This window comes from Stenotrophomonas sp. AS012628 (assembly GCF_010608305.1).
GTDB classification, from domain to species: Bacteria; Pseudomonadota; Gammaproteobacteria; order Xanthomonadales; family Xanthomonadaceae; genus Stenotrophomonas; species Stenotrophomonas geniculata.
In genome coordinates this window covers 1-41174 of the sequence record NZ_VMBJ01000001.1, presented here as the reverse complement: position 1 = coordinate 41174, position 41174 = coordinate 1, and the positions used below count along the sequence as shown (strand labels likewise).

The following is a 41174-nucleotide window of genomic DNA, read 5'->3' as shown; positions in this document are numbered from 1 at the left end:
TAGGCCTTTGAGGTCGTCACTGCCGCGGCGCTGCTGGCATCGGTATAGGCCTTTGAGGTCGTCACTGCCGCGGCGCTGCTCGCGTCGGTGTAGGCGTTGACGGAGTTGATGGTCGCCGTGGCCCGCGCATCGGCATAGCTGTTGGCCGAAGTCAGCGTATTGGCGTTGGCGGTATTCATCTGATTGAGGTTCACCGCATCGGTGCCCTGCGTGGCGGCGGCCACGTTGGTCAACTGGCGTTCGTTGCCGGCGCTGCCTACCGATACCGAGTTGGCACGGTCGGCGACGGAGCCATTGCCCAGTGCAACGCTGTCGTTTGCAGAAGCGATGGCACCATTGCCCACGGCACTGCTGTTGTTGCCACTGGCTTCGGACAAGCTGCCGAGTGCGGTGCTGTTTTCGCCCGTGGCGTTGCTGCCAGCGCCTGACGCGGTGGAGAACGAGCCCGTTGCGGAGCTGCCCGAGCCACTGGCACTGCTGAAGTCACCACTGGCGGTGGCGCTGTCGCCGATCGCCGCACTGTTGGCGCCGGAGGCGGAAGCACCCACGCCCACGGCGGCGCTCTGGTCGCCGGAGGCGCTGCTGGCTGCGCCGATCGCCGTACTGCCGGTGCCGCTGGCACTGGCGCCGGTTCCGACGGCCGCCGATAGATCACCGCTGGCATCGGCACCACTGCCGCACGCCAGCGAGGCGGCACCACCGGCGCTGGCGCCACCGCTGGACACGCCGCCGAAGCCATCGTCCAGCTGGCAGGTATCACCGGCCCACGCCGGTGCGGTTGCCATGGCCAGTGCCACGGCAAGGATGTGCTTGTGCATCGTCTTCACGGTACCCCCGAGGTCCATCAGGAAGGGTTCCCGGCAAGCGCCGGAAACGGTGGGAAACCGGCCGCCCCTGCACAGGGGCGGCCGGGATGCTGCAGGCGCCTTACGGCGTTACGGTCAAGGCGACACGGACAGCAGTCTTCGGCGTGCTCGGGTCATTGCTGCCGACACAGACGAAGCCCGAATAGCTGCCCGGCGCGAGGCCGCTGGCATTGATCTGCACCTGCGTGCTCTGGCTGCCGCCTGCGGAGATGCGGCCCAGGGCACGGGTCGGTGTGCCGATCCAGCCGGCGCCGCACGCATTGCTTCCGCCCAGCCCATAGGCCAACCCAGGCGCGCCGGCGGTGGCGGACCAGGCACCGCTGCCATCGGGATTGATGATCGCGCTGCGGTACACGCTGTCGCCGCTGGTGGCGTTGAACCAGAACCAGCTGGTAGCCAGCGGCGCGCGCACCGAGACCACCAGCCAGTAGCGGCCTGCCGGCAGGTTCACGTTCTGGCCTGCAGCGGCCAGGTCAAGGTTGATGGTGGCCAGCGTGGCCGACGTTCTTACGCCCGGACCGCTGACGGTGGAGGTGTAGCTCCACAGCGCCAGCTGCGGGCTCGATTCCGGATTGCCCTCCGGATTGCCGCCAACATCCCGGTAGATTGACCAGTTGATGTTGGTCGAAGTTGCCAGCGAGCCACCGTTGACGAAGCCGTCAGCGACGATGCGGGTAATGCCGGTGGCCTCGCCCAGAGTGAAATCATCGGCACCAAGCTGTGCACGTGCACCCACTGTCGCCGCATCGGTGAAGCGCGTCGAGCGACGGCCATTGGCGTTGTTTGGCGCCTGCGCTACCAGCGTGCGGGTGCCCACTCCGGAATTGTCGATCTGCCATTCCAGCGGTGAGCCGCCGGTATTGGCGATCTGCAGGTTCACCGTTCCACTGCCACCGGCCGGCAGGGTCAGCGAGTTCGTCGGCGGCGTGGCGGCGATCTGCGGCGGCGGCACCGACACGGCGATCGGCAGGCGCAGCAGCGGCTGGCTGGTATCACCGCCCTGCGGTGAGAGGGTGAGCCTGGCAAAGCGCCAGCTGCCATCGTTCGGTACCGAACCGGTGGTGACGATGACCCGCACCGACTTGCTTTCACCCGGCGCCAGGGTAAACACCGATGGCGAGACAACCGCGGTCAGGCCCTGCACCTTCGCCGTCCACGTCTGCCGGGTCGGCAGCACATTGCGGAACACGCGGGTGAAGCTGCAGCTGTCCGCGCAGCTGCGCTTGCCGAGGCTGGCGATGTTGAGCGACGACACTTCACCCCCATTGGCTGGATTGGCGGCCAGGAAGTTGGTCTTGGTCTCGTTGAGCACCAGCCCTGCGCGCAGTGCCTGGTCCACCTGGATGCGTCCAGCGCCCATCGCGAATGCGTCGGCCGGTGTGACGCCATCTTCCTTCAGCACCTCCTGCCGCGCGGTCATCATCAACGCCGAGCGTGTCTCCTGCACGGTCCAGTCAGGACGCGCCTGGCGCAGGAGCGCGGCGGCACCGGCGTGATGTGGTGATGCCATCGAGGTGCCGTCCATCAGGCCGACGGCGTTCTCCGAGCCGGTCACCTCATTGCCTGCGATCACGGCCAGCACACGCACACCCGGGGCGGTCACGTCCGGCTTGACCAGATCAAAGATCCCGGCCGGGCCGCGCGAACTGAAGTCGCCCAGCACATCCGGCGTATTGCTGATCTTGCTGGCCGGATAGGCAATGCCGGCGGTTGCGTTGTTGCCAACGCTCGACGCAAAGGTCCGCAGTGCATTGGCGTCCGACTGGTCGATGGCGAAGGCGGGAATGGTCGCCCCGGCCACGTTGGGCAGGATGGGGGCCGGCTGGTTGTTGCCGATCAGCACGGCGATCGCACCCGCTGCAGCGGCGTTGTTGACCTTGTCGCTGAAGTTGCACGAGCCACGGCGGATCACCGCAACGGCGCCCTGGAAGGTATTGGCCGGGAACGGCGCGCACCCATCGTTGGCACTGTCGATGCCTGCACTGACACGCAGCGGCGTGGTTGCAGGAATCGGCGTTGCGAACGGCACGCCGCCCGAGCCTTCGGTCAGCAGGATGGCAGTGAGCGCCGGCGGCACGCTGCCGGGGCCGCTGACCGCAGCGAACAGCACGATGTCGCCGCGGCCATGCGTGGCCGCCGCAGTGCTGCCGGTCCAGGGTTCCAGATGGCCCATCGTGTTCGGACCTGGGCCGGAGTTGCCGGCCGAAGTGGCCACGTAGATGCCGGCATCGGATGCGTTGAGGAACGCCAGCGAGACCGCCTCTCCCCACGGCGCGGTGCCACCGGCAATGGAGTAATTGATGACGTCGACCACGCCATCGGCGAGGGCCTGGTTGACCGCTGCCAGCGTCGAGGTGTTCGGGCAGAAGCCGCGCCCGGTAGAGACCTCGGTGTAGCAGGCGTCGTAGGCGATGATGTTGGCGCGCGGCGCAATACCGGAAATGTGGATCTGGTTGCCACGGTAGGACGCAGTGTGCGGGTTGCCGGCGGCGGTGGAAGCGGTATGGCTGCCATGACCGTTGGTGTCACCAAATCCAGGCTCCTCGCGTACGTCCGCAACGCCACACTGGTTGCCCGGCGCACCGCAGACGAAGTCGTAGCCGCCGATCAGCTTGCTGTTGCAGCGACCTTCGTCGCTGCCGCCCGGCGCGCAGGTACCGAGGTAGTTGCCTGCGCCCAGCGGATTGACGTGCTCGTAACCATCTTCGGCGCGGGCGGTGAAGGCCGGGCTGCCGAAGTTGATGCCCGAGTCGATGACGCCGACCACCACACCTTCGCCACGGAACGGCGCAGGTGTGCCGTTCCACAGCGCAGGTGCGCCGATCAACCCCGGTCCGACGTCGGTGTCCTGCTCATACTCCCTGTACTCTTCAACCAGCTGCACATCGGGAAGTGCGCGCACGCGCTCCGCTTCCTGCGGATTCATCTGCAGCACCGATGCGTTGATCGCATGCTGCATGCGCCGTTCGACCTTTACGCTGCGACCCAATGCTGCATTGATGCGGGCCTCGTGCTGTACCTGGCGGTCAGCGAGGAAGCGCACATAGTCCTGCGAGCGTGCCCCCTTTACAGCGATGCGCGGTGTCGGCGCATTGCCGGTGGCTGCCGCTGCACGCGCGGCGCTGGCGGATGGGCGCATGCGTTCCGGTGCCGCGAGGCCCTGGATGTCGCCCTTGTAGGTGGCCAGCGGCTCCTCGCGGTAGACCACGATATAGCGGTTGGAGAGCTCGGCGAAGCCGCTACCCGGACCGCGTGCCGCAGGCCCGGACGGATTGCCGGCGCGCGCGTCCACCGAGGGATTGCCGGTCTTTGACTGGGCACCGGTACTGCGTATGCCCACGGCAGCGGCGGCCAGTGCGGCACCCGCCACCAGGGTCAGTGCAACCCATTTGCTTCGTTTGATCCATGCATTGCGCATCGAATACCCCCTTTTCATTGAAAGCCCGAGATGCACGCCGGCGTCAACGCCGGCGCTGTGATGTCTGGTGCTTCAATTGCGGGTGCGGCGCGTAGTCCCCGACGCCTTGCACCCCGCTGCGCCCCGGCAGCAGAATCGACACTACCTCAAAATTTGACGCGGCGCACAGTTTTTCGTGACAGCGGCAAGACAGAGATCAGTACGCGAAAGTATGGATGCGCGCCTGCATGGCGTAGCCATGGCCCCGGCCGCCGAAGCGGCAACGCGTTCGTTGCCCGTCGTTGAAGGGCAACGGTGTCCAGTGCTATGACTGCCTGCGCCCATCAACGCACGGATGCCATGGATATTTTCCGCACTGCACTGATTGCCGGTGTTGCCTGTGCAGCAGGACCGGCATGGTCCGCTGAATCACCGATCGCAGACGCCGACGCGCGCGGAATCTTCATCGAAGCACAGCACCTGTGCCAGGTCGATTGCGGCCAGCTGTGGGGGCAATCCCTGTGCGGGCCGATGATGCTGGTCGATCCGAAGAGCCGCCAGGTCACCGCCTCGCATGCGGATGTACACGGCGCGTTGAAGGGGCGTGGCGAGGTGTTCGTGGGCCAGCTTCCGCCCGATGCGATCGTTGCCAACACCGCCGTGGAATGGTCCGGCATACGCTGGACGCAACTGCTCTGGCCATTGCCGCAGGACGTGTCCAGGCGCAGTACGCTGCTGGCTCACGAAATGTTCCATCGGTTGCAACCGGCGTTGCCCATCACCGCGCCGACCGAAGGCGGCAACGAGCACCTCGACACACTTGAAGGACGCTACTGGCTGCAGCTGGAATGGCGCGCGCTTGCGGATGCGCTCACGGCCACCGATGCAATGGCGCAGCACACTGCGGTGAACGACGCACTCGCCTTCCGCGCCGAGCGCCACCGCCAGTTCCCTGCGGCAGCGCAGGAAGAAGCGGCGCTGGAATTGAACGAGGGCCTGGCCGAGTACACCGGCGTGTTCGTCGGCAACCCAACGCGCTCCACACGTATCCAGGCGGCGCTGCATGACCTTCGCGCGCACGTTGCCGATCGCAGTTTCGTCCGCTCTTTCGCCTATGCCACCGGTCCGGCCTATGGCCTGCTGTTGGACCAGGCGGCCCCCGGCTGGCGCAACCATCTCGCCCACCCCGCCCGGGACCTCGGCACGCATCTGGCCGAAGTGACCCGGACCCCGATGCAGCGGGGTGCGACCGAGCTGCGGGCCGCTGCTGCGCGCTACGGCGGACGGGCACTGCGCGAAGCCGAAATGCTGCGCGAACGGCAGCGCATTGCGCAGCTGGAACACAACCGTGCGCGCTTCGTGACAGGCCCGGTCGTGCGGCTGGATCTGCGCAGCATGCGCATCCAGTTCAATCCCAACACGATGCAGTCGTTGCCGGGCCGTGGCACGGTATATCCAACGATGCGGCTGACCGACACCTGGGGCAGCCTGGACGTCACCGACGGAGCGTTGATGCAGAGCGACTGGAAGGCCGTGTTCGTGCAGGCACCCGCAACTGCCGACCCGCCGCTACAGGGTCCAGGGTGGTCGCTGAGTCTGAAACCAGGATGGTTACTGGTGCCGGGAACACGCAACGGCGATTACGTGTTGAAGGCGACCCCCTGACAACACCCGCAGGCATCGCGATGCTCTAGCACGCGAGCGTTTCAGCCACGTCCTGCTCCATTTGACACATCTCCAGTGCTTGCGCGCTGTCACAGCTTCGTCTTTTCATCGTTGACCGAAAGACGACAGCTTGTGACGCTTACGACACCGCACGGCCTCCACGGCCCTGTCATCGCGGTCACGTCTCACCGCAATCCGTAGCACCCGTCTCCGCAACGTCCCCCATGACCTCGCCTCGGCCCGGTCGTGGCGGACGGCTGCGCCCTGAACTTCTGCTGGAGAACCGCAATGCGCCTTGCAAGCCTCTTCTTCGCGTTCGTCCTCAGTGCCTTCGCTGGCGCTGCCCAGGCCCAGGTCGTCACCCTCAACAAGGGCGGCTTCGTGCTCACCTACGACTGCAGCATCCACAGCGCCACCCGCTACGAGTACACGCTCACCGCCGACACCGGCTCGGCCGCGCGCCCGTCCAGCTTCTACAAGGATCCGGACCTGCCGGCAGGCTGCCTCGGCCAGACCAGCACCGCCTCCTACGCCAGCATCAAGTCCGGCTACGACCGTGGCCATCTCGTCACGTCCAATCACATGGACTACAACGCGACCTACATCCGCCGCGCCAACTACATGACCAACATCGTTCCGCAGGTGTCCAGCTTCAACCAGGGCATCTGGGTGAAGGCAGAGAACGTGGCCGAGTGCTACCGCGACATCGCGCCGGTGGATGTCTACGGTGGCGTGGTCTACGGCGACGCCTCCAACGACTACTTCCTTTCCAGCCACGGCATCCCGACACCGGAGTTCTTCTGGAAGACCATCATCACCCGTGACCCGAACACCGGCACGGCCAAGGCGATCAGCTGGATCACTCCCAACGAAGCCAATCTCGGCAGCCTTGACAGCTACCTGGTGACCATCGCCGATCTGGAGGAGCTGCTGGGTGCGAGCTATGTCGCGATCAACGCACCGGCCTCGCTGAAGAACATGCTGCCGGCCAGCACCTGGCCGCAGCCGGCGGGGTGTGACCTGGGCTGACCGGCCTGCCGGGAATGGGTGGCACCCTGCCCGGGTGCCACCCAAGGATGGCTGTGGGAAAATGACGGGCAATTGCACCACCGCATTGCCCCCTGGAGCTGTAGATGTCCCGTTTTCCCTTTGATGCCGTGCTGTTCGACTGCGACGGCGTACTCGTCGATTCCGAGCCACTGGTCGCCCGCGTGCTCTCGGAAATGCTGACCGCACGCGGCTGGCCGCTGACCCCGGCGCAGGCGGGTGAAGTCTTCCTCGGCCAGTCCGTGGCCCATCTGGCCGGGCTGATCGAGGAGCGCACCGGCAAGCCGTTCACCGAGGCGTGGCTTGAAGAGTTCCGCCAGCAGCGCAACCGGGCACTGGAACGTGACCTGGAAGCGATCCAGGGGGCACCCGAGGCCGTGCGTGCGATCGCTGCGGCCACCGGTGGGCGGATCGCCTGCGCCTCCGGCGCCGATCTGCTAAAGGTGAAACTGCAGCTGGGCAAGGTCGGCATCCTCGATGCCTTCGGCGACCACGTCTACAGCGGCCAGGACATGCCGAACACCAAGCCGCACCCGGACGTCTACCTGGCGGCCGCTGCCGCGCTGGGTGTGGATCCGAAGCGCTGCGCGGTCATTGAAGACACCGTGACCGGTGCGACCGCCGGTGTGGCCGCAGGTGCCACCGTGTTCGGCTTCAGCGAGGGCGGCCCGCACCACAGCACGCCCGAGGCTCTGCGCGCGGCCGGTGCCCAGGTGATCTTCCAGCGCATGGAAGATCTTCCCGCACTGCTGGCGGCCTACACCGCCGACGCTGCCGCCTGACCCGGCGTCAACCCGCAGCGCCCTGCCCGGCGCTGCGGCACCTGCCGCTGTAGTGCAGCGCAAACAGGTACAACCCGGTGAACAGCTGCAGGAACAACGGCGGCAGCGGCGAATAGGTGATCCACGCCGCAGGCTCGCCCTGCCCCAGCCCGCGCACCACGAAGTTGGCGATCACCGCCAGGGTGAACACGATCGAGGTCCAACGATGCACGGGCCGTGCCCAGCCACCGCGGCTCATTGCCGGCGCCTCGCTTCGGAACGGGCTTCGATCATCTTCCAGCCATTGCCCGATGGATCGCGGAATCCGGCGTCGACGGCGCCAAAGCGCTCGATCGGCTCCTGGGTGAATTCCACGCCCTGTGCCAACCACTGCGTGTAACGCGCCTGGCAGTCATCCACAGCCAGCACCAGGGGCGGCATTGCGCCTTTGGCCACCAGCTGCTGCAGCGAAAGCGCGGTGGCCGCATCGTGGGTGGGCGGACCCGGCACGAACAGGCCCAGCTGGAAACCGTCCTGGCCTGTGCTGCGTACCGTCAGCCAGCGGTAGCTGCCATTGCGCACGTCGGTATGCACTTCGAAACCGAGCTTGCCGACGTAGAACGCCAGCGCCTCATCCTGGTCGCGCACATACAGGCCGACCGTGTTCACCATATCTGACATGCAGCACCTCCTCTCAAGTGCGCCTACGTTACGCCCCGACGAGGCGGTTCTGCTTCTCCAAAACTGCGCCAATGGCTGGGACGGCGAACGTGAAGGAATCAAAAGTACATGGCCCTCCCCAAAAGCGGATGAATACGCAGTTCCGCGACGGCGGATAATCCGCCCCGGCATTAAGTCAACTTAATGTGATGCCAATCACGCACGCGCCTGGGGGCGCATGCGATAACCGCGCGGACCGGGATTAATCGGCACCATCGCGCCGACAGGGAGCGCATCATGCAGGACGTAACGCAACGCCAATGCAAAGTTGTGTCCGACAGCCGCTGGTCGCTCAGTGCCTTCATGGAATTCTATGAGCGGATATTGAGCCCTCGCATTTTCCAGCCTTACGGGATGCTGCTGGCCGGGGAAATCGCCAGCGACATCGATGCAGGGTTCGCGGTCAAGGACGTGCTGGAAGTGGCATGCGGCACCGGGGTGATCACCGCCAGCCTGTATGAGGATCTTGCGCGGCCACGGGGCTTGCGGCTGGTGGCCAGCGATCTCTCGCAGATTGCGGTGGACATGGCCCGACGTGTCCTGAACCCCGAGATCCAGCAGAACGTTCCGTTGTTGGCCGACGTGGACATGGCAGAGCTTCCATTCGATGACAACAGCTTCGATGTGATTGTCTGCGGCTTCGGCCTGATGTTCCCGCCCGACAAGGCGCGCGTGGCCAGGGAGTTCCGGCGCGTGCTGCGGCCGGGGGGGCGTGTCTACGCGACGATGTTCCACTACAACCAGCTCTTCGAACTCACCCGCCAGCAATCGCAGCTGCATTTCGGCATGCCTTCCCGGTTGATGGACGCGGCGCTGAGCCTGACCGACCCGTCGCCGATCACCCGCGCCTTCGCGATCGAAGGGCTGTCCCGGGCCAACGACGTGCCTGCTGGGCTGCATCCCCTGTCGTTCTCGCTCGACGCAGCCGGTGCGCGCGAGTTCCTGTTCAATGCCTGCATCCTGCTCGAAGAGTTCAACCAGTGCGACACCCGCACCCGTGAGCACTACCTGGACCTGATGCTGGCGCAGTTCGGCAAGGACGTGCCTGACCAATGCTACCGGGTGGAGGCATGGTTGCTGCGCGGCCAGGCCGATCCCGCCAATGCGAGCACGACGGTGGACATCGCGTCGCCCGACTTCTCGCCGCTGGTGCGCTGCCAGCAGCTGACCCATCGCGCGTCCAGCGCGGGCGTCGAGTGCGCAATCGCCGTGCAGGAGGCACAGGGGCTCGCTGCATTCACCGCTGCCAAGGCGGAGTTCCTGGCTGAGTATCCCGGCTTCCCCGACGCATCGGTAGAGAAGATGCGCAACGAGGAGTACGCACGGCTGGACGAGCAGCACGTCACGTATCTGGATCATGTAGGCGGAACCCTGCCACCCGAAAGCCTGCTCGAACAGGACCTGCAGGCGTTGAAGCACGCAATCCTGGGAAATCCGCATAGCGGATCGAAGGCCTCGCAGGCGGCATACCAGGAGGCGCGGGATGCCATCTACGCCTTCTTTGACTGCTCTCCGGACGAGTACGAAGTGATATTCACTGCGAACGCCAGCAGCGCGATCCGGCTTGTGGCGGAATCGTTTCCGTTCCAACCGTGCACGCAGCTGCTGTTGACCAAGGACAATCACACGTCGGTGCATGGACTGCGCGAATACGCCAGGGCCAAGGGCGCCTCGGTGAAGTACATCCCTCTGGACGACGATCTGCTGCTGCACGACGACCTGATGCGGCGTGCGCTGCAGCGGCTGGGCGACGGCGCCCCACACCTGCTGGCCTTTCCCGCCCAGTCCAACGCGACCGGCGCGCGGCATGACCTCGCCTGGATCGCCCGCGCGCAGGCGCACGGTGCGATGGTGCTGTGCGATGCAGCCGCACTGGTCCCGCAGGCGCGGCTGGATTGCGGCACCCTTCAACCGGATTTTGTGGTGGCCTCGTTCTACAAGATCTTCGGCTACCCCACCGGCGCAGGCTGCCTGCTTGCCCGCCGCTCGTCGCTGCAACTGCTCAGGCCACCGTCCTTTGCCGGTGGCGGAGTCTGCTACTACTCAGGCCCCTGGTCGCCCACCGAGCGGCTGCTGTATCGCGATGCCGGGCAACGTTTTGAGGTGGGAACACCCAACTACGCCGCGTTCCCGGCGATCGCCCGGGGCTTTGCCTTCGTGGCACGGATGGGCGGCGCCGAAGCCCTCGCGCTGCACTCCACTGCACTGGCCCGGTGGATCGAGGTGCGTCTTGCCGCGCTTCGCCATACCGTGCGCGGCGACACACCACTGTGCCGCGTGTACGGCCCGCCGGCACAGCGAAAAGGAGCGACGGTGATGCTCAACTTTTTCGACTGCTATGGCTCGATCGTGCCGCATGCCCGCGTCAAGCACCTCGCCGACCGCTTCGGCATCACCCTGCGCAACGGATGCTTCTGCAACCTCGGAGCTGTCCAGCAGGCAACCTATGCAACTGCGGGTGCCGAGCACTGCGAACTGGACAAGACCGGGAAGATCCTCGACTGCACCGCCTTCGATGAGAAGATCCTGGACAAGGGAGATTGTGGCGCGGTCAGGATTTCATTTGGGCTCGGTTCGAATTTTGCCGACGCCTACCGCTTCCTGATGTTTGCGACCTGCCTCCTGGACACCGACGTTTCTGGTCTTGAAGGTGTGCTCGCCGCGAGTGACCCTGAAGCCGATGCCGGCAGTCCTCGTACCGCTCCTGCCGTGCCGGCCTGACGCTCCACGGCGAGTGCCACCGACGGCGCGCGACGGCGACGTTGTTCCAGCACGGATGTGTCCAGGCGGGGGCGCTGCGCGGCGCGTGCGTGGCATTCCGGCACACTGGCCGACGCCGCCTGGCCAGCACGCTCACGCTCGCGCACATTGCCCGGGCTGTCACCGGTGATGTCACGGAAGATGCGGCCAAAGGTGCCCAGGCTGCGCCACCCGGTCTGCGCGGCGATTTCGGTCACCGCCAGATCGGTATCACGCAGCAGCGCCACCGCTCGTTCGATGCGGCGGCTGAGCAGATAACGGTGCGGCGGCAGCCCGAAGGCCTGCTTGAACGAGCGGGCGAAGTGCGCCGGCGACACCGCACTGACCTCAGCCAGGCGCGCGACGGGCCATTCCTCATGGCTGGCCCGATCCATCCGGTCCTTGGCGCGCAGCAGGCGCCGGAGCAGTTCGGGGCTCTGGCTCATGGCATTACCGCCCGGGCCAGGTAATGGCGGGCTGCATGCCGCGCCTCGGCGGCCTGCTCGACCAGCCAGTCACGGAATGCAATGACCTTGGCACTGCCACCTCGCGCCGTGGGTGCCACGAACCAGAAGCTGCGACCGTCGCAGGCCACCCCCGGATGCGCCTGCACCAAACGCCCGCTGTCCAGCTCGGCCTGGAACAGGATCGGCGAACCAATGGCGATGCCCTGCCCTGCGATCGCGGCGCCGACATCCAGATGCTCGACGGCAAAGGGCGCGACGAAACTCTCCGGTGCCGGCGGTGGAAGGTCCCCGTGCGCGGCAAACCACAGGGCCCACCAGTCCGGCCGCCCGAGCAGGGGAATTTCCAGCGCGCTGCTGCCCAGCCCACGGGCCGCTGGCAGCAGCGCCGGCGCACACAACGGTGTGAACACGCTGGGAAACAAAGGAGTTGCCTGAAGACCTGGCCATCCACCCTGGCCATTGCGGATGGCCGCATCGAAGTGACCGGCGGCCAGATCCTGCGGCGCTGCCGACAGGTCCAGCTCCAGCACGAACTGCCGGTGGCGGGCGCGGAACGTGCCCAGCCGCGGCGTCAGCCAACTGGTGCCCAGCGTGGGCAGTACAGACAGGCGCAGTCGCGCCGCATCCATGTCTGCGGCGCGCATGAAGCTGGCGCGCAGTGCATCGAATGCCCGGGTGGCCTCCTGGGCGACGCTGGCCCCCGTCGCCGTCAGTTCTACGTGCTGTGCATGGCGCAGGAACAGGCAGGTACCGGTCTGGGCCTCCAGCCGCCGCACGTGGTAGCTCACCGATGCCGCGCTGGTGTCGAGCTCTTCGGCGGCACGCGCGAAGCTGCCCAGCCGCGCCGCCGCCTCGAAGGCACGGATGGCGGCAAGCGACGGCAGCTGGCGTTGGGTCACCATAAGTGTGGCTTAGCCTGAGCCCCGATATCTGCGTGGTCAATCCCCCTCCTGTCCGCAACGATGGAGGCACTTTCGACAGGGGATCACGCACATGGATCGACGGCAGTTCCTGGCCACCCTGGCCGCCTCGGCGGCGTCCACTGCCCTGCCCTCCGGGTGGGCCCTGCCCAGCCACAGCAAAGATTGGAAATGGTTGCAGGGCAACTGGCAGGTCCGGCACCGACGCCTGAAGGAGCGCCTGGTCGGCGATACCCGTTGGGAGTCCTTCACCGGTTCCAGTGCGGTCTGGCTCACCCTGGGCGGACTCGGCACCATCGATGACAACGTCATGGCGCTGCCTTCGGGCCCTTACAGGGGCCTGGGCGTGCGTGCATTTGATCCGGTGTCTTCCATGTGGTCGATCTGGTGGATCGATGGCCGCAACCCTGCCCGTATCGAAGCCCCCGTGCGTGGCGTTTTCGAGGGCGATGCAGGCAGCTTCCGCGGCACCGACCGGATCGACGGACGCCCCATCGACGTGTGGTTCCGCTGGCATGACATCCACGGCGAGGAGCCGTGGTGGGAGCAGGCGTTCTCCGACGATGCCGGTGCGCACTGGGAAGTGAACTGGCGCAACTGGTTCCGCCGCACTGCTGCGATCCCTTCTCCGCTTCCGAAGCTGCCGGATGCACCGGGCGATTTTGATTTCCTGGTGGGCCATTGGAACGTGCGCCATCGTCGCCTGCGCGCTCGGCTGGCAGGCAGCGATGCGTGGGACGCGTTCAACGGCACCCTGCACAACTGGCCGGTCCTGGGAGGATTCGGCAACGTGGGTGACAACGTGATGGACGTGCCTGCAGCACCGCTGCGCGGCATGGGCATCCGCGCCTGGAATGCGGCGGAGCAGCACTGGCTGAGCTGGTGGCTGGATGGCCGGGAGCCGACCCGGATCGGCGCGCCACTGCGCGGTGGTTTCCAGGCCGGTGTCGGCCGCTTCTTCGGCGAAGACCAGCACGACGGTCGATCCATCCAGACGCGGGTGATCTGGTCACGCATCACGCCGCGTTCGGCGCGCTGGGAACAGGCGGCCTCGGCCGATGGTGGGCGCAGCTGGGAAACCAACTGGGTCAGCGACTTCGAGCGACAGGCATGAAGGCGCTGCTGGCCGTGATGCTGCTGGTTGCTGCGTCGCCTCCCGCGTCGCCATCAAGGGTGCTGCGGATCGTCGGCCCCGCCGAGCGCTTTGCCCCGGGCGTTGCATCCACGCAATACGACGAGATTCGACTGACCTTGAGCCCGGACGGAAAAACCGCACTGTGGTTCAGCCGCAACCGGCCCGGCGGTCCGGGCGGGTATGACATCTGGGTCTCCCGCAACGATGGGCAGCGCTGGCGGCCGGCGACGCCGGTGCCGTTCAACACGCAGGGGCGCGACTTCGATCCCGCCTTTTCCGCCGATGGCCGCGTGGTGTATTTCTGTTCGGATCGCGCAGGCGGCCAGGGCGGCGACGATCTGTATCGGGTCAGCATGGGGAGCGACGGTCGATTCGGGGAGCCAGTCAATCTTGGCCCCGCAGTGAACAGCGCGGCCGATGAGTTCGCGCCGATGCTCTCGCCGGACGGTCGTACGCTGTTGTTCTCCAGCGATCGTGCGGGCGGTGCCGGCGGCCATGACCTCCACAGCGCCACGATGATCGGCGGCGTGGCGCAGCGGGCACGGCCGCTGGCGGGAGACCTCAATACCGCAGCGCAGGAGTTCGATGCCACCTTCCTGGGCGACGGCCGAACGGTGGTGTTTGCCCGCGCCCAGGACTTCGGCAGTGCACCGGTGCGCCAGTTCATTGCCTACGCGCGTGGAGGCCGTTATGACGCAGGCCATGCATTGCCCTCGCCCTTGAACGAGGCCTCCGGCGACAGCTACGGCGCGATGCTGGATGGCTCGCAACCCGGCACCTTGACCTATTCGGCGCGGCGCGCAGACGGTGCAGGGTTGGACCTGTACCGCATCCGCTACCAGATGTCGCGACCTTGAGGGCAGGTGGTGTCGATTTCCAGCGCGCTGGTTCGTCGAGAGGATGAATGCCCCAGGAGAAAATGCAGATGCCCTCCCATCAGTCGCTTGCATGCGCGTGCGGCCAGGTACGCCTGACCGCCACGGGCCAACCCATTGCCACCGTCGAATGCTGCTGCGACAGCTGCCGCAAGGCCGGCGCCATGCTGCAGTCGCTGCCCCGCGCACCGGCCGTGCTGGGCCCGCACGGCCAGACGCTCTTCGTAATGCACCGCAAGGATCGCGTCAGCATCGATGCCGGGCATGCCATGCTGCGTGCCTTGCGATTGCCCAGCAGGGGCGGCAGCCGCCGCGTGCTGGCGGGCTGCTGCAATACGCCGCTCTTCCTGGAGTTCAGCGGCGGCCATTGGCTGAGCCTGTATGGCCTGTTGTGGCCGGCATCGACAAGACCTGCCGTGGAGATGCGGACCATGGTCAGTGATCTTCCTGATGCGTCTGTGCTTCCTGACGATGTGCCGAACCTGAAGACCCGGTCGCTGCGCTTCTATGCCCGGTTGATGAAGGCGTGGATTGCCATGGGCTTCCGCAGCCCACGCATCGAGGTCACGGGAGATACCCATGCCTGAGCCCGAACGGATCGAGATCGAAAGCATCACCACGCCCGGGCACATCCAGCGCGTGGATCGCGCCAAGTACCTCGCCATGCGCCATGCCTTGCTGCGGGCGCTGCCCGCGCAACCGCCCGGCCTGACCGTCGCGCAGGCGAAACAGGCACTGCTGCCACACCTGCCCGCCGCGCTGTTCCCGGCAGGTGCCACCGCCGGCTGGTGGTTGAAGGCCGTGCAGCTGGACCTGGAAGCCAAGGGCGTGATCGAGCGCCTCGCGGGCAAACCGTTGCGCCTGTTCAAGCACCTGGCGGCCGGCTGATCAGCGCTGTGCAGGCAGTTCCAACCGGTGCTTGCGGCACAGGCGATACACCGTGACCCGCGATATCTGCATCTGCCGCGCGCACTCGGAGACGTTGTAGCCGGTCTGGCGCAGGGTCTGCAGCAGTACATCGCGCTCGGCCTGGCCGCGCGCGTCGTGCAGCATCGCCGCGGGCAGGACCGCTGCCAATGCGCCCAGCTCCAGGTCACGCTCACTGATCAGCTCGCCCTCGGCCATGATCGCTGCACGCTGCACACGGTTCAGTAGTTCGCGTACGTTGCCGGGCCAGTCGAAGCGCCGCATCGCCTGCAGTGCGGCCGGTGCGAAGCCGCGTGCACGCACGCTGTGGCGCAACCGGAAGCAGCGCAGGAAGTGCTCGGCCAGCAGCTGCACGTCGGCACCGCGCTCGCGCAGCGGTGGCATCAGCAGGCGCAGCACGTTCAGGCGGTAGTAGAGATCGCTGCGGAACCGCCCCTGCGCCACCGCGTGTTCCAGTTCGACGTGGGTCGCGGCAAGTACCCGCACGTCCGCGCGCAGCGGCTGGCTGCTGCCCACGCGCTCGAAGGTTCCCTCCTGCAGCACGCGCAGCAGGCTGGTCTGCGCTTCTGCCGGCAGATCGCCTACCTCATCAAGAAACACCGTACCGCCATGGGCGGATTCGAACACGCCGATCTGCCGCTTGTCGGCCCCGGTGAACGAGCCACGTTCGTGGCCGAACAGCTCCGACTGCACCAGGTTGGCCGGAATCGCACCACAGTTCACCGCAATGAAAGGCCTGCCGGCGCGCCCCGACAGCGCATGCAGCGCATGTGCAGCCAGTTCCTTGCCTGTACCGGTTTCGCCGGTGACCAGCACCGGCAGTTCCACCGGCGCGAACTTGTGCAGCACCGTGCGCACCGCATGCAGCGCAGCGCTTTCGCCAATCAATGCGTGCGGTCCGTACCCACTGCAGGTTGCATCGACTGGCGGATCATCCGCATCGAACTGCTGGCGCATTGCGCAGACCAGGTCCTGCAGGCCGAACGGCAGCGTGAAGCGCGCACCGCATCGCTGCAGCAACGGCAGCCAGGCCGGCGATGTGGGTCCGGCGCCCGGTGGCAGTACCGCCAGCCAAGGCAGATGCTGGTGCTGCTCGATCCACGGTGCCAGCAGCTGCAGCGACGCCGCATCGAGATGGCGCAGATCGAGTACGGCGAGCAATCGATCGCGCCCACGCAGGCCTATCGCCATGGCGGGATCGGGATGGATGCTGCGCACATACCAGCCTGCTGCCGCCAGCGCACTGCGCTCGTTCGCCAACGGCTCGCCAAACCAGAGCACGCAACGTGATGTAGAAGCCTCCGGGACCGCTGCCATGCTTCCCCCAGCATCCGGACACCGTCGGCGGACTGTCAGGCAATCGCCGGCGTGCCGCCCCCCGCCGGGACCTCTACGGCCACCGGGGCGGCCTTTGTTGGGCGGATCCTAGCGCTTCCCTAAACGGCGGCGCAATGAGCAATGCGTCAAGAAATTCGTGGCTGAACCGGCACCGTTGCAGACGGCGGCGCCACCTGTAACACCCATGCGACAGTTGCCCGCCGCCCTTGCCCTGCGGTGCCTGGGGCTTCGAAATCCCAACGATTCCGCGACGTGCCTGTAACACCGTGGCAGCAGCACGGTCAGGTGCTGCACGGTCCCGACCTTGGCGGGTGGGCACTTCCAGGTTGGCACGGTTGATGCGTGGTTCCGCCGCACCCATCGCGGGAGATCGGCATGGACGGCACCACCCTGATTCGCTGCCTGGCCGCAGCACTGGCAACCGCCCTGCTGTTGGTTGGCGCGGGCGCATCCGCGTCCGGCGCCCGCCAGGGCGTGAAGGCACAGCCGGGCGAAATCGTCCTGTTGCGGGACGTATCCGCGCGGCCGGCCTATCGCATGGCACCTCCGGGCATGGCGCTGATTGCCGACCCGAAGCCACAGCGCGAGATCGCCACCGCATTGGGCGCCGGTGGCACGACGAACGGCATGGACGAGTTGAGCGATGAGGACTATGCCGGCATGGGTGCCGGCCAGGCAGCGTCCGTCGCGACACCGGGCGGCACTACCGTTGAACGGGTCACCCAGCAGGCCCTGGGCGGCACGCTTGGCCGCGGTGGTGATGGCATGGTCGGCAGCAACCTCGGGGGCGCCATGAGCGGTCCGCTTGGTGCGGTCGGCAGCAGCACCCGCGGTATCGCCGATACCGTGCGCGGCGCACTGGCCCAGTTCCCCCTGCAGGGCACGGCCCCGGCAGGTGGAAAATGAAGGCCCTGCAAGGCTTGCTTCTGCTGCTCGCTGCCGCGCCCTGGGCGACCCGGGCCGATGACTACGGCGGCATGCTCGCCTATCTCGACGTGGCCCGCATCGACGGCCACGCACTGGCCGGGGCGACGGGTGCCATCGCCGTCAACCAGGCCGCCGGCGACCTCAACGTGCAGGCCAACCTGCGGGGTATCGCCAAGGGCGATCGCGCCGACGTGGCGATCAATGCCCGGCAACTGCAGCAGGGCAACCGCGTGCTGTCCGGGCCGCTGCAGGCCACCGCGTTCATTGGCGGTGACGCACTGGCCGGTGCCAGTGGCATCGCATCCATCAACCAGGCCAGCGGCATCGCCAACACGACGCTCAACGTCGTCAGCGCGACGCTGGCCCGACAGGGCATACGCGAAACCGACGATACGGCCTTGGCCGCCGAGGGTTCCGCGTTGGCAGGGGGGCGGGACGACACCGGTCGCGGCGTCGCGACGGGCACCCGCAGCGCCGGTGTAGCCAGCACCGCACTGCGGGGATTCGACGGGGTCCTGCAACTCAATCAGATCGCGGGCAACGGCAACGACACGGCCAACGTACTGGGCCTGGTCGTGCAGGACCGCCCGTGACAACCACCCAACCGATGCACCACCTGATGAGAGAGAGGGCACCATGAAAGCGACCGTCAAACAGACCATGCTCGCCATGGCGATTGCCACTGCCTCGACCGCCGCTGCGGCCAATGGCTGGGACAACCAGAACGCCAACGCGAACATCAACCACAACCACACCGTCAGCGAGACCCGCAACGACACGCACAACCACACCGACAACGACGTGCGCAACCGCACCGTCAACGTCAACGTGCAGAAGCACAGCAACATCCAGGCCGACGAACGCAAGGAAAAGAACAACCACGGCGTCGATGTGAACCTGGAGAAGGACCTGCGCCTGAGCACCGACATCAATTTCTCCGGCGACCCGAACATCACCGGCGACATCGACCTCGACTCGGCGGCCATTGCCGTGATCGACAACCGGCAGTCGATCAGCAACAACGCCACCAGCAACAGCCTGGTCACCAACAGCGCGTCGATCGGTGACAGCGTCGGCGCCGGTGCCTCGGGCAATCTGGGCTTCAATGTCGTCTCCGGCGACAACAATGCGCAGGACAACGCGGCCTCACTGTCTGCGGCCGATGCGTCCTTCAGCTTCGGCATGGCCGACGCCGAGGTGTTCGTCAACCAGGCCGGCTTCGGCAACGCCACCATGAACTCCGGTGTCACCAACGCCGCAGGTCTCAGCGGCAACGCCTTTGGCGGCGCGTCCGGCAACATCGGCGTGAACATCGCCTCGGGCAACAACAATGAGCAGAAGAACGCGCTCGCGGCGTCGGTAGCGACCACGGCGGTGGCCCAGTCGAGCATCAGCTCCAACCAGGTCTCCACCGGCAACACGGTCAGCAACGCCGGCTTCGTGCAGTCCTACACCGATACCGTGCAGGTCGGCATGCGTGGCGGCGTCAGCGGCCTGACACTGGCCTATGGCGCGGGCACCTACCGCGGCACCGGCAACGCCTACCAGATGGCCAACTACTACCTGGATACGTGGAGTGGCGAGCTGCCGCACCCGGGTGGCAACAGCACCGGCCATATCGATCTGGACAGCCAGATCCAGAACGCCACGATGAACCCCAACCGGCCGGGGGTGGGCGGCCTGGGCTTCGATACGCGTGAGAGTGGCACCAGCCAGTTCGTCGAACTGGGCGTGGCCGACCTGTATGCCAGCCTCAGCGGCACGGTCAGCACCACGCGCTGGGTGAACGTCAATGCGACCAACACCTCGGCCTTGTCCGGCAGTGCCTTCTCGGGCGCCTCCGGCAACATCGGCGTGAACGTTGCTGCGGGCACCGGCAACCTGCAGGCCAACAGCCTGGCCCTGGCAGTGGCCCAGCCCAGCACCGGCGGCGGTGGTGGCAGCGGCGAGTAAGCGCAACACCCGGCCGTCCGCCAATGGCCGGGTCCCCGGGAGCCCCTGTTCCTCCTCCCCCTTGGGACAGGGGCTCCCCCCTGCTGCCGGAGAACGTAGATGATCCGTTGCCCTCCATCGATGCGCCTGCTTGCCTTCCTGTTGCTGATGGGCACCGCATCGGCATGGGCGGGCGAGGTCCACTTCGCCGGCGTGCTGCCCAATGGCGCGCTGCTGCAGCAGAAGGTGGAAAGCATGCAGGAGCGGCGCTACCGCAACGTGGTGCGCCAGCACACCGATTACAGCTGCGGGGCGGCCGCATTGGCGACCATCCTGCGCCATGCCTATCACCTGCAGACCGACGAAGCGACGGTGATCGAAGGAATGATGGGGGTTTCCGATCCAGCGCTGGTGGCCGAACGCGGCTTCTCCCTGCTCGACATCAAGCGCTACGTGGAATCGCTCGGCATGCGTGGCCGGGGCTACCGCATCGATGAAACACGACTGCGCACCCTTCGCGTGCCAGGACTGGTGCTGATGGATGTGCGCGGCTTCCGCCATTTCGTGGTGCTCAAGCAGGTCCGCAACGGCATCGTGGAAGTGGCCGACCCGATCCTCGGCAACCGCAGCCTGGCGCTGCCGGAGTTCCTGGCTGCCTGGCCATCTCGCGCGGTCTTCGTGGTGATCGGCAGCGACTTCGATCGCAACACCGTTCTTCTGCAACCCAGCGAACGGCCAAGTGCCCGCGCGCTCTATGCGCGGCAAGGGCCGATCACCGATGCCGAACTGGTCGACTTCGGCTTCAGCCACGCCGACCTGTTCTGAGGAGGTACGACCATGTTCCGTCAACACGTATGGATGGCGCTGCTGCTGATGGCCCCTGCCCTGCCCCTGCAGGCCGCCGACGGCAGGACCGGGCGTGGACTCACGGAAATCCCCGACCCGGAGCTGAGCCTGATGCGGGGGCGCTACACCGTGGGTGGCAACAACGTTGCCTGGTTCGGGGTCACCATGGTGTCGCAGTGGCAGGCCAGCAACGGCACGACCCTGCAGGGCAGCCTGACCCTGGGCATGGACTTCCGCGGTGGTGGCGCGCCGAAGCTCAGCTTCCAGCCCAGCGTGCATGTCACGGCAGCCGATGCGCCGCTGCCCGATACCCACGGACGCAGCATCGACAGCAGCGGCCTGGCCAATGCCAGCGGCCTGGTGCAGAGCGTGCAGGTGGCCGGCGATGGCAATGTCGCGCGCAACGTCACCACGCTGACCGTCCGCGAGGGTGGCGTGCCGGCTGTTCTCTCTGATGGCGCAGGCAACGTCACCGCGCAGCAGGCCGGCGCCAGCGCGACGGCCGTGCTGGAAGGCAACCAGGCACGCCTGCTGCTGCAGGTGGATGGCCAGGGGCTGGTGCAGCAGTGGATCCGCAATGGCAGCGTCGGCCAGGGCATCGCCCTTACCGGTGACGGCCAGATCGCCAGCAACCAGCTGCGGCTGGAGCTGGTGCGCAACGCCGTGGGCGGCAACCTGCCGTTGAGCCAGAACGTGGCCCAGGCGATTGCGTTGAACCGCGGCATGGGGCCGGGCCAGTAGCAGGGCCTGGCATTGGGGGAAACGCTCCACAACGCAGGACACGAACATGCACACCCTGATGAGGATCACCCCGTTGGCGCTGGCGGCGCTGGCGGGCACCGCCCTTGCCGTGCCGCCGACGCCTGACGATGGCGCAGACGTGCAGGCCCTGGCCAACCAGCTGGAACAGCTGAAAGCCAACTACGCACAGGAGGTGCGGCGGCTGCGCGAACTGGACATGCAGGTGCAGGCCATGCAGGCACGCTTGGGCGGGCGGGTTGGCCCAGCCTCGACCTCACCGGCCGCACCACTGGCGCAGGCAGCGGCCGCCGCGGTTCCACCGAGCAGCGAGGGCTACGCCAGTACCGCTGCCGAGGCCCAACAGGCCAAGCAGGAGTCGCGGCGCAGCGTGGACGACGTGAAGCAGCAGCAATCGGCCCTGTTCTCCCGTCGCTTCACCATCGAGAACAGCCTCACCTACGCCCGCTATGACCGCAAGCAGCTCACCCTCAACGGCTTCCTCGCGTTGGACGCCATCTTCCTAGGCAATATCGCCATCGAGAACGTGGAGTCCGACTCGCTGACCTATAACGTGGCGGCCCGCTGGGGCGTCAGCCCGAACCTGACCCTCAACCTGGATGTGCCCTACCTGGCGCGGCGCACCCTATACCAGAAAGGCGGCGCCGGCGGTGCAGCGGCCGCCATCGCGCAGGAGCAGACCAACGGCAACGGCCTGGGCGACATTGCACTGAGCGCGAACTACCGGCTGTTCGGCGAACGCGGCTGGCGCCCGGAGACCGTGCTCACGGCCGGTGTCACCGCCCCCACCGGGCGCGCGCCCTACGGCCTGGACTGGAAGGTGATCGAGCGCGATGACGACGACTACATCCGCTTCGCCGTGCCGCGCGAGCAGCCCACCGGCAACGGCGTATGGCAGGCCAACCTCGGCCTGTCGATGGTGAAGACCGCTGACCCGGCCATCCTGTTCGCCAACATCGGGTACGTGCACTCCATCCCTCGCGGCTTCAGCGACATCGACAGCAATCCGGATACGGTCAACCCAGGCGACGTGAAGCTGGGCGGCTCGGTGTACTTCGGTGCAGGTGTTGCCTTCGCATTCAACGAGCGGACCAGCCTGAGTCTGTCCTTCAGCGACCGCATCAGCGCCCGCGCCTCCACCCGCTTCCAGGGCGGCAAGTGGATGAAGGTGATCGGCAGCGATGCCAACGCGGCGTCACTGAACCTGGGCGTGACCTATGCGTTGAACCAGCACACCACGCTGGTGACGCTGCTGGGCATCGGGCTGACCCCGGATGCACCGGACTTCACGCTGGCGTTCAAGATTCCGTACATGTTGTAGCTACTTGACCAGCTCGTCCCAGCCAGTCATCGGCATGGCTGGGCCGGCTGCCCTGCCCTCATTATCGGTATCGGCTGAATACACACTCCAGAAGTGTGTCCATCGGCTTTGAATAGTTTCCCTGCAGACTATAGAGGAGCTTCATCCGGCGAAAGCGCCGCTTGATCTCTTCATCAGAGAATTCAGGCGATCCCGATCGATTCGCGAGGAAGAATCCATCGATCACCGGACTCAGCACTGCCTCGACGAGCTTCACCGGATAACCACGTCCCAGAATGGGCCTGATCTCTTCCCGGAATCGGGCGTAGTCAGGGACGTCTTCGAGTGAGCACTCATCAAGCAGTGCATGGATGTCGTCTGCGAATGCATTGGCCTCGGCGGAGAACCGCACTTCGATGTCTGGCAGCAGATCAGCAGCCCTGGAGAACGCACTATCGATCAGATCTGCAACCAAGACGATCTGTTCGAACGCCGCGTCATCCTCACAGCAATCGCGCAGAGCCCTTCGCATCGCCGCAAGCCGATCGGGGAGAGCAGGATGAGTGCCGGCATCAGCCGCACGATCGCCCAGGCGTTCCAGCAAGGACCACGACTGCAGCGCGAACTCCGCAGCGGCATAGCTGAGCATGTGGAAATTCGGATCATCATTACGCGCCAAACTGGCGTGCATCGAGAGCTGCACCGCGATGTAGTCGCAGACAAGCTCCTCCTCCACGGCGCCGACGGCTTCTGGCCGCTCCTCTCGCAGCTTATCCTCGACGTCACACATCACATGCGCGAGTTCATGTGCAACCAGAAAACGCTGAGCACGCATGGCGAGCTCGCTGGCATAGATGCGCTGATGCTTTGAGATTTCGTAGTCAGGACCGAAACTGCCCTCGCACTGCCACCAGACAATTTCGCTGAGAATGCGTGCCAGCTCGTCAAGCTCAAGCCCCATGGAAGGATTGCTTTCAAGACGAATGAGCGCACTGGAAAGAGGTCTTGCGACCCGATAGAGGTACTCGGGGAGCGCTGAGGTCACCACGATGCCGTAACTCCCGTCCTGGAACGTCTGGACGTATACGGCAGGGTTGTGCTCGCAGATCTCCGCAGCTGAGATCCGGCCATCGTCAAGGCGGCTGATGATGGACTCCGGAAGAAGCGGCCGCAGATCTTGAAGAACCATCTGAACCCGGCAGATGGCATCTGGCAAGCCAGTTGCCACAGGTAGTTCCAGCTCCTCGGCAATCTCAGCGATCAGTTCGGGACGCACTTTTCCGAGCGGGTGATCCTGTTCCTGCTTCCGACGTTCGATGAAACTGCTGGCTTGAGTGCTCATCCCATCAGCCCTTCCGTTTGAGCTTGAGCTTGAGCCCCGCCTGGGTTCCGGCCGAGAACTTCCCGAGCAGTTCAACGCCGCCGCTTGCAGTTACGGCCAACGAAAGTTCGATTTCGTCCACAACGACTGAAGTCGACGCCAGAAAGCCATCCTCCAGCATCTTCGAGAAATGATCGGCCATCTTTCGGACACTATCGTCCATTTCCATGGCACCTACTTCAACCACACGTGCCATGCCGGAGCGCATCGATGCCAGGCCGTTTCTTACATTGCCCTCGGAAGGCTCTTCAACCAGAACGCGAATAACATCCATGAATCCCCCTGTTCTTCCGTTGATACTCTGAAGTTCATATTGCCTTATTTGAGGCAGGCTGATTATGTCCCGGTGGTGCGCCTGAATGCCAGATCAATCTACTGCCCGGACGCGCTGAGCCGATCTCGGCGCAAGCGATCGAAGGCACCGACGGCATTCACCCACCGGCACCACAGCTGCCCCCGGCCACTGCTATATTCAGTCCAGCTCGGCAGGCATGGTGCCTGCCTTCGAATCACAGGGAGTTGGTCATGGGTCTGGTACAGGCGGTGAAGGGTGCGGTTGGCGGTGTGCTGGCCGACCAGTGGAAGGACTTCTACACCGTGCCGGCGGGCCTGCCGTCCACGGCCGCCCTGTTCGCGGCGGTGCCGCAGGGCACCAACGCCGGCCGCGGCTCCAACACCAGCGGCTCGTCCAACATCATCAGCAACGGCTCGAAGATCATCGTGCCGGAGGGCTACGGCCTGCTGCTGTTCCAGGACGGCGCGATCACCGCGTTCGTCGCCGAACCGGGTGGCTACGAGTGGCGCTCGGACGATCTGAACTCGCAGTCGATCTTCGCCGGCGACGGCCTGGTCAGCACCTTCATCAAGCAGAGCTGGGAACGCTTCAAGTTCGGCGGCCAGCCGGGTTCGCAGCAGGCGGCCTATTTCGTCTCGCTGAAGGAACTGCCGGACAACCGCTTCGGCACCCAGTCGGAAATCTACTGGGACGACGGTTTCCTCAACACCCAGGTAGGCGCGGTCACCCGTGGCTCGTACACGCTGAAGATCGTCGACCCGATCCTGTTTGTGAAGAACTTCGTGCCGGCCAGCTACCTGCAGCCGGGCCAGGTGTTCGACTTCACCGATCTGGACAACGCCGCCGCCAGCCAGTTGTTCAATGAAGTGGTCGGTTCGCTGGCGCCGGCCTTCAGCCTGTATACCAACGATCCGGGCAAGGGCAACCGCATCACCAAGCTGCAGCAGGACTCGCTGGGCTTCGCGCAGAGCCTGTCGGCCGCCGTTGAACAGGGCTACCAGTGGAAGTCCGACCGCGGCCTGGCCATCGTCAAGACCGCCATCGTCTCGATCGAGTACGACGCCAACACCCGCGAGCTGCTGAAGACCGTGCAGCGCGCCGATGCGCTGTCCGGTTCGCGCGGTAATTCCAACCTGCAGGCCAGCGTCGCCCAGGGCATCCAGTCGGCCGGCGAAAACGGCGGCGCGGCAGGCCTGGTCGGTGTCGGCATGGCGTCTGGCATGTTCGGTGTCGGCGGCATGCAGCAGCCGGTCACACCGGCCGCAGACGATCCGGTGGCCAAGCTGAAGAAAGCCAAGGAAATGCTGGACCTGGGCCTGATCACGCAGGGCGACTATGACGCCCTGAAAGCCAAGGCACTGGGCCTGTAACGGCAGGACGCACACCCAACATGTCCGATCCCCGAAACGGCCCACCGCCGCTGCCCGGATCCGCGCCCGCGACGCCGCCGCCCTTGCCGGCGGCGTCGTTGGATGGGCCCGGTTCGCCGCAGGACGTCCCTCCCCTGCCCGGCAGCTTCCCGCTGGACACCTCGAAGCTGCCGCAGGCCATCCGCGATGAAGTGGAAGCGCCCGACCCTGTGGCCATCGATACCTCGGCCAGCGAGCTGAAGGACGGCCTCAACCGCTGCCCGAAGTGCGGCGCAACCGACATCCGGCCGAAGGCCGGGACCGATATCCTGGTCTGCCTGTACTGCCGTCACGAATGGCATGGCGCGCGGGTCGAGGAAGAATTCGGCCTTGGCGAAGCCATCGACCAGCTGCGCGGTACGGTCATCGCCTCTGGCGCACGTGACATCGATGCCGACACCTCGGCACTGATGACGTTCAAATGCACCGGTTGCGGCGCAGAAGTCACGGTCAATACCGAGAGTACGATGACGGCGCGCTGCCACTGGTGCCGCCATGTATTCGGCGTCAACGAGCAGATCGCCAATGGCGCGGTGCCTGATGCGGTGCTGCCCTTCCATATCAAGAAAGACGATGCGGTCGCGCGCATCCGCCAGTTCGTCGACAAGCGCCGCATGTTCGCGCTGAAGGCGTTCAAGGACCAGTTCACCCCGGAAAACGTGGTGGGCGTGTTCCTGCCCTACATGATCGTCGACAGCAATGTCAGCGCGGCCGTGGCCGGCAAGGGCGAGATCCAGACCCGGCAGTACACCGTGGGCAGCGAGAAGAACAAGCGCACCCTGTATGACGCCGACGTCTACCAGGTCGAACGCCAGGTCGATTTCACCGTGGATGACCTTCCGCTGGAATCCTCGGCCGAGCGCGGGAATCTTGATATCCGCGCCAACACCAACAACATCATCAACACCATCTTGCCATTCGATACCAAGAACGCGGTGAAGTGGAATGCCTCGTACCTTGCTGGCTTCACTTCGGAGAAGCGCGACCTGGACGTGGAGAAGCTGCGGCCGCGACTGGAAGACCAGCTGCTGTCGATTGCCCGCGCACAGGTGGAAGGTTCGGTGAAGCGCTACAACCGTGGCGTGCGCTGGGAGCAGGAGCAGCTGGAGGTGCATGGCACCCGCTGGGTGTCGATGTACCTGCCGGTGTGGTTGTACTCGTACCACCAGCCCGGCAAGAACGGCGGCATGCTGCACTACATCGCAGTGAACGGCCGTACAGGCGAAACCATGGGCAGCGTGCCCGTGCAGCAATGGAAGATGCTGCTGGCGGCACTGGCCACCGGCACCGTCATTGAAACCCTCGCAATTGCCTTCCTGGCGGCATCGACATGAGCGACGACAGTGGCCTCTGGCTGTTGGCGGCAGGTCCAGCCGGCGCAACCGCGCTGTACTGGGCGCTGTACCGCTATTACCGCAACACCGATAAATCGCATTCCTTCGAGCACGAGACCGAAATCGAGGCACAGCCCGTGACCGGTTCGGACCAGCAGGTGGGCCGGGTCACCGGCACCGAGGAGAAGCGCATCCGCGGTGACAACGTGTATGAGTACCGGAAACGGGTGGTGAGGGTGAAGCCCGATCAGTAGAGCCAGGCCGCCTGGCTGCGGGTAATGCCGGCCGCTGGCCGGCACTCCTTCGGTCTCTGAGCGTCAAAGGGGAGCCGGCCAGCGGCCGGCACTACCTATCAGCCGGCCTGCCCCAGCCGCACCTTCAACTGCTGGATCTCCTGTTCGCTGACACCGATCGCCTTCAGGTAACCCTCCGCACCACCATACTGGCTGTGCAGCGCCGCCAGGAACTGCTCCATGTTGTCCGGCGCAGTACCTGCCATGCCCGCCATCTTGCGACCGATCTCCGGGTTCTGCTTGACCAGCGCCATGAGCTGCGCGTTCATCGCGCTGTCCTTCGGCTGTCCTTCCAGGTAATGCGCGGAGATCGCGTAGTTGTGCACGATCTCGGCCTTCGACACGCCGGCCAGGTCCAGCAACAGGCCGGCGATGATGCCGGTGCGGTCCTTGCCGGCCGTGCAATGGAACAGCACCGCACCATCCTGCTGCGCGGCGATGCGCCGGAACACCTGCTTGAACTGCGGCTGGCTGTGGTCCAGCCACTGCACATAGGCTTCGCCCAACGAATCCGGGAAGCTGGCCATCATCTTCTGCAGGTCCATCTTCTCGGTGCCCATCAGCGAGATGCGCTGATAATCGAAACGATCATCGCGGGCCAGCAGGTCCGGCGACTGTGCTTCCTCATCGGCGGTACGCAGGTCGATGTCCAGCTTCACGCCCGCGGCGACCAGGGCATCACGGTCGGCATCGGTGAGGCGGCCGAGGTCGGCGGTACGCACGAACGCATTGGCTGGAATCGGGCCGTGGCGACCCTGCAGGCCGGCGAACGTACGCACGTTCCACGCGCCCTGCAACGGGATCACGCGCTGCGCATCTGCCGCAACAGGCTTCACATTGGCGGCGGCGGGCACCTTCGTGGAAACGGCCTGCGGCGCATCAGCGGCAACAGCCGTCGCGGCCAGCTGTAGGCTCAGCATCAGGGCCAGGGCGAGTTCGGTATGGCGGGTCTTCATGGGGCTCTCCGTTGGAATCAGAAATTGACGGCCACTTCCAGGCCGAAAGTACGCGGGTCGTTGAAGATGCCGCTCTGGCCCAGCGCCGCGCTGTTGATCTTGTAGAACAGGTGCTGCTCATCGAGCAGGTTGCGTGCCCACAACGAGAACGACATCGTGGCGCCGGTGCTGTTGACCGGCACATCCACCAGTGCCACCCGTGCATTCACCACGAAGGAGCTGTCGGTGAGCATCTGGTCGTACTCGCTGGTGTAGTAGCCATCGGACCAGTTGCCATCCACATGGAACTTCAGCGCCGAGAAGTTGGCGAACGGCACCAGGTAGTCCACCGACAGGCTTCCTGCATTTTTCGGGGCCAGCAGCGGCTGCACGGTCACCTGCACGCCTGCGCCGAACGGGTCCGTCGCGGTCTGCGCATCGATCTTCGTGTAGGCGTAATTGAGGCCGAGGGTGAGGTTGTCCATCGGCATCACGTTGAATTCCAGCTCCGCACCCCGGGACTTGCCATCGCTCAGTGCGTTGGTGGTGACCATGGTGGTGCGCGTTTCACCGCTGCTCGGGTCGAACGGCAGCGAGAAGTCCATCTGCTTGTGCGCGATGGTCGAATCGAACACGGCCAGGTTCAGGCGCGCACGGTTGTCCCAGAACTGAGACTTGAAGCCCAGCTCATAGGCCGTCACTTCCTCCGGACCGAAAGCGGTGTAATTGGTCGAGCGCGAGTTGGCACCGCCGGCCTTGAAGCCGGTGCTGTACTTGGCATAGACCATTGCGTGCTCGCCAAGGTCGTAGGCGATGTTCACCATCGGGTCGAAGCGGCTCCAGCGGTCCTTGAACGCAAGGTTCGTTGCCGCGCCATTGACGATGTACAGGCTGCCCTTCTTGTCATCACGGGTGTAGCGACCGCCGGCAGTCAGGTGCAGGCGCTGCAGCGCTTCAGGCGTCCAGGTGGCCTGGCCGAATACACCCAGGCTGTCGGTCCACGCCTTGCTGGCGCGGTCGATCCGTACGCGGGAAAGATCCAGCGGGTTGGTCGCCGGGTTCACCGTGTAGCTGTTGCCGCCCGGCCCCCACACCAGCATGTTCGGGGTCTGCGCATTGTCGCCGGCGGTCTCGTGGTAGTAGAACGCACCGCCGAGGAACTGCACCTGCGAAGTGTTGCCGATCAGCTGGAATTCCTGGCTGTACTGGTGCTGGTAGACCTGCGCCAGGCTGTAACGGCCGAAGGGCGTGCCGGCGCCGCCGTAGGCCGAAATCGCATCGACCAGGCCCATGTCGAACTGGCCCTGGGTCAGTTCGCGGTAGGAACTGATCGATTTCAGCTCAAGGTTGTCATTCAATACCCACGACAGGTTCAACAGATGGCCACTGGTGCGGCCGATGTTGTCTTCCTGCGGTCCACCCAGGATGGCGCTGCCGCGACGGTCCTGGCTGGCACCGGCCTTCTGCAGCGGGCTGAGGTAGGCGCCCGGTGCCAGCACCTGGGTGTGGTACGGCGTGGTGGCATCGTAGGAGCGGTCGAAGGCGTACAGCAGCGAGAAGTCATCGCTTGGCTGCCACAGCGCGCTCAGGCGGGCGCCGCGCTTGTCATAGCTGTTGAAGTCACGCTCGCCGCGCATCGGGTTGTCGGTGGTGCCGCCGCGCTTGGCCTGCACGGCGTCGATCTTGAAGCTGACATCGCCCACCTTGGGCAGGTCCAGGTGCAGCGCGCTGTTGAAGCCGCTGAAGTTGGACACCCCCGCGCTGACGCTGCCGCCAAACTCGCCGGTCGGCGCCTTGGTTACGATGCTCACCGCACCGCCTTCGGTATTTCGGCCGAACAGCGTGCCCTGCGGGCCCTTCAGCACTTCGATGCGCTCCACGTCGTAGAGCATGCTGCCCAGGCCCTGCGCACGGCCCATGAACGCACCGTCGACGTAGATGCCGACGCCGGCATCGCGTGCGGGTTGGTTGGCGTCGCCGGAGGCGCCGATGCCACGGATGCCGATGTTCAGTGCAGAACTGCGGGTGGCGAACGGTGTGACCCGCAGCGACGGGATGGAACCATCGGACAGGCTGCCCAGCGAGATCGCGCTGCGATCCTTCAGCGCCTCGGCATCGACCACCGACACCGAGATCGGCGTCTCCTGCAGGTTGGTAGCGCGCTTCTGCGCGGTCACCATCACCTGGTCGAGGGCGACCACGGTGCGCGCTGCATCAGCGGATGCGCTGGCATCTGCGGTTGGACTTTCTTCGGCATGGGCCAGCGCCGGCAGAGCGGCAGCGATGGCGAGGGTGAGCAACGGGCGGTGCAACGTGGCGTGGCGCATCGGACTCATTCGCGGAAGGAGAAGGCCGGCGCAGTCTGGGAGGCGGGAATTACAAATGAATGACCGTTCATTCACACCTTTTGTGACGTACTATCCCGCCTCTGGACGCCCTGACCTCACGCAATGACGCCGAAATCCGCCGTAGCCCTGACCTCCGAAGATCCCGCTGCGGCCCATGCCGAGGCCCAGCGCCGCCGCATCCTCGACGCCGCGCAGAAGTGCTTCATCACCCGCGGCTTCCATGCCGGATCCATCGGCGACATCGCTGCCGAGGCCGAGATCAGCCAGGGGCTGATGTACCGCTATTTCGCCAACAAGCGCGCCCTGATCCTGGCCCTGATCGAGCGCCAGCTGCGCCACGACCAGGCCTCGATCAGCGAGATGCCCGCAGCCTCCGACCTGGTCGACGGGCTGCTGGAGTGCTACCAGCAATGGGCGCGTGGTGAGGTACTGCCGATTCACGGCAACGCGATTGCCAGCGTTGCGCTGTATGCGGAGATCAATGCCGAGGCCCATCGCGATCCGGAGCTGGCCGCTGTGCTGCGTACCCACGACAAGCAGACCAGCGCCGCCATCCAGGCCTGGCTGCGCCAGCGTGATGCGAGCCTTGGCCGGGCGCTGGACGAAGAACGGATTGCCGGGCGCACCCTGTTGCTGCGGTTGCTGGTGGAGGGACTGGCGATGCGTGCGGTGCGCGATCCGGACCTGCCGCCGGCGCGGGTACGCACCCTGCTGGCCGATGCCATTGGGCGCGTGATGGCCGATTGAACGGTAGTGCCGGCCGCTGGCCGGCACCCCGGGCCCAAACGGTGGTATCAGATGAAGAAGCGGACCGGCAGAGCCTTCTGCGCGACATTCGCGCGCGCGCCGAAGTACCAGGTCGCCAGCGCGAGGAACCCGATGACGATCAGCAGCCCGTATCCAGGGCGTCCCCAGCTTGCCATCGGGGCTGCACCTGCCACTGCAACAAACGTGCGACCCGCAATGTACAGCAGGGTGCTGGAGATCGATGCGACGGTAGCGCAGAGCGCCAGGCTGATAAGGGCGTACCAGGGAGATTTGTGATTCATCGATTTCTCTTCAGGTTAGGGAAAATAGCCAACGTCGTTTCGAACAGGATCGGCAACGAGGACTGACCCCCAGCGTAGGGCTTGGCGTCCGCAGTCACATCGTCTAACCGGCTTGATCGCAGTGGCAGTTAGGCGCCAGCCCGGCCCCGGCACATCGGACACCTGCACATCCCGGGAACATCCCCGTCCGGAAGATCAGGCATCCACCTGCCCTCCCCCTTGCCTTGATGTCTGTCCCCACCGGTTCCCGCCTGGTCATCTACGCCGCCCTCGCGGGCAACCTGGCCATTGCCATCGCCAAGTTCATCGCCGCCGGCATCTCCGGCAGCTCGGCCATGCTCAGCGAGGGCGTGCATTCGCTGGTCGACACTCTCAACGAGGTGCTGCTGCTGTACGGGCTGCGCCGCGCCGGCAAGGCGCCGGACCCGGTACATCCGTTCGGCTATGGCCGCGAACTGTACTTCTGGAGCTTCATCGTCGCCCTGCTGGTGTTCGCTGCCGGCGCCGGCGTTTCGGCCTACGAAGGTATCCAGCACATCCGCCAGCCGGAGCCCGCCACCAACCACGCGTTGAGCTACAGCGTGCTGGGCATCTCCATCCTGTTCGAAGGGGCCTCATGGTGGGTCGCGCTACGGGAGTTCCGGCGTACCAAGGGCAAACTGGGCTACTTCGAAGCCTTCCGTCGCAGCAAGGATCCCTCCACCTTTACCGTGCTGCTGGAGGATAGCGCGGCCCTGCTGGGCCTGGGTTTCGCACTGATCGGGCTCGTGGCCGCCCAGGTCCTGGACATGCCGGTGCTTGATGGTGTGGCGTCGCTGTGCATCGCCGGCGTGCTTGCCGCCACCGCCTTTCTTCTCGCACGCGAAACCAAGGGACTGCTGGTGGGTGAGCCGGCCCATCCTGCGGTGGCTGAGCGGATCATGGCTGTGGCCGAAACCGATCCGGACCTGCGCCGCGCCAATGGCGTGACCACCATGCAGATGGGCCCGGAACAGGTCGTGGCCATGCTCAGCGCGGAATTCGAGGATGACCGGAAGACACCCCAGATCGAGGCGTGCATCACCCGCATCGAATCAGCCGTGAAGCGCGAATATCCGGAACTGGTGGCGCTGTTCATCAAGCCGCAGACGCCCGAGATCTATGCCTCCCGCCGCGCGGCACTGGCCGCTCCGCCTGCGCAGGAATGACACTGCGTCTGCGCCCGTTTCACCTGTTTGGTGCCACAGTGCCATCACCGTTTGCCCGAGCCTGCCTCTACCGTGCCGGATTGGTTGCCCGCCGCTCTTCAGATCCTCCCCCGCAGCTTCTACCGGCGCCCGCCCGTCGAGGTTGCGCCCGAGCTGCTCAACAAACTTCTGGTCCGTGACGATGGCCGAACGGGTCGCATCGTTGAAGTCGAAGCGTACGCGGGCAGCGCCGATCCGGCGGCGCACTCCTATCGCGGGCAGACGCCGCGCACGGCCAGCATGTTCGGTTAGGCCGGGCACCTGTATGTCTACTTCACCTACGGCATGCACTGGGGCAGCAACGTTGTCTGCGGCAAAGTGGGCGAAGGCGTGGCGGTGCTGCTGCGGGCCATCGAGCCGCTGGTGGGCCTGGAGCGCATGCGCGAACTGCGCCCCGCCGCGCGCCGCGACCACGATCTGGCCAGCGGGCCGGGCAAGCTCTCGCAGGCCTTCGGGCTGGACCGCAGTTTCGACGGCGCCGACCTGGTGACTGGCAGCCACGGCATTGTCATCGCCAGCGATGGCGTGCGCCCCCCGGAGGATCCAGTGGTCGGGCCCCGCATCGGCATCAGCCGCGCTGTTGATTTCCCCTGGCGATGGCACATCCGTGATCACCGTCACGTATCGATCCAGCCACGTCGCGCTTCCGCCCCTGCGAGGAAACGATGATGACCCCGCTCGACAAACCACTGCGCCGCGAAGTGCACATTGATGGCCTCCCCTATACCCTCACCGTGGACCCCGAAGGCCTCAAGCTGGTTGAGAAGGGGCGACGCAAGGGCATCATCCTACGCTGGCAGGACTTGGTATCCGGAGACGCGGCGCTGGCCGCCGCCTTGCAGGCATCGCTCCAACAACACTGAGCCAGCGCGCCCACCTCACATCGGCATCACCCCGCCGTGGCGATACATAACGGCGCGCGCACTAGCGTAGCGTCAGACAGCCGCCGCAACCGCCCTCGCCACCCAGCCCTGAAAAGCGCCATGGACGAAGCCGAACGACTGCTCGAAATCGAACGACTGCACCTGTTGGATACGCCCCCGGAGCCGGTGTTCGATGCCATCGTCGCCGCGGCCCGCGCCGCGACCGGCCTGACCATGGGCCTGATCAGCGTGGTGGCCGAAGACCGCCAGTGGTTCAAGGCCAACATCGGCCTTGAAAGCGTCAGCGAAACGGCCCGCGAAATTTCCTTCTGCACCCATGCCATACGCCAGGACGAGCTGTTCGAGATACCCGATGCGCGCCAGGACCCACGCTTTTCCACCAATCCGCTGGTGACGGGTGGGCCGCGCATCCGCCACTACGCTGGCATCCCTCTGGGCTCGGCGCACGGCGCACGTATCGGCACGCTGTGCCTGCTCGACCCGATGCCCGGTGTGCTGTCCCCCTCCCAGCGCGAACTGATGGTGCATCTGGCGCGGGTCACCACCCAGGTGCTGGAACAGCGCAGCACCCTGATGGCACAGGTCGGCCAGGCCAAGGCACTGCACCGCGAACTGAAACGCAGCGAGGACTTCCTGGAACGCACCAACCGCGCGGCACGGGTGGGCGGCTGGGAGATGGACCTGCTCTCCCACGAAGTGCGCTGGACCCGCGAAACCAAGCAGATCCACGGCGTGCGCGGCAACTATCAACCCACGTTCGACACCGCACTGTCCTTCTATCGGGAGGACAGTCGCAACATCATCCGCAGCGCGGTCCAGCGCTGCATCGAGGAAGGCACCTCATGGGAAGTGCAGCTGCCAATGACCACCGCCGATGGGCGCTCCATCTGGACCCGGGTGGTCGGTGGCCGTCAGCAGGTGGATGGGCACCCTCGCCTGGTCGGCGCCATCCAGGACATCACCGAGGAGCGTGCCGCGCTGGATGCCCTGGAGGCGAGCGAAACGCGCTACCGGCGCCTGTTCCACTACAGCCTCGGCCTGATCTGCACGCACACGCTGGAGGGCGTGCTGACATCGGTGAACCCGGCGGCCGTGCAGTCGCTGGGCTTCGATGAGACTCATATGATCGGGCGCAGCCTGTGCGATCTGATGCCTCCCGAGAAGCGTGCTGCATTCAAGGCCTATCTCGCGCGGATCAGGGTCAACCACACCGATGCCGGCGTCATCGAACTGATCGCTGCCGATGGCACCCGCCATTTCTGGGCGTATCACAACGTGCTCGACAGTGAGGCGAACCCACCCTATGTGCTGGGCCATGCACAGGATGTGACTGCACTGCGGATGCAGGAGCAGCAGCTGCGCGAGATGTCCTTCAAGGATCCGCTGACCCAGAGCTACAACCGCCGCTTCCTGCCGCGCCTGGACGAGCTGGTTGATCAACCCTGGGCCTGCCTGATGTTCGATCTGGATCATTTCAAGCAGATCAACGATACGCAGGGCCATGCGCGAGGTGACACGGTGCTGGTCGAGTTCGCCGCCTTCCTGCGCGCTCCATTGGGGGCAATGGAAAGCGTAGTGCGTATGGGCGGCGACGAGTTCATGGTGGTGCTGACCTGCCCGGAGCCGGGGCGGTTGGCCGCGCTGGAGCAGTGGTATACGCAGCAGGCCGGTCGGTCACCCACGCCTTTCTCACTGGGTGCGACCCACCACGCGCCGGGTGAGTCGGTGGCCGACACCCTGCAGCGTGCCGACAGTCGCCTGTACCGCGAGCGCGCACGCGTCCGCACGCACCCGCGACCTGCAACCTGAGACTCTCCCCGCAGCGGGTGCAACCCTACTCCGCCGCCAACGCCTGGATCGGGTCGAGCTGTGCAGCACTGCGCGCCGGGAAGTAGCCGAAACCGAGCCCGATGGCAGACGAACATGCCAGCGCGGCGAGCACCGGCCCAGGCGTGAACAGGAACGGCACCCCCAGCGACAGCAGGCTGGACAAGGCGCCCACACCCAATGCGAACAACACCCCCAGCGCGCCACCGAACAGGCAGATCAACACGGCCTCGATCAGGAACTGGCGCAGGATGTCGCCCTGCCGGGCACCCACCGCCAGCCTCACACCGATCTCGCGCACGCGCTCCTTCACCGACACCAGCATGATGTTCATCACCCCCACGCCACCGACCACCAGCGCCACCGCTGCAATGGCCGAAACCAGTGCCGCCATGGTCTGGCTGGACTTCATCACCGCCTTGCGGATCTGGTCGGCGTTGTAGATGAAGAAATCGCGCCGGCCGTGCAGGCGTTGCAGCTCCGCACCCAGCGAGGCTTCAGCGGCGGTGGTTGGCACGTCATCCCGCACGCGTACGGTGATGCTCTCCAGCCGCTGGCTGCCAAGCAGGCGCGAGGACGCGGAGGTGTACGGCACATAGACCGTCGGCGTCGCTCCGCCGGCGAATGCGTTGGGGCCGACCACGCCGATCACTTCCACCGGCATGCCGCCCAGCAGCACCGTGCCGCCGATCGGATTGCCGTTGAACAATGCCTTGGCCGCCTTCTGGTCGACCACGCCCACCGCGCGATGCGCCTCCACCTCGGCATCGGTGAAGAACCGGCCCGCCTTCAGCCGCAGCCCGCGCACACGCGGTAGATCAGCGCCCACGCCAAGCACCTGTGTGTTGGCGCGCCGGTTGCCCTGCAGTGCGGCCACCGAACCGCTCAGGTTGGGGCTTACGCTGTCCACGTAACTCAACGCGGCCAGGTGGTCGGCATCGTCCACGACCAGCGTTTCAATCTCGCCCGAGCGCGGGTCACCGAAGTCCGCGCCCGGGAAGATGTCCAGCGTGCTGGCACCCAGTTCGTTGATCTGTGACTCGACCTGTGCCTGTGCGCCCTTGCCCAACGCAACCACGGTCACCACCGCAGCCACGCCGATGATGATGCCCAGCATGGTCAGCAAGGTGCGTAACCGGTGGGCCAGCATCGAACGCACCGCCATCCGTGCAGCTTCCCTGATTGCATCCAGGCGCGCGCGGCGCTCGGCGGCCGGTTCTGGACTGCGCTCGGGCACAGCGGCACTGCGTGCAACCGCAGGATCACCCATGCCACGGTCGGATACGACCTGGCCGTCTGCGATCTCGATCACGCGTGAAGCGTGCGCGGCAATCGCCGCATCATGGGTCACCAGGATCACAGTATGGCCCTGTGCATGCAGGCGCTTGAGTTCCGCCATCACCTGCCGGCCGCTGGCATGATCCAGCGCGCCGGTCGGCTCGTCGGCCAGCACGATGGCGCCGCCGTTCATCAGCGAACGCGCAATGGAAACGCGCTGCTGCTGGCCGCCGGACAGCTGGCTGGGCCGGTTCGTGGTGCGCTCACCCAGCCCCAGCGTTTCCAGCAGCATGCGCGCACGGGCGGTGCGCGCATCGGCATCCACGCCGGCATAGACCGCCGGCAGTGCCACATTTTCCGTGGCGCTCAGGTTCTCCATCAGGTTGTAGCGCTGGAAGATGAAGCCGAAATGCTCGCGACGCAGGTGCGCCAGTTCATCCTGTGACATCTGCTCGGTTGCTGCGCCCTGCACCCGGTAGCTGCCTTCGCTTGGCCGGTCCAGGCAGCCCAGAATGTTCATCAGCGTGGATTTGCCCGAACCGGACGGGCCGATGATGGCGATGAACTCGCCCGCCTCGATGCGCAGCGACACGTCCTTCAACACCACCACCTCGCCGGCGGCCGAGCGATAGGCGCGCGATACGCCATGCAGTTCCAGCAGCGCGTCGACCATGTTCACATCCCCAGCAGGCTGGTGGGCTCGGCTTCCGCGCCGCTGGGCGCCTGCCCGATCACCACGTTCTCGCCTGCCTTGAGGCCGGACAGGATCTGCACCGCAGTCGCGGTGCGCAGGCCGGTCGTCACCGCCCGCTCGTGCGCGCGCCCCTTGGCATCGATCACCTGGACGGTCGCGCGGTTGCCCGCCTTGTCGTCGCGCTCGGACACTGCCGTCAACGGCACCTGCAGCGCATTGGCGGCGCGCGCCAGCTGGATCGTCACCTTCACCGTCATCGACGGCTTCAGTTTCAGGCCTGGATTGGGTACGTCAAACAGCCCGGCGTAGTACACCGCCTTCGGCGTCTGCGCCGATCCGCCGGTGTTGCCGGTGGCCACGTCGGCAATCGACGACGGCGCAGGTTCAAGCTGCTGCAGATGCGATTCGTAGCGGCGTCCACCCGGCCCCAGCGTGGAGAACCACAGAGGTTGGCCAGGCGCGATCAGTTCCACATCGGCCTCCGCGATCTCGGTGCGAACCGTCATCGTGTCCATCTGTGCCAGCATCACGATGGTCGGCGTGGTCTGCATCGAGTTCAGCGTCTGCCCGGCCTTGGTGACGATGGCCACGATGTAGCCGTCGGAAGGTGAGACGATGCGGGTGTAGCCCAGGTTGATCCGCGCGGTTTCCACCTGGGTCACCGCCTGGTCGATCTGGGCCTGCAGCGCTGCCACCTCCGAGCGCGCCGCTTCGCGCGCCACCCGCGCGGACTCGAAACCTTCCTGCGAAACCATCCGCGACGCCACCAGCTGCGCCTGGCGCTCATGCACGCGGATGGCCTGGGCGTAGCGCGCCTGGCTGGCCGCGTGCTGGGCACGCAGCGTGTTGGCAGCCGCTTCGGCGCTGCGCAGGGCGATGCGCTGCGGCTGCGAATCCACTTCGGCAATCAGGTCGCCAGCGTGCACACGCTGGCCCAGCACCACGTGCAGGCGCGTGACCTGGCCCGACACCTGCGCGCCCACCGCCACCAGTTCCTTGGGGTTGACCCGGCCAACGGCCTGCACGGTCTTTTCCAGGTCCGCGACCCTTGCCGGGGCCGTGATCAGCGCGGCATCATCACCTTCGGCGAACAGCCACCCACCGGTGCCGCCTGCAAGAAGTACAACGATTGCGGCAATGATCCAGGTCCTGCGGTTGTTCATCGGAAGGCTCGCATGCACGCAGCCACCGGATGTGACCGCAGAAGCCGCAGTCTGGAAGGTGGTGGTGGATGTTTCTTGGAGCCACTGTGGAGATTGCATGGAGGCCGCACATCCGTTCAGGCACGGGGCCCGCTCCTGAACGGCACGGATCGCGTCCACGAAATCTCGACACAATCTCGACCAAGTCTCCATCAACGGCCCCTAGCCTTGTCGGCCTCGCCGACTGCGCCCCCGCCGTGTCCCTTCCGTTTCCAGACCTGCCTCCCATCGATGTCCGCCGCGCCTACCTTGCCTGGTGCGCGCCTTCGCCGTGGCTGCTTGCACTGGTTCTGGCGTCGACCAGTGCCTGGATGCTTGCCAGCGCGAACCCGGCGCCGCCCCTGCTGGCGGGCGCCGGTGCCGCCGCGTTGGTGTGGTTCCGCAGCGAAGGCCCCGGTCATTCGGCGCGCGCGGGCACCCTGGCGTCGGCGTCGCTGATCGGCCTCGCGGCCTGGTCCGCCTCCGCCGCTGACGTGAGCCTCATGCCAGCAGGGATGGCGGCTGTCCTGGTGGCTGCGTTGCTTGCCCTGCGCCTGCGGGCCGTGGTCCGCATGGCCCGTCGCCTGCAGGACCGGGTGGACGCAACGGGCATGCAATCGCGGTGGAGCAAGCTGCCTGCGGCAGTATCGACCCTGCTCGCACAGCACCTGCGCGCCACCACAACACTGGCGCCCGCCCTGCAGCACACGCTGGTGCTGGCCACCCTGGCCTGGGCCGCCCACGAAGAAGCGCAGACCCTGGAACGGCCACGATGACACCGTCGCCGGCGTTTCCCATTCCTTACTTGAAACCGCAGCATGCAATGAAATCCGATGCCCGCACGCACCTGGCGCCCCTGGTGCTCATTGCCGAAGATGAAGGCGAAATCGCGGACATTCTCGGCGCCTACCTGGCCCGCTTCGGGCTGCGCAGCGCCCGCGCCGCCGACGGCGAAGCCGCCCTCACCAGCCACCGCCAGCTGCGCCCCGACCTGGTGCTGCTGGACGTGCAGATGCCGAAGATGGACGGCTGGCAGGTGCTGAGCGAGTTGCGCCGGCGCGGCAACACCCCGGTAATCATGCTCACCGCACTGGACCAGGACGTGGACAAGCTCACTGGCCTGCGCGTCGGTGCCGACGACTACGTGGCCAAGCCATTCAATCCCGCCGAGATCGTCGCCCGCATCCGGGCGGTGCTGCGCCGTAGCGCGAAGCCCATTGCAGAAGAACCCAACGGGCTGATCCGGCAGGGGCCGTTCGAGATCGACCTGCGCAGCCATGAAGTCACCGTGCGCACCGATGACCACGTGCATGCTCTGAGTTTCACGCTCACCGAGTTCCGTCTGCTGGTACACATGGCGCGCGCACCGCGCATGGTGCACAGCCGGCTGGATCTGCTCCAGACCTGCCTGCCGGAAGGCGATGCGCAGGAGCGCACCGTGGACAGCCACGTCAGCAAGCTGCGCCGCAAGCTGGAGGAAGCAGGCGTCATCGGCATTCCCGCCACCATCCGCGGTGTCGGCTACCGCTTCCTGGACTGAGCCGATGAACCCCAAAGGCAAGAGCATCGGGCGCCAGATCACGCTGTCCATCACGGTCGCGTCGCTATGTTCGACCGTACTGTCGATCAGTGGTTTCTACCTGTTCTATTACCTGATGGAGGTGTTCTATCCACGCTGGTACGACGAACCGGAAACCATCATGCCGTCAGGCCTGGAATGGCTGTGGATCGGCCTGACCGCCACCGTGGTCGTTGCGCTGGCCACATTGATCGCCTCGCGCCTGACCCGGCGCATCATCACCCCGCTGAACTCGGTCGCCGAAAGCCTGCGCCGCGTCGCCAGCGGTGATCTGGAGGCGCGTGCGCGCGGCGGTGACACCTCGATGACCGAGGCCGCCACGCTGGTCAGCGACTTCAATTCCATGGCCGAGCGATTGAGCCGGATGTCGGAGAACCGCGTGTTCTGGAACGCGGCGATCGCACACGAACTTCGCACGCCGATGACCATCCTGCGCGGCCGCCTGCAGGGCATCGCCGAAGGCGTGTTCGAGCCGGGGCCGGAGCAGTTCAACAGCATGCTCACCCAGCTGGAGGGCCTGACCCGCATCATCGAAGACCTGCGCGTGGTCAGCCTTGCCGAGAGCGGCCACCTCGATCTGCGCCTGCAGCGCAGCGACGTCAGCGTACAGGTGGCAGCGGTGGTCGAAGCGATGTCGGAGGCGCTGACCGAGAGTGGTTTCTCGGTGACGTTGGACGCACGGTCTTCGCTGGCCGACTGCGATCCGGCGCGCATCCGCCAGGCGGTGCTGGCGCTACTGGAAAACGCACGCCGCCATGCCATTCCCTGCCCGCTGCGAGTACACGTGACGCTGGCCGAAGGCCATTGCACCGTAACCGTTGAGGATGGTGGCCCCGGTGT

Annotated in this window: 37 protein-coding genes and 2 pseudogenes; 25 read left to right on the top strand and 14 right to left on the bottom strand. The window is 65.9% G+C overall.

The window, feature by feature from the left end; translation table 11 throughout:
• On the bottom strand, positions 1–818 hold an 818-nt coding region (locus G5A07_RS00195; RefSeq protein ID WP_262405787.1), incomplete at its 3' end, for an adhesin.
• A 109-nt stretch (positions 819–927) separates the two neighbouring features.
• Positions 928–4284: a S8 family serine peptidase gene (locus G5A07_RS00190; protein WP_191862297.1), complete on the bottom strand. Its 3357-nt coding sequence runs from the start codon at positions 4282–4284 to the stop codon at positions 928–930.
• Between the two features lie 339 nt (positions 4285–4623).
• Here G5A07_RS00190 and G5A07_RS00185 point away from each other — a divergent pair, with 339 nt between their 5' ends.
• The 3 genes from G5A07_RS00185 (at position 4624) to G5A07_RS00175 (ending at position 7757) form a co-directional block, all read left to right on the top strand.
• Positions 4624–5928, top strand: coding sequence for a hypothetical protein (locus tag G5A07_RS00185; protein WP_191862295.1), 1305 nt, complete (start codon positions 4624–4626; stop codon positions 5926–5928).
• Between the two features lie 288 nt (positions 5929–6216).
• Positions 6217–6957 carry a DNA/RNA non-specific endonuclease gene (locus tag G5A07_RS00180; protein WP_191862293.1) on the top strand — a complete coding sequence of 247 codons (741 nt, stop codon included), beginning with the start codon at positions 6217–6219 and terminating at the stop codon, positions 6955–6957.
• Positions 6958–7061: 104 nt separating this feature from the next.
• Positions 7062–7757, top strand: a complete 696-nt coding sequence (locus tag G5A07_RS00175) for an HAD family phosphatase (RefSeq protein ID WP_191862291.1) — start codon at positions 7062–7064, stop codon at positions 7755–7757.
• A gap of 7 nt (positions 7758–7764) precedes the next feature.
• Here the strand turns inward: G5A07_RS00175 and G5A07_RS00170 are convergent, their stop codons facing one another.
• On the bottom strand, positions 7765–7995 hold the full coding sequence (locus tag G5A07_RS00170) for a hypothetical protein (protein ID WP_019337402.1): 231 nt from the start codon (positions 7993–7995) through the stop codon (positions 7765–7767).
• Positions 7992–8417: a VOC family protein gene (locus G5A07_RS00165; protein ID WP_191862290.1), complete on the bottom strand. Its 426-nt coding sequence runs from the start codon at positions 8415–8417 to the stop codon at positions 7992–7994. Before G5A07_RS00165 ends, G5A07_RS00170 begins: the two co-directional genes overlap by 4 nt.
• A gap of 276 nt (positions 8418–8693) precedes the next feature.
• Between G5A07_RS00165 and G5A07_RS00160 the strand changes: the two genes are divergently transcribed.
• Positions 8694–11177, top strand: a complete 2484-nt coding sequence (locus G5A07_RS00160; RefSeq protein WP_262405759.1) for an aminotransferase class V-fold PLP-dependent enzyme — start codon at positions 8694–8696, stop codon at positions 11175–11177.
• A gap of 32 nt (positions 11178–11209) precedes the next feature.
• On the opposite strand, the pseudogene G5A07_RS22550 reads toward G5A07_RS00160, so the two are convergent.
• Positions 11210–11641: pseudogene (locus G5A07_RS22550) on the bottom strand (helix-turn-helix transcriptional regulator); the annotation flags it as partial.
• The gene (locus G5A07_RS00150) at positions 11638–12564 is read right to left on the bottom strand and encodes a LysR substrate-binding domain-containing protein (protein ID WP_191849399.1); all 927 of its coding nucleotides are present in this window, start codon (positions 12562–12564) and stop codon (positions 11638–11640) included. The gene G5A07_RS00150 and the pseudogene G5A07_RS22550, both read right to left, overlap by 4 nt.
• Positions 12565–12655: 91 nt before the next feature.
• Between G5A07_RS00150 and G5A07_RS00145 the strand changes: the two genes are divergently transcribed.
• From G5A07_RS00145 to G5A07_RS00130, 4 genes are all read left to right on the top strand, one after another.
• Positions 12656–13696 carry a hypothetical protein gene (locus tag G5A07_RS00145; protein WP_191862288.1) on the top strand — a complete coding sequence of 347 codons (1041 nt, stop codon included), beginning with the start codon at positions 12656–12658 and terminating at the stop codon, positions 13694–13696.
• Positions 13693–14574, top strand: coding sequence for a PD40 domain-containing protein (locus tag G5A07_RS00140; protein ID WP_191862286.1), 882 nt, complete (start codon positions 13693–13695; stop codon positions 14572–14574). The genes G5A07_RS00145 and G5A07_RS00140 overlap by 4 nt, the downstream gene beginning before the upstream one ends.
• A 62-nt stretch (positions 14575–14636) precedes the next feature.
• A complete protein-coding gene (locus G5A07_RS00135) occupies positions 14637–15179 on the top strand; it encodes a hypothetical protein (RefSeq protein ID WP_191862284.1) in 543 nt (180 codons plus the stop codon).
• Positions 15172–15480: a hypothetical protein gene (locus G5A07_RS00130; protein ID WP_191862283.1), complete on the top strand. Its 309-nt coding sequence runs from the start codon at positions 15172–15174 to the stop codon at positions 15478–15480. The genes G5A07_RS00135 and G5A07_RS00130 overlap by 8 nt, the downstream gene beginning before the upstream one ends.
• On the opposite strand, the gene G5A07_RS00125 is transcribed toward G5A07_RS00130, so the two are convergent.
• Positions 15481–16836: a sigma-54 dependent transcriptional regulator gene (locus tag G5A07_RS00125; protein WP_125436907.1), complete on the bottom strand. Its 1356-nt coding sequence runs from the start codon at positions 16834–16836 to the stop codon at positions 15481–15483.
• A 396-nt stretch (positions 16837–17232) separates the two neighbouring features.
• Here G5A07_RS00125 and G5A07_RS00120 point away from each other — a divergent pair, with 396 nt between their 5' ends.
• From G5A07_RS00120 to G5A07_RS00095, 6 genes are all read left to right on the top strand, one after another.
• Complete coding sequence (locus G5A07_RS00120) at positions 17233–17763, top strand: hypothetical protein (RefSeq protein WP_191862281.1); 531 nt, start codon at positions 17233–17235, stop codon at positions 17761–17763.
• Positions 17760–18377 (top strand): hypothetical protein, encoded by a 618-nt coding sequence (locus G5A07_RS00115; protein WP_049409615.1) that lies wholly within the window; start codon positions 17760–17762, stop codon positions 18375–18377. Before G5A07_RS00120 ends, G5A07_RS00115 begins: the two co-directional genes overlap by 4 nt.
• 43 nt (positions 18378–18420) lie before the next feature.
• Positions 18421–19737, top strand: a complete 1317-nt coding sequence (locus tag G5A07_RS00110; RefSeq protein ID WP_191862279.1) for an adhesin — start codon at positions 18421–18423, stop codon at positions 19735–19737.
• A 99-nt stretch (positions 19738–19836) separates the two neighbouring features.
• Complete coding sequence (locus tag G5A07_RS00105) at positions 19837–20541, top strand: C39 family peptidase (RefSeq protein WP_019659781.1); 705 nt, start codon at positions 19837–19839, stop codon at positions 20539–20541.
• Positions 20542–20553: 12 nt separating this feature from the next.
• Complete coding sequence (locus G5A07_RS00100; RefSeq protein ID WP_029380027.1) at positions 20554–21303, top strand: hypothetical protein; 750 nt, start codon at positions 20554–20556, stop codon at positions 21301–21303.
• 46 nt (positions 21304–21349) lie between these two features.
• On the top strand, positions 21350–22642 hold the full coding sequence (locus tag G5A07_RS00095; RefSeq protein ID WP_191862278.1) for a transporter: 1293 nt from the start codon (positions 21350–21352) through the stop codon (positions 22640–22642).
• Between the two features lie 61 nt (positions 22643–22703).
• On the opposite strand, the gene G5A07_RS00090 is transcribed toward G5A07_RS00095, so the two are convergent.
• Together G5A07_RS00090 and G5A07_RS00085 are read right to left on the bottom strand one after the other, a co-directional pair.
• Positions 22704–23963 (bottom strand): phage exclusion protein Lit family protein, encoded by a 1260-nt coding sequence (locus G5A07_RS00090; protein ID WP_171954346.1) that lies wholly within the window; start codon positions 23961–23963, stop codon positions 22704–22706.
• Between the two features lie 4 nt (positions 23964–23967).
• Positions 23968–24276, bottom strand: a complete 309-nt coding sequence (locus G5A07_RS00085) for a hypothetical protein (protein ID WP_049433520.1) — start codon at positions 24274–24276, stop codon at positions 23968–23970.
• A 251-nt stretch (positions 24277–24527) separates the two neighbouring features.
• Here G5A07_RS00085 and G5A07_RS00080 point away from each other — a divergent pair, with 251 nt between their 5' ends.
• Genes G5A07_RS00080 through G5A07_RS00070 form a run of 3 tightly spaced genes read left to right on the top strand, consistent with a single transcriptional unit; the run spans position 24528 to position 27294 of the window.
• A complete protein-coding gene (locus tag G5A07_RS00080) occupies positions 24528–25667 on the top strand; it encodes an SPFH domain-containing protein (RefSeq protein ID WP_049433787.1) in 1140 nt (379 codons plus the stop codon).
• 20 nt (positions 25668–25687) lie between these two features.
• On the top strand, positions 25688–27040 hold the full coding sequence (locus tag G5A07_RS00075) for a TFIIB-type zinc ribbon-containing protein (protein ID WP_191862277.1): 1353 nt from the start codon (positions 25688–25690) through the stop codon (positions 27038–27040).
• On the top strand, positions 27037–27294 hold the full coding sequence (locus G5A07_RS00070; protein WP_046983345.1) for a hypothetical protein: 258 nt from the start codon (positions 27037–27039) through the stop codon (positions 27292–27294). Before G5A07_RS00075 ends, G5A07_RS00070 begins: the two co-directional genes overlap by 4 nt.
• A 98-nt stretch (positions 27295–27392) precedes the next feature.
• Here the strand turns inward: G5A07_RS00070 and G5A07_RS00065 are convergent, their stop codons facing one another.
• Positions 27393–28289, bottom strand: a complete 897-nt coding sequence (locus G5A07_RS00065) for a tyrosine-protein phosphatase (protein ID WP_191862276.1) — start codon at positions 28287–28289, stop codon at positions 27393–27395.
• Positions 28290–28306: 17 nt separating this feature from the next.
• The gene (locus tag G5A07_RS00060; protein WP_262405757.1) at positions 28307–30604 is read right to left on the bottom strand and encodes a TonB-dependent receptor; all 2298 of its coding nucleotides are present in this window, start codon (positions 30602–30604) and stop codon (positions 28307–28309) included.
• Positions 30605–30718: 114 nt separating this feature from the next.
• On the opposite strand from G5A07_RS00060, the gene G5A07_RS00055 reads away from it, so the two are divergent.
• Complete coding sequence (locus G5A07_RS00055; RefSeq protein WP_191862275.1) at positions 30719–31363, top strand: TetR/AcrR family transcriptional regulator; 645 nt, start codon at positions 30719–30721, stop codon at positions 31361–31363.
• 47 nt (positions 31364–31410) lie between these two features.
• Here the strand turns inward: G5A07_RS00055 and G5A07_RS00050 are convergent, their stop codons facing one another.
• Positions 31411–31665 (bottom strand): hypothetical protein, encoded by a 255-nt coding sequence (locus G5A07_RS00050; protein WP_191862274.1) that lies wholly within the window; start codon positions 31663–31665, stop codon positions 31411–31413.
• 227 nt (positions 31666–31892) lie between these two features.
• On the opposite strand from G5A07_RS00050, the gene G5A07_RS00045 reads away from it, so the two are divergent.
• The 4 genes and pseudogenes from G5A07_RS00045 (at position 31893) to G5A07_RS00030 (ending at position 35584) form a co-directional block, all read left to right on the top strand.
• Positions 31893–32852 carry a cation diffusion facilitator family transporter gene (locus G5A07_RS00045; RefSeq protein ID WP_191862273.1) on the top strand — a complete coding sequence of 320 codons (960 nt, stop codon included), beginning with the start codon at positions 31893–31895 and terminating at the stop codon, positions 32850–32852.
• 72 nt (positions 32853–32924) lie between these two features.
• A pseudogene (locus tag G5A07_RS00040) lies at positions 32925–33560 on the top strand (DNA-3-methyladenine glycosylase).
• Complete coding sequence (locus tag G5A07_RS00035; RefSeq protein WP_134957701.1) at positions 33560–33754, top strand: hypothetical protein; 195 nt, start codon at positions 33560–33562, stop codon at positions 33752–33754. Before G5A07_RS00040 ends, G5A07_RS00035 begins: the two are co-directional and overlap by 1 nt.
• 120 nt (positions 33755–33874) lie before the next feature.
• Positions 33875–35584 carry a PAS domain S-box protein gene (locus tag G5A07_RS00030; RefSeq protein WP_191862272.1) on the top strand — a complete coding sequence of 570 codons (1710 nt, stop codon included), beginning with the start codon at positions 33875–33877 and terminating at the stop codon, positions 35582–35584.
• 25 nt (positions 35585–35609) lie between these two features.
• On the opposite strand, the gene G5A07_RS00025 is transcribed toward G5A07_RS00030, so the two are convergent.
• Together G5A07_RS00025 and G5A07_RS00020 are read right to left on the bottom strand one after the other, a co-directional pair.
• On the bottom strand, positions 35610–37553 hold the full coding sequence (locus G5A07_RS00025) for a MacB family efflux pump subunit (RefSeq protein WP_191862270.1): 1944 nt from the start codon (positions 37551–37553) through the stop codon (positions 35610–35612).
• A gap of 2 nt (positions 37554–37555) precedes the next feature.
• Positions 37556–38737: an efflux RND transporter periplasmic adaptor subunit gene (locus G5A07_RS00020; RefSeq protein ID WP_191862269.1), complete on the bottom strand. Its 1182-nt coding sequence runs from the start codon at positions 38735–38737 to the stop codon at positions 37556–37558.
• A gap of 350 nt (positions 38738–39087) precedes the next feature.
• Between G5A07_RS00020 and G5A07_RS00015 the strand changes: the two genes are divergently transcribed.
• The 3 genes from G5A07_RS00015 to G5A07_RS00005 form a co-directional block, all read left to right on the top strand.
• Complete coding sequence (locus G5A07_RS00015; RefSeq protein ID WP_228354556.1) at positions 39088–39531, top strand: hypothetical protein; 444 nt, start codon at positions 39088–39090, stop codon at positions 39529–39531.
• 47 nt (positions 39532–39578) lie between these two features.
• Positions 39579–40295, top strand: a complete 717-nt coding sequence (locus G5A07_RS00010) for a response regulator (RefSeq protein ID WP_191862268.1) — start codon at positions 39579–39581, stop codon at positions 40293–40295.
• A 4-nt stretch (positions 40296–40299) separates the two neighbouring features.
• On the top strand, positions 40300–41174 hold an 875-nt coding region (locus G5A07_RS00005; RefSeq protein ID WP_191862267.1), incomplete at its 3' end, for a histidine kinase dimerization/phospho-acceptor domain-containing protein.

Bases quoted from the DNA above. Each gene is read 5' to 3' on its own strand.
- G5A07_RS00190 (WP_191862297.1), bottom strand. From the start codon at position 4,284: ATGCGCAATGCATGGATCAAACGAAGCAAATGGGTTGCACTGACCCTG.
- G5A07_RS00185 (WP_191862295.1), top strand. From the start codon at position 4,624: ATGGATATTTTCCGCACTGCACTGATTGCCGGTGTTGCCTGTGCAGCA.
- G5A07_RS00180 (WP_191862293.1), top strand. From the start codon at position 6,217: ATGCGCCTTGCAAGCCTCTTCTTCGCGTTCGTCCTCAGTGCCTTCGCT.
- G5A07_RS00175 (WP_191862291.1), top strand. From the start codon at position 7,062: ATGTCCCGTTTTCCCTTTGATGCCGTGCTGTTCGACTGCGACGGCGTA.
- G5A07_RS00170 (WP_019337402.1), bottom strand. From the start codon at position 7,995: ATGAGCCGCGGTGGCTGGGCACGGCCCGTGCATCGTTGGACCTCGATC.
- G5A07_RS00165 (WP_191862290.1), bottom strand. From the start codon at position 8,417: ATGTCAGATATGGTGAACACGGTCGGCCTGTATGTGCGCGACCAGGAT.
- G5A07_RS00160 (WP_262405759.1), top strand. From the start codon at position 8,694: ATGCAGGACGTAACGCAACGCCAATGCAAAGTTGTGTCCGACAGCCGC.
- G5A07_RS00150 (WP_191849399.1), bottom strand. From the start codon at position 12,564: ATGGTGACCCAACGCCAGCTGCCGTCGCTTGCCGCCATCCGTGCCTTC.
- G5A07_RS00145 (WP_191862288.1), top strand. From the start codon at position 12,656: ATGGATCGACGGCAGTTCCTGGCCACCCTGGCCGCCTCGGCGGCGTCC.
- G5A07_RS00140 (WP_191862286.1), top strand. From the start codon at position 13,693: ATGAAGGCGCTGCTGGCCGTGATGCTGCTGGTTGCTGCGTCGCCTCCC.
- G5A07_RS00135 (WP_191862284.1), top strand. From the start codon at position 14,637: ATGCAGATGCCCTCCCATCAGTCGCTTGCATGCGCGTGCGGCCAGGTA.
- G5A07_RS00130 (WP_191862283.1), top strand. From the start codon at position 15,172: ATGCCTGAGCCCGAACGGATCGAGATCGAAAGCATCACCACGCCCGGG.
- G5A07_RS00125 (WP_125436907.1), bottom strand. From the start codon at position 16,836: ATGGCAGCGGTCCCGGAGGCTTCTACATCACGTTGCGTGCTCTGGTTT.
- G5A07_RS00120 (WP_191862281.1), top strand. From the start codon at position 17,233: ATGGACGGCACCACCCTGATTCGCTGCCTGGCCGCAGCACTGGCAACC.
- G5A07_RS00115 (WP_049409615.1), top strand. From the start codon at position 17,760: ATGAAGGCCCTGCAAGGCTTGCTTCTGCTGCTCGCTGCCGCGCCCTGG.
- G5A07_RS00110 (WP_191862279.1), top strand. From the start codon at position 18,421: ATGAAAGCGACCGTCAAACAGACCATGCTCGCCATGGCGATTGCCACT.
- G5A07_RS00105 (WP_019659781.1), top strand. From the start codon at position 19,837: ATGATCCGTTGCCCTCCATCGATGCGCCTGCTTGCCTTCCTGTTGCTG.
- G5A07_RS00100 (WP_029380027.1), top strand. From the start codon at position 20,554: ATGTTCCGTCAACACGTATGGATGGCGCTGCTGCTGATGGCCCCTGCC.
- G5A07_RS00095 (WP_191862278.1), top strand. From the start codon at position 21,350: ATGCACACCCTGATGAGGATCACCCCGTTGGCGCTGGCGGCGCTGGCG.
- G5A07_RS00090 (WP_171954346.1), bottom strand. From the start codon at position 23,963: ATGAGCACTCAAGCCAGCAGTTTCATCGAACGTCGGAAGCAGGAACAG.
- G5A07_RS00085 (WP_049433520.1), bottom strand. From the start codon at position 24,276: ATGGATGTTATTCGCGTTCTGGTTGAAGAGCCTTCCGAGGGCAATGTA.
- G5A07_RS00080 (WP_049433787.1), top strand. From the start codon at position 24,528: ATGGGTCTGGTACAGGCGGTGAAGGGTGCGGTTGGCGGTGTGCTGGCC.
- G5A07_RS00075 (WP_191862277.1), top strand. From the start codon at position 25,688: ATGTCCGATCCCCGAAACGGCCCACCGCCGCTGCCCGGATCCGCGCCC.
- G5A07_RS00070 (WP_046983345.1), top strand. From the start codon at position 27,037: ATGAGCGACGACAGTGGCCTCTGGCTGTTGGCGGCAGGTCCAGCCGGC.
- G5A07_RS00065 (WP_191862276.1), bottom strand. From the start codon at position 28,289: ATGAAGACCCGCCATACCGAACTCGCCCTGGCCCTGATGCTGAGCCTA.
- G5A07_RS00060 (WP_262405757.1), bottom strand. From the start codon at position 30,604: ATGAGTCCGATGCGCCACGCCACGTTGCACCGCCCGTTGCTCACCCTC.
- G5A07_RS00055 (WP_191862275.1), top strand. From the start codon at position 30,719: ATGACGCCGAAATCCGCCGTAGCCCTGACCTCCGAAGATCCCGCTGCG.
- G5A07_RS00050 (WP_191862274.1), bottom strand. From the start codon at position 31,665: ATGAATCACAAATCTCCCTGGTACGCCCTTATCAGCCTGGCGCTCTGC.
- G5A07_RS00045 (WP_191862273.1), top strand. From the start codon at position 31,893: ATGTCTGTCCCCACCGGTTCCCGCCTGGTCATCTACGCCGCCCTCGCG.
- G5A07_RS00035 (WP_134957701.1), top strand. From the start codon at position 33,560: ATGACCCCGCTCGACAAACCACTGCGCCGCGAAGTGCACATTGATGGC.
- G5A07_RS00030 (WP_191862272.1), top strand. From the start codon at position 33,875: ATGGACGAAGCCGAACGACTGCTCGAAATCGAACGACTGCACCTGTTG.
- G5A07_RS00025 (WP_191862270.1), bottom strand. From the start codon at position 37,553: ATGGTCGACGCGCTGCTGGAACTGCATGGCGTATCGCGCGCCTATCGC.
- G5A07_RS00020 (WP_191862269.1), bottom strand. From the start codon at position 38,737: ATGAACAACCGCAGGACCTGGATCATTGCCGCAATCGTTGTACTTCTT.
- G5A07_RS00015 (WP_228354556.1), top strand. From the start codon at position 39,088: ATGCTTGCCAGCGCGAACCCGGCGCCGCCCCTGCTGGCGGGCGCCGGT.
- G5A07_RS00010 (WP_191862268.1), top strand. From the start codon at position 39,579: ATGAAATCCGATGCCCGCACGCACCTGGCGCCCCTGGTGCTCATTGCC.